The sequence below is a fragment of the Cecembia rubra genome, assembly GCF_003014575.1.
In the GTDB taxonomy this organism is placed as follows: Bacteria; Bacteroidota; Bacteroidia; order Cytophagales; family Cyclobacteriaceae; genus Cecembia_A; species Cecembia_A rubra.
This window is the reverse complement of the sequence record NZ_PYGF01000015.1, coordinates 1-57,671: the sequence shown is the minus strand read 5'-3', so window position 1 is coordinate 57,671 and position 57,671 is coordinate 1. Positions and strand designations below refer to the sequence as shown.

At 40.5% G+C, this 57,671-nt stretch carries 52 protein-coding genes and 1 pseudogene (1 of these 53 running past the window's edge); 27 read left to right on the top strand and 26 right to left on the bottom strand.

The features are described 5' to 3' along the window. On the top strand, nt 1–52 hold the 3' portion of the coding sequence (locus CLV48_RS18665) for a DASH family cryptochrome (RefSeq protein ID WP_106568814.1). 1,373 nt of this gene lie to the left of the window's left edge; only the last 52 of its 1,425 coding nucleotides appear in the window; its start codon lies beyond the left edge, outside the window; the stop codon is at nt 50–52. Between the two features lie 77 nt (nt 53–129). Here CLV48_RS18665 and CLV48_RS18660 read toward each other — a convergent pair whose 3' ends face one another. Together CLV48_RS18660 and dxs are read right to left on the bottom strand one after the other, a co-directional pair. Next, nucleotides 130–897 carry an alpha/beta fold hydrolase gene (locus CLV48_RS18660; protein WP_106568813.1) on the bottom strand — a complete coding sequence of 256 codons (768 nt, stop codon included), beginning with the start codon at nt 895–897 and terminating at the stop codon, nt 130–132. A 114-nt stretch (nt 898–1,011) separates the two neighbouring features. Beyond that, a complete protein-coding gene (gene dxs, locus CLV48_RS18655) occupies nt 1,012–2,931 on the bottom strand; it encodes a 1-deoxy-D-xylulose-5-phosphate synthase (protein ID WP_106568812.1) in 1,920 nt (639 codons plus the stop codon). A gap of 185 nt (nt 2,932–3,116) precedes the next feature. On the opposite strand from dxs, the gene CLV48_RS18650 reads away from it, so the two are divergent. From CLV48_RS18650 to serS, 4 genes are all read left to right on the top strand, one after another. Then, on the top strand, nt 3,117–3,866 hold the full coding sequence (locus CLV48_RS18650) for a segregation and condensation protein A (protein ID WP_106568811.1): 750 nt from the start codon (nt 3,117–3,119) through the stop codon (nt 3,864–3,866). Between the two features lie 3 nt (nt 3,867–3,869). After that, nucleotides 3,870–4,925, top strand: coding sequence for a lysylphosphatidylglycerol synthase transmembrane domain-containing protein (locus CLV48_RS18645; protein ID WP_106568810.1), 1,056 nt, complete (start codon nt 3,870–3,872; stop codon nt 4,923–4,925). A gap of 23 nt (nt 4,926–4,948) precedes the next feature. Next, entirely contained in the window at nt 4,949–7,417 is a 2,469-nt protein-coding gene (locus CLV48_RS18640) for a bifunctional UDP-N-acetylmuramoyl-tripeptide:D-alanyl-D-alanine ligase/alanine racemase (RefSeq protein WP_106568809.1), read from the top strand. A gap of 82 nt (nt 7,418–7,499) precedes the next feature. Further along, nucleotides 7,500–8,771 carry a serine--tRNA ligase gene (serS, locus tag CLV48_RS18635; RefSeq protein WP_106568808.1) on the top strand — a complete coding sequence of 424 codons (1,272 nt, stop codon included), beginning with the start codon at nt 7,500–7,502 and terminating at the stop codon, nt 8,769–8,771. A gap of 43 nt (nt 8,772–8,814) precedes the next feature. Here the strand turns inward: serS and CLV48_RS18630 are convergent, their stop codons facing one another. Together CLV48_RS18630 and gpmI are read right to left on the bottom strand one after the other, a co-directional pair. Continuing rightward, a complete protein-coding gene (locus tag CLV48_RS18630) occupies nt 8,815–9,366 on the bottom strand; it encodes a hypothetical protein (RefSeq protein ID WP_245889612.1) in 552 nt (183 codons plus the stop codon). Nucleotides 9,367–9,467: 101 nt separating this feature from the next. Further along, entirely contained in the window at nt 9,468–10,991 is a 1,524-nt protein-coding gene (gpmI, locus tag CLV48_RS18625) for a 2,3-bisphosphoglycerate-independent phosphoglycerate mutase (RefSeq protein WP_106568807.1), read from the bottom strand. 178 nt (nt 10,992–11,169) lie between these two features. Here gpmI and CLV48_RS18620 point away from each other — a divergent pair, with 178 nt between their 5' ends. Then, nucleotides 11,170–11,574 (top strand): DUF4783 domain-containing protein, encoded by a 405-nt coding sequence (locus tag CLV48_RS18620; protein WP_106568806.1) that lies wholly within the window; start codon nt 11,170–11,172, stop codon nt 11,572–11,574. A gap of 31 nt (nt 11,575–11,605) precedes the next feature. Further along, nucleotides 11,606–12,466, top strand: a complete 861-nt coding sequence (gene nadC, locus CLV48_RS18615; protein ID WP_106568805.1) for a carboxylating nicotinate-nucleotide diphosphorylase — start codon at nt 11,606–11,608, stop codon at nt 12,464–12,466. 90 nt (nt 12,467–12,556) lie between these two features. Here nadC and CLV48_RS18610 read toward each other — a convergent pair whose 3' ends face one another. Both CLV48_RS18610 and CLV48_RS18605 read right to left on the bottom strand, forming a co-directional pair. After that, complete coding sequence (locus CLV48_RS18610; RefSeq protein ID WP_106568804.1) at nt 12,557–13,789, bottom strand: ammonium transporter; 1,233 nt, start codon at nt 13,787–13,789, stop codon at nt 12,557–12,559. 61 nt (nt 13,790–13,850) lie between these two features. Next, nucleotides 13,851–14,189: a P-II family nitrogen regulator gene (locus CLV48_RS18605; protein ID WP_106568803.1), complete on the bottom strand. Its 339-nt coding sequence runs from the start codon at nt 14,187–14,189 to the stop codon at nt 13,851–13,853. A 299-nt stretch (nt 14,190–14,488) separates the two neighbouring features. Here CLV48_RS18605 and CLV48_RS18600 point away from each other — a divergent pair, with 299 nt between their 5' ends. Next, nucleotides 14,489–15,394, top strand: coding sequence for a nucleotidyltransferase family protein (locus CLV48_RS18600; protein WP_106568842.1), 906 nt, complete (start codon nt 14,489–14,491; stop codon nt 15,392–15,394). Nucleotides 15,395–15,917: 523 nt separating this feature from the next. Here CLV48_RS18600 and CLV48_RS18595 read toward each other — a convergent pair. Next, entirely contained in the window at nt 15,918–17,030 is a 1,113-nt protein-coding gene (locus tag CLV48_RS18595) for a TlpA family protein disulfide reductase (protein WP_106568802.1), read from the bottom strand. 113 nt (nt 17,031–17,143) lie between these two features. Between CLV48_RS18595 and CLV48_RS18590 the strand changes: the two genes are divergently transcribed. Further along, entirely contained in the window at nt 17,144–17,563 is a 420-nt protein-coding gene (locus CLV48_RS18590; RefSeq protein WP_106568801.1) for a DoxX family protein, read from the top strand. Here CLV48_RS18590 and recF read toward each other — a convergent pair. Next, the gene (gene recF, locus CLV48_RS18585) at nt 17,557–18,666 is read right to left on the bottom strand and encodes a DNA replication/repair protein RecF (protein WP_106568800.1); all 1,110 of its coding nucleotides are present in this window, start codon (nt 18,664–18,666) and stop codon (nt 17,557–17,559) included. The two genes, CLV48_RS18590 and recF, sit on opposite strands and share 7 nt — an antisense overlap. 105 nt (nt 18,667–18,771) lie before the next feature. Between recF and pdhA the strand changes: the two genes are divergently transcribed. The 4 genes from pdhA to CLV48_RS18565 all read left to right on the top strand — a co-directional run bounded on the left by pdhA (nt 18,772) and on the right by CLV48_RS18565 (nt 22,514). Next, nucleotides 18,772–19,791: a pyruvate dehydrogenase (acetyl-transferring) E1 component subunit alpha gene (gene pdhA / locus CLV48_RS18580; RefSeq protein ID WP_106568799.1), complete on the top strand. Its 1,020-nt coding sequence runs from the start codon at nt 18,772–18,774 to the stop codon at nt 19,789–19,791. 111 nt (nt 19,792–19,902) lie between these two features. Continuing rightward, a complete protein-coding gene (locus CLV48_RS18575) occupies nt 19,903–20,613 on the top strand; it encodes a tetratricopeptide repeat protein (protein WP_106568841.1) in 711 nt (236 codons plus the stop codon). An 81-nt stretch (nt 20,614–20,694) separates the two neighbouring features. Beyond that, entirely contained in the window at nt 20,695–21,171 is a 477-nt protein-coding gene (ribH, locus tag CLV48_RS18570) for a 6,7-dimethyl-8-ribityllumazine synthase (RefSeq protein ID WP_106568798.1), read from the top strand. Nucleotides 21,172–21,194: 23 nt separating this feature from the next. Then, complete coding sequence (locus CLV48_RS18565; RefSeq protein ID WP_106568797.1) at nt 21,195–22,514, top strand: aspartate kinase; 1,320 nt, start codon at nt 21,195–21,197, stop codon at nt 22,512–22,514. Between the two features lie 59 nt (nt 22,515–22,573). On the opposite strand, the gene alr is transcribed toward CLV48_RS18565, so the two are convergent. Both alr and araD1 read right to left on the bottom strand, forming a co-directional pair. Beyond that, entirely contained in the window at nt 22,574–23,728 is a 1,155-nt protein-coding gene (gene alr, locus CLV48_RS18560) for an alanine racemase (RefSeq protein WP_106568796.1), read from the bottom strand. A gap of 276 nt (nt 23,729–24,004) precedes the next feature. Continuing rightward, entirely contained in the window at nt 24,005–24,967 is a 963-nt protein-coding gene (gene araD1, locus CLV48_RS18555) for an AraD1 family protein (RefSeq protein WP_106568795.1), read from the bottom strand. Nucleotides 24,968–25,193: 226 nt separating this feature from the next. Between araD1 and CLV48_RS18550 the strand changes: the two genes are divergently transcribed. Further along, entirely contained in the window at nt 25,194–27,251 is a 2,058-nt protein-coding gene (locus CLV48_RS18550) for an alpha-L-fucosidase (protein WP_106568794.1), read from the top strand. A 418-nt stretch (nt 27,252–27,669) separates the two neighbouring features. Here the strand turns inward: CLV48_RS18550 and CLV48_RS18545 are convergent, their stop codons facing one another. After that, a complete protein-coding gene (locus tag CLV48_RS18545; protein WP_106568793.1) occupies nt 27,670–28,047 on the bottom strand; it encodes a GxxExxY protein in 378 nt (125 codons plus the stop codon). A gap of 512 nt (nt 28,048–28,559) precedes the next feature. Here CLV48_RS18545 and CLV48_RS18535 point away from each other — a divergent pair. The 5 genes from CLV48_RS18535 (at nt 28,560) to CLV48_RS18515 (ending at nt 37,352) form a co-directional block, all read left to right on the top strand. After that, a complete protein-coding gene (locus CLV48_RS18535; protein ID WP_106568791.1) occupies nt 28,560–29,114 on the top strand; it encodes a gluconate 2-dehydrogenase subunit 3 family protein in 555 nt (184 codons plus the stop codon). Continuing rightward, the gene (locus CLV48_RS18530; protein WP_106568790.1) at nt 29,107–30,813 is read left to right on the top strand and encodes a GMC oxidoreductase; all 1,707 of its coding nucleotides are present in this window, start codon (nt 29,107–29,109) and stop codon (nt 30,811–30,813) included. The genes CLV48_RS18535 and CLV48_RS18530 overlap by 8 nt, the downstream gene beginning before the upstream one ends. Nucleotides 30,814–31,098: 285 nt before the next feature. Further along, nucleotides 31,099–33,486: an MG2 domain-containing protein gene (locus CLV48_RS18525; protein WP_106568789.1), complete on the top strand. Its 2,388-nt coding sequence runs from the start codon at nt 31,099–31,101 to the stop codon at nt 33,484–33,486. 108 nt (nt 33,487–33,594) lie between these two features. Next, complete coding sequence (locus tag CLV48_RS18520; protein ID WP_106568788.1) at nt 33,595–36,090, top strand: TonB-dependent receptor; 2,496 nt, start codon at nt 33,595–33,597, stop codon at nt 36,088–36,090. Further along, a complete protein-coding gene (locus CLV48_RS18515; RefSeq protein WP_106568787.1) occupies nt 36,090–37,352 on the top strand; it encodes a carboxypeptidase-like regulatory domain-containing protein in 1,263 nt (420 codons plus the stop codon). The genes CLV48_RS18520 and CLV48_RS18515 overlap by 1 nt, the downstream gene beginning before the upstream one ends. Nucleotides 37,353–37,658: 306 nt before the next feature. Here the strand turns inward: CLV48_RS18515 and CLV48_RS18510 are convergent, their stop codons facing one another. After that, nucleotides 37,659–39,332: an amidase gene (locus CLV48_RS18510; RefSeq protein WP_106568786.1), complete on the bottom strand. Its 1,674-nt coding sequence runs from the start codon at nt 39,330–39,332 to the stop codon at nt 37,659–37,661. A 73-nt stretch (nt 39,333–39,405) separates the two neighbouring features. Between CLV48_RS18510 and CLV48_RS18505 the strand changes: the two genes are divergently transcribed. Both CLV48_RS18505 and CLV48_RS18500 read left to right on the top strand, forming a co-directional pair. Continuing rightward, complete coding sequence (locus CLV48_RS18505) at nt 39,406–39,840, top strand: hypothetical protein (RefSeq protein WP_106568840.1); 435 nt, start codon at nt 39,406–39,408, stop codon at nt 39,838–39,840. Between the two features lie 59 nt (nt 39,841–39,899). Further along, nucleotides 39,900–40,862: a sugar phosphate isomerase/epimerase family protein gene (locus tag CLV48_RS18500; RefSeq protein WP_245889611.1), complete on the top strand. Its 963-nt coding sequence runs from the start codon at nt 39,900–39,902 to the stop codon at nt 40,860–40,862. Nucleotides 40,863–40,867: 5 nt separating this feature from the next. Here CLV48_RS18500 and CLV48_RS18495 read toward each other — a convergent pair whose 3' ends face one another. From CLV48_RS18495 to CLV48_RS18480, 4 genes are all read right to left on the bottom strand, one after another. Continuing rightward, complete coding sequence (locus CLV48_RS18495) at nt 40,868–41,185, bottom strand: hypothetical protein (RefSeq protein ID WP_106568784.1); 318 nt, start codon at nt 41,183–41,185, stop codon at nt 40,868–40,870. A 21-nt stretch (nt 41,186–41,206) separates the two neighbouring features. Then, on the bottom strand, nt 41,207–42,607 hold the full coding sequence (fumC, locus tag CLV48_RS18490) for a class II fumarate hydratase (RefSeq protein WP_106568783.1): 1,401 nt from the start codon (nt 42,605–42,607) through the stop codon (nt 41,207–41,209). Nucleotides 42,608–42,746: 139 nt separating this feature from the next. Next, nucleotides 42,747–43,220, bottom strand: coding sequence for a hypothetical protein (locus CLV48_RS18485; RefSeq protein ID WP_106568839.1), 474 nt, complete (start codon nt 43,218–43,220; stop codon nt 42,747–42,749). Nucleotides 43,221–43,358: 138 nt separating this feature from the next. Next, the gene (locus CLV48_RS18480; RefSeq protein WP_106568782.1) at nt 43,359–43,739 is read right to left on the bottom strand and encodes a RidA family protein; all 381 of its coding nucleotides are present in this window, start codon (nt 43,737–43,739) and stop codon (nt 43,359–43,361) included. A gap of 156 nt (nt 43,740–43,895) precedes the next feature. On the opposite strand from CLV48_RS18480, the gene kynU reads away from it, so the two are divergent. Both kynU and CLV48_RS18470 read left to right on the top strand, forming a co-directional pair. Beyond that, nucleotides 43,896–45,182, top strand: coding sequence for a kynureninase (kynU, locus tag CLV48_RS18475; RefSeq protein WP_106568781.1), 1,287 nt, complete (start codon nt 43,896–43,898; stop codon nt 45,180–45,182). A gap of 27 nt (nt 45,183–45,209) precedes the next feature. Beyond that, nucleotides 45,210–46,565 (top strand): FAD-dependent oxidoreductase, encoded by a 1,356-nt coding sequence (locus CLV48_RS18470; RefSeq protein ID WP_106568780.1) that lies wholly within the window; start codon nt 45,210–45,212, stop codon nt 46,563–46,565. 252 nt (nt 46,566–46,817) lie between these two features. Here CLV48_RS18470 and CLV48_RS18465 read toward each other — a convergent pair whose 3' ends face one another. Continuing rightward, on the bottom strand, nt 46,818–47,972 hold the full coding sequence (locus CLV48_RS18465; RefSeq protein WP_106568838.1) for a hypothetical protein: 1,155 nt from the start codon (nt 47,970–47,972) through the stop codon (nt 46,818–46,820). A 267-nt stretch (nt 47,973–48,239) separates the two neighbouring features. Between CLV48_RS18465 and CLV48_RS18460 the strand changes: the two genes are divergently transcribed. Continuing rightward, nucleotides 48,240–48,878: an O-methyltransferase gene (locus CLV48_RS18460; protein ID WP_106568779.1), complete on the top strand. Its 639-nt coding sequence runs from the start codon at nt 48,240–48,242 to the stop codon at nt 48,876–48,878. Nucleotides 48,879–48,928: 50 nt separating this feature from the next. Here CLV48_RS18460 and CLV48_RS18455 read toward each other — a convergent pair whose 3' ends face one another. The 3 genes from CLV48_RS18455 to CLV48_RS18445 all read right to left on the bottom strand — a co-directional run bounded on the left by CLV48_RS18455 (nt 48,929) and on the right by CLV48_RS18445 (nt 51,610). Next, nucleotides 48,929–49,555 (bottom strand): thioredoxin family protein, encoded by a 627-nt coding sequence (locus tag CLV48_RS18455; protein ID WP_106568778.1) that lies wholly within the window; start codon nt 49,553–49,555, stop codon nt 48,929–48,931. 4 nt (nt 49,556–49,559) lie between these two features. Then, the gene (locus tag CLV48_RS18450; RefSeq protein WP_106568777.1) at nt 49,560–50,054 is read right to left on the bottom strand and encodes a TlpA family protein disulfide reductase; all 495 of its coding nucleotides are present in this window, start codon (nt 50,052–50,054) and stop codon (nt 49,560–49,562) included. A gap of 650 nt (nt 50,055–50,704) precedes the next feature. Beyond that, entirely contained in the window at nt 50,705–51,610 is a 906-nt protein-coding gene (locus tag CLV48_RS18445) for a M28 family peptidase (RefSeq protein ID WP_106568776.1), read from the bottom strand. A 73-nt stretch (nt 51,611–51,683) separates the two neighbouring features. Between CLV48_RS18445 and CLV48_RS18440 the strand changes: the two genes are divergently transcribed. Next, on the top strand, nt 51,684–52,670 hold the full coding sequence (locus CLV48_RS18440; protein WP_106568775.1) for an NTPase: 987 nt from the start codon (nt 51,684–51,686) through the stop codon (nt 52,668–52,670). A gap of 74 nt (nt 52,671–52,744) precedes the next feature. On the opposite strand, the gene CLV48_RS18435 is transcribed toward CLV48_RS18440, so the two are convergent. The 4 genes from CLV48_RS18435 to CLV48_RS18420 all read right to left on the bottom strand — a co-directional run bounded on the left by CLV48_RS18435 (nt 52,745) and on the right by CLV48_RS18420 (nt 54,713). Continuing rightward, on the bottom strand, nt 52,745–53,002 hold the full coding sequence (locus CLV48_RS18435; RefSeq protein ID WP_106568774.1) for a DUF6952 family protein: 258 nt from the start codon (nt 53,000–53,002) through the stop codon (nt 52,745–52,747). Then, nucleotides 52,983–53,297, bottom strand: a complete 315-nt coding sequence (locus CLV48_RS18430) for a thioredoxin family protein (RefSeq protein WP_106568773.1) — start codon at nt 53,295–53,297, stop codon at nt 52,983–52,985. Before CLV48_RS18430 ends, CLV48_RS18435 begins: the two co-directional genes overlap by 20 nt. An 80-nt stretch (nt 53,298–53,377) precedes the next feature. Then, complete coding sequence (gene yjjX / locus CLV48_RS18425; protein WP_106568772.1) at nt 53,378–53,953, bottom strand: inosine/xanthosine triphosphatase; 576 nt, start codon at nt 53,951–53,953, stop codon at nt 53,378–53,380. 52 nt (nt 53,954–54,005) lie between these two features. Further along, entirely contained in the window at nt 54,006–54,713 is a 708-nt protein-coding gene (locus CLV48_RS18420) for a YebC/PmpR family DNA-binding transcriptional regulator (protein WP_106568771.1), read from the bottom strand. A 272-nt stretch (nt 54,714–54,985) separates the two neighbouring features. Here CLV48_RS18420 and CLV48_RS18415 point away from each other — a divergent pair, with 272 nt between their 5' ends. Next, a complete protein-coding gene (locus CLV48_RS18415) occupies nt 54,986–56,332 on the top strand; it encodes an NAD(P)/FAD-dependent oxidoreductase (protein ID WP_106568770.1) in 1,347 nt (448 codons plus the stop codon). Here the strand turns inward: CLV48_RS18415 and CLV48_RS18410 are convergent. Beyond that, nucleotides 56,320–56,787, bottom strand: a complete 468-nt coding sequence (locus tag CLV48_RS18410; RefSeq protein ID WP_106568769.1) for a gamma-glutamylcyclotransferase family protein — start codon at nt 56,785–56,787, stop codon at nt 56,320–56,322. The genes CLV48_RS18415 and CLV48_RS18410 overlap by 13 nt on opposite strands. A 158-nt stretch (nt 56,788–56,945) precedes the next feature. On the opposite strand from CLV48_RS18410, the gene CLV48_RS18405 reads away from it, so the two are divergent. Beyond that, the gene (locus tag CLV48_RS18405) at nt 56,946–57,428 is read left to right on the top strand and encodes a DUF4890 domain-containing protein (protein WP_106568768.1); all 483 of its coding nucleotides are present in this window, start codon (nt 56,946–56,948) and stop codon (nt 57,426–57,428) included. A 109-nt stretch (nt 57,429–57,537) separates the two neighbouring features. Here CLV48_RS18405 and CLV48_RS20955 read toward each other — a convergent pair. After that, a pseudogene (locus CLV48_RS20955) lies at nt 57,538–57,671 on the bottom strand (IS256 family transposase); the annotation flags it as partial.

Below are 57,671 nucleotides of genomic sequence, written 5' to 3'. Positions count from 1 at the left end.
ATTGGGTGTTACATATCCACATCCTTTGGTCAAATTGAAAGCCTGGATTTGACATCTTTGATGGATAAAAGCCTCTCTATAAACTTAATAAGTTACCTTCCCGAATACCGAACTTCAAAATCTGTTTCACTATTTAATTTCCACATCCTTTAAGAAATCCTGAATAATTCCTAAAGTCCTTTCCGGTTCTTCAAACATGCCCATATGACCGGTACCGATAAGTTCATGGTAATGGCTTGCGTAAGGTTGATGCCTTCTGCTACCATCAATTTTGACAGCTAAATCAAGTTCCCCTGCAATCATCAGTTTGGGACCTTGGAAGTTTTTCCACAGTTCAAACCGGTCTTTTCTGTCTCTCATAGCAGCAGTGAATGCAATCAGCCCATTCTGGGAACTCTTTTTCCCAGCCTGAATGAGTTCAGTTATCTGGTCAGCCTGTTCCGATCGGTGTTGATCTGAAAATAATGGGGGAACAAATGACTCAACAAATTTATCCACTCCATACTTTTTGATAAATCCTATGGTCTTGTTCCGGGTTTGCTTTTTTTCCTCATCATCGGGAAAAGCTGTGGAATGGAACAAACCTATAGCCTTTAATCCATGCCCTAACAATTCTGCCAAAGCCAAAGTAATATATCCACCTAAGGAATGTCCGATGACAATAGGGTTATGGATATTATTTTCTTCCATCCATTCCTGAAGCAATACAGCCGCAGTTTCCAATGAAATCTCATTTTCTAGCAATGGACTGTCTCCAAAGCCGGGGAGGTCAGGACAATAAACAGTATAATTATTGGACAACTGCTCGACAAAGGTTTTCCACATTTCCTTAGATTCACAGAATCCATGTATCAAAATTAGAGCAGGACCTGAACCTTGTTGACTAAATGCAATCATGGTAATTGAATATTTGATGCAAATTACACAAACAAAAAATAAAAGCCTTGCTGAATTACAGCAAGGCTTCTTCTAAAAAGCATCAAACTCAATTTTTGTAAGAAACCAAACAGGTTATTTACCGGAAAATTCCACAGCTGCCAATGCTCTTACAGCATTCGCAATGCCTTCCGGGTCAAATCCGCACTCCCTGTGAAGCTCTATCTGTTCTCCATGTTCTATGATCGCATCAGGAATTCCCAATCTTTTTACCTGGGCTTGATAGCCATGATCTATCATCCATTCCAAGACTGATGATCCAAATCCCCCCATTAAGCAACCATCCTCCACGGTTATTACTTTCTTAAACTTTCCAAATACCTCATGCAATAATCCCTCATCCAAAGGTTTTACGAACCGCATATCATAATGAGCCGGATTCAATCCTTCCTTTGCAAGCTCCTCACAAGCAGTTACAGCATAATTACCAATATGTCCTAGCGTTAATAAGGCAACTTCTTCACCTTCTTTCACAATTCTTCCCTGTCCAATTGGAATTGCCCTCATAGGGGTCCTCCAGTCTGGCATCACTCCTTGGCCGCGGGGATACCTAATTGAGAAAGGGCCTTGGTACTGGGTCGCCGTATACATCAGGTTTCTCAATTCCTCTTCATTCATCGGTGCCGAAACGATCATGTTTGGAACGCATCTAAAATAAGCAATGTCATAAGCTCCATGATGGGTAGGACCATCAGCCCCTGCAAATCCAGCCCTGTCCAGACAGAACACTACCTGCAGGTTCTGTAATGCTACATCATGGATAACCTGATCATAAGCCCTTTGCATAAAGGAACTGTAAATATTGCAGAATGGAATCAAACCCTGTGTTGCCAGCCCCGCAGAAAAAGTTACTGCATGTTGTTCAGCTATACCCACATCAAAAGCCCTATCCGGCATTTCTTTCATCATGATGTTGAGGGAAGAACCGGAAGGCATTGCCGGAGTAATGCCCATGATTTTGTCATTTTCTTTGGCCAGTTCAACCAGCGTATGTCCGAAGACATCCTGATATTTAGGCGCCTGAGGCGTAGTAGGTGCCTTTTTGTATATTTCCCCGGTCACTTTATCGAATAGACCTGGAGCATGCCAAGTTGTTTTGTTTCCTTTTTCCGCCGGTTCATACCCCTTTCCTTTGACTGTTACACAGTGCAGGATCTTTGGGCCAGGGATATCCCTTAAATCGGCCAGAATTTCGACCAGATGATTAACGTCATGTCCATCAACAGGTCCGAAATATCTTAAATTAAGTGACTCAAATAAATTACTTTGTTTTAACACAGCAGACTTGATCGCACCTTCCACTTTGGAAATCACTTCTTGGGCAGAAGTACCAAATTTGCTGAATTTACCAAGCAGATTCCAAACCTCATCCTTTACCTTGTTATAGGTATGGGAGGTGGTTATATCAGTAAGGTAGTCCTTCAATGCCCCCACATTGGGATCGATGGACATGCAATTATCGTTAAGTATAATGAGCAGATTAGTGTCAGAAACACCCGCATGGTTCATTGCCTCAAAAGCCATACCTCCTGTCATGGAACCATCGCCAATGACAGCCACATGCTGTTTCCTTTGCTCTCCCTTATATTTGGAAGCAACGGCCATTCCCAGTGCTGCAGAAATGGAAGTACTTGAATGCCCCACACCAAAAGTATCAAATTCGCTTTCTTTCCTCTTTGGAAAACCTGATATTCCCCCATAAATCCTATTAGTGTGGAAATCATCTCTCCTACCTGTCAAAATCTTATGGCCATAGGCCTGATGCCCCACATCCCAAACCAATTGGTCATCAGGAGTATTGAGCACATAATGAAGCGCAACGGTAAGTTCAACTACACCTAAACTGGCACCAAAATGACCGCCATAAACCGAAACATTATCTATTATAAAATGTCTGAGTTCATCGCAAATCTGAACCAATTGGTCCTTTGAAAACTTTTTAAGATCATCAGGGGAATCGATCTTTGATAGCAATTTACCGGGTTTGATCACCATTAGCGAAACGTTTCATTGTAAAGGTAAATAACACTTAGGATACACTATTGTTTTCCAAATAATCAACAAATGTAAAATCATCCGTTGCCATAAGTCTTTTTGGAATTCAAATGCTTAATTTACCATTAATTAAATATCTTTGGGTCTAATTCCGAGGCAAAAATAACATAAAAAATTTCAATCCAGTGAGTTTCGAAATCAAATTGCCTTTATTTGAAGGTCCCTTTGACCTGATGCTTTTCTTCATCGAAAGGGATGAGCTGGATATTTATGATATTCCAATCTCAAAAATCACCCAGGATTTTCTGGATTACATCCACCAATTGGAAAAAATGGAAATTGAAGTGGCGAGTGAATTCATTCTTTTTGCTGCCACCTTGATGAAAATCAAATCCAAGTTATTGCTTCCCCGACCGGATCTGGATGAAAATGGGGAAGAAATAGACCCTAGGGAAGAACTAGTCAGGCACTTATTGGAATACAAAAAGTACAAATCAGTGATTGCTGACCTTGCCCAGATGGAAGAGGAGCGCCTCTCCAAAGAAAAACGTGGCAATGTTGTCGCAGAATTGAGGCAACTTTCAAAAGCAGATGACGTAGATGCTGAAATGCAGGACCTGGACCTTTACAAGCTATTAAAGGTCTTCCAAAAAGTAATGTCCAAATATGCCTCCCGAACAGATGAAACCAAACATACAGTCATACAATACCCTTACACCATTGAACAGCAGAAAGACTTTGTCATGGAAAAAATAAGCTTCAAAGACAGGGTACCCTTCTCAGATTTTGTAAGCTACAAACCGGATAAAATATTCGTTATATACACATTTTTGGCAATTTTGGACCTTTTACAACTTTCCCTGGTCACTATTACCATTGGTGAAGGATTCAACAACTTTTGGGTTGAAAAAATCGATAAAGTACCCGCAGCTTAAGCCATGAAATTAGACAATAAGAAGATTTTTGAGACCCTAAATCCCAATAAGGTGTGGGTGCCGGTTTTGATCGGTGTGGGAATAGTCTTTTTGATGTTCTATTTGGACCCCAATGTCAATGCAAAAACCTTAAAAGGGGTGTTTGATGCTTCTGCATGGGGAATTATTCTGGCCATCTTGGTAATCCTAGGTAGGGATGCTGGGTATATCTATAGAATCCGCGAAATTACAGACCGGCAGCTCACTTGGACCAGGGCGATTTATGTGATTATTTTATGGGAATTTGCTTCTGCAGTTACCCCTTCGGTGGTGGGGGGCACAGCAGTTGCAGTTTTCATCCTGAACAAGGAAGGAATTAAACTAGGAAAGGCCATTGCTTATGTGATGGTCACGGCAATACTTGACAATCTGTTTTTCGTCATTGGGGCACCTATCATACTCTTTTTTGCTCAAGGAAATATATTTCCTGCAAGCAGGGTAATGGAAATGAGATTAGGGCGAAGCTTGGAATTACTTTTCTGGACCAGTTACGGACTTTATGCATTTTACTCTTTTATTATGGCAGCTGCTTTGTTTTTCAAGCCAAGGGTATTCAAGTGGATTTTATTGAAAATTTATTCCATCAAATGGCTGAGGAAATGGAAACATTCTGCCAATGAATACGGTAATCAGATCATTGAGGCATCCAAAGAGCTTGTTGGGAAAAATTATAAATATTGGCTGCCAATAATCGTTGCAACAATCTTTATCTGGTGCTCTAGGTACCTCATGCTCAATGCATTGATCGGGGCATATGACTCCCTGACCTTTTCAGAACATATCATCATCTTTGCGAGACAAGTAATCATGTGGATTGTCATGATGATTTCCCCAACTCCGGGAAGTAGCGGTACTGCAGAGTTCTTTTTTGCACAGTTCTTCCAACAGTTTTTACAAGGTTATACCTTCGTGACCAGTATCCTTTGGAGGTTGCTCTCATATTACCCCTACTTGCTACTGGGCGCTATTTTCTTACCTCGTTGGGTGAAACAGGTCTTTTTTAAGAAGAAAGAAGATTGAATTCAAATGCGTACTTTTAGGCCATGATGCAAAGCCTTACATTGGACCAATTGCTTAGCCTGCTACATGCTGAAATTCAGGTATCAGACAAAAATGTTTTGATTTCTGAGATTGCCATTGATTCTAGAAATATCCTTCAGCCTGAAAATACCCTATTTGTAGCACTCAAGGGAGCAAAGTTCGATGGACATGATTTTATTCCTGAAGTAATTGAACAAGGTGTAAAATCATTTTTAGTCCGTGAAGACTTTGATCTGACCCAGACATATCTAGGCCATGCAAATCTTATTAAAGTTAAGAATACCCTGAAAGCCTTACAGGAACTGGCAGCCTATCAGCGCAGCAATTTCAAAGGTCCATTGGTGGGGATTACAGGAAGCAATGGAAAAACTATTGTCAAAGAGTGGCTGGGGCAGGTACTTTCCCAAAAATTTGCCGTAGCCAAGAGCCCAAAAAGTTATAATAGTCAGGTTGGCGTACCACTTTCTATTTTTGGAATTGAACCTGGACATCAGGTTGCCGTTATGGAAGCAGGTATATCCAAGCCAAATGAGATGGAATCTTTGGCATCCATGCTGATGCCGGAATTGGGTATTTTTACAAATATCGGCACTGCACACGAAGAGGGTTTTGAATCCATGCAGCATAAATTAGAGGAAAAAGCCAAGCTTTTCGTTTATTGCAATTATATCATCTTTCGTAAAGAGCATTTCCTGATTGCAGATTACCTGAAAAAGACTTTTCCTTCAGACAGCTTGATAGCATGGTCTGACAATATTGGTTCGGACTATTCTCTGACTGTCAAAAAAGAAGAGCAAAGCTCAAAACTCATTATGATGAGGCCTGACTTGAGCATTTTCACTTTTCATGTACCTTTCTCAGATGAAGCCTCACTGGAAAATATCAGGCATGTCATCACTGCGGCTTTGACTTTGGGAATGGAAGAACAAACAATACAGGAGGGGTTAAAACACCTGAAAGCCATTGATATGAGGCTGACCTTAAAACCTGGAGCCAATGAAAGCCTGATCATTGATGATACCTACAACAATGACCTGGCAGGCTTGAGGCTGGCATTGGATTTTATGGCGGCCCAAAGGCCGAAGAAAAGGAAAGTATTGATCATTTCAGATTTACTTCAGGTTGGGAATACCAATCAAGTCTATTCAGAGGTGGGACGTTTATTGGAATTCTTTGGCATTGATTACCTCATTGCTGTGGGAGAGGACATCCAAATTTTAAAAGGAGAACTTCCAATAAAGCAGGATTTTTTTGCCTCAACAGAAGAATTACTCCAAAATCTTAATATTGATGCCTTTGACAATGACCTAATCTTGGTTACAGGAGCCAGGAAATATGGGTTTGAGTCTGTGGTAAACAGGCTACAGCAAAGAATTCACGGGACTACCCTGGAAATCAATCTGAATGCCCTGACACATAATTACAATTTTTACAAAACCAGGGTGAACCCCAAAACCAAGATCATGGTCATGGTGAAAGCTTTTGCTTATGGAGGGGGAGCTTCTGAAATCGCCAATCACTTACAGCAACTCAAGGCTGACTATCTTGCAGTAGCTTATACAGATGAAGGCGTAGCATTGAGAGAGGAGGGCATCAGGCTTCCAATTATGGTGTTGAATCCGGTACAGGAATCATTTATCCATCTGAAAGAACACCATTTGGAGCCGGTAGTTTACAGTCCGGAGTTTTTCAAAGAGCTGGCAAAATACTGTGAGAGCCAACAAACCCAAATGAAAGTCCATCTGGATTTGGATACAGGTATGCACCGGCTGGGATTTGAAGAAAGCCATGTGGATGAGCTTATCGGGTTGATCAAAACCAATCCACAATTGGAAATTGCCAGTCTATATACCCACCTGGCCGGGGCAGATGAATCTGAACATGAGGACTATACGAGGGAACAATTCCAAGCATTTGATCAGATGTGTGGAAAAATCATGGGAAATTTGAATTATAGCCCTATCCGTCATGCACTGAACTCAGCCGGAATAGCAAAATATCCTGAACATCAATATGATATGGTAAGACTGGGTATTGGACTATATGGAGTAGAGGTCACAGGTAAATATGACCAACACCTCAAGCCCATCAGCACGCTTAAAACCACCATTTCACAGATCAAAAACCTGAAAAAAGGGCAGACTATAGGTTACAGCAGAAAGGGAGTAATGCAAGAAGACGGTCAAATAGCCACTATTGCTTTGGGTTATGCGGATGGATATGACCGACGGTTCAGTAATGGAAAAGGTTTTGTACTCATCAACGGAAAGAAAGCTCCGGTCATTGGAAATGTTTGTATGGATATGACCATGATTGATGTAAGCGGTTTAAATGTCAAGGAAGGAGATGAAGTGATCATCTATGGCCCTGGAATATCCCTCAAAGAGCTTGCTGAAAGGATTGGAACCATCCCATATGAGTTGCTTACCAATATCAGTAGCCGGGTAAAAAGGGTATATTATTTGGATTGATCAGTGCAAAATCTCATTCCAGAACGGTGGTTTTCATTAACATGTTTATCTTTGTCCCCAACACTTATTTTCACATCAGACTATGCTACTTGTCAATACCATCAGGGATAATTTTGAGATAGTTTTGGAAGGACTGCAAAAACGCAACTTCCCCAATGCCGAGGCAGTTTTGCATCAGGTCTTGGAATTTGATAAAAACAGAAAAGAAACTCAGGTAAAAAGAGACAGCCTCCAGGCGGAATCCAACAATATTTCCAAACAAATAGGGATGTTGATGAAGGATGGAAAGAAGGAAGAGGCTGAAAAAATCAAAACCAGAACTACTGAGATCAAAGAGCAGATCAAAACCTTAGAGGAAGAATACAATACCTATGAGGAGGACCTAAGACAATTGCTCTATACCATCCCCAATGTTCCACACTATGCTGTCCCAAAAGGAAAATCTGCTGAGGACAATGAGGTGATTTTGCAGCATGGTGAAATTCCTGTGCTTCAGGAAGATAAATTGCCCCATTGGGAACTTATCAAAAAATACGACATCATCGACTTTGACCTTGGAGTAAAAATAACAGGGGCAGGGTTTCCAGTTTACAAGGGTAGAGGCGCAAGGCTACAAAGGGCATTGATCAATTTCTTTTTGGATGAAGCCCTTCACGCAGGCTATACAGAAGTACAGCCTCCCATCCTGGTCAACGAAGATTCTGGATATGGCACTGGTCAGCTCCCTGACAAAGAAGGTCAAATGTATGAGGCTACTATAGACAAACTCTACTTAATTCCGACAGCAGAGGTACCAATTACCAACATGTACAGGGATGTTATTCTCAATGAGCTGGAGTTTCCTATTAAAAATGTGGGATATACACCCTGCTTTAGAAGGGAAGCCGGAAGCTGGGGAGCCCATGTGCGTGGTCTTAATAGACTCCATCAATTTGATAAGGTAGAGATTGTTCAGATTGCCCATCCTGAAAAATCTTATGAGGCATTGGAAGAGATGAGTAACTATGTTCAAAGCCTCCTGCAAAAGCTTGAGTTACCTTACAGGGTATTGAGACTTTGTGGGGGTGATATGGGATTTACCTCAGCCTTGACTTATGATATGGAAGTGTTTTCTGCTGCTCAGGAAAGATGGCTTGAAGTAAGTTCGGTTAGCAACTTTGAATCCTATCAGGCAAATAGGCTCAAATTGAGGTTTAGAGGGGAAGACAAGAAGACCCAGTTGGCACATACTCTCAACGGAAGTGCGCTGGCACTTCCTAGAATTGTCGCGGCCATCTTAGAAAATAACCAAACTGAAGAAGGTATTAAAATGCCTAAGGTTTTGATTCCATACCTTGGATTCGACATTATCTGATAAAATCAATAAAAAAGGGCTTTCAACTTTGAAAGCCCTTTTTTTACCATATATCCCCTTTAATGAACATTCTGTTGGGTTTCATGAAAATCACTTTTTGGTAATGTTCAATATTATATTGATGAATCACCCACATAGATGCATGCCAAAGGAGGACACCCCTGGTTTCTGATTCATAAAACGGATTTTCCGTCTTCATGTGAAAACTTATCTCCTTCACATCTTCATCATAATATTGAACCACTATCTTCTTCACTTTGCCTTTGGCACCTTCCTTTAATGTATGGATCAGGTACCTTCGGCTTCGTTCTGTTTCATAGGAATCAGCCAATGCCGGGCTGTTGATATCTGCCTTAATAAAAAAATCTAGTTCCTTCATCAATTCATCCACCGTTACAGGTCCTTCAGTTTTTTCGGTTTCACCATTGATTGTTACTTCCTTATAGAGTGTTTTGCCCTCAAGTTTAGATGCATGAACTTCCACATATTCCTTTACAGGAAAAAAGCCGGGCTCATCAATTTTGCCTGACTCAGAACCAATATTGCAGCCCCATAGCAAGGTGAGCAAAATACCAGTGCTTAAGAAATATTTCATTTTCATAAAGTTTGGGGTAATAAGCTTGAAAGTAATAAGGGATTTCAACAAACGGCCGGTGATGGAAAATCCCAAAACCGGCCTTAAATATATCATCAAAATTATTTTAAGAGAACATCACCAGTCATTTCTTTAGGTCTTTTCAAACCCATCAGGCTAAGTATTGTGGGAGCAAGATCTCCCAGCTTTCCGTCTTTTACTTCAAGCCTGTCCTGATCATCGACCATGATGCAAGGTACCAGATTCGTGGTATGAGCTGTATTAGGTGAACCATCTTCATTTACCATCACATCACTGTTGCCGTGATCAGCAATCACTATGGTAGTATATCCACTTTCCAATGCTTGGGTAATGACATCTTCAGCACATTTATCTACGGCTTCACAGGCTTTGACTGCAGCTTCAAACACCCCTGTATGTCCAACCATGTCAGCATTTGCGAAATTCAGACATATAAAATCAGCTTCCTTCCTCCTAAGTTCAGGTTTGATTTTACTTGCAATTTCGAAAGCACTCATCTCAGGTTTGAGGTCATAGGTGGCGACTTTGGGAGAAGAACACAAAATCCTACTTTCTCCAATAAATTCCTTTTCCCTTCCTCCTGAGAAAAAGAATGTCACATGGGGGTATTTCTCTGTTTCAGCAATCCTGATTTGTTTTTTACCATTAGCTTCCAAAACTTCGCCCAAAGTATTATTGAGGTTATCCTTATCGAAAATAACCCTTACATCCTTGAAGGTATCATCATAATTGGTAAAAGTGATATAATGGAGCTTAATTTTCTTCATGTTGAAATCCTCAAAATCCTGCTGTGTAAGTACCTGAGTGATTTCCCTTCCTCTGTCAGTTCTAAAGTTAAAATTGATCACAACATCTCCCTCTTCAATGACTGCTAGTGGCTTATTTTCACCATTGGCTTGGATAATAGGTCTGATGAATTCATCGGTCACATCATTGGAGTAAGATTTCACTACTGAGGCAATTATGTCTTTCGATTTTTCTCCTTCCCCGTGAACAAGGGCATCATAGGCCAATTTGACTCTCTCCCATCTTTTATCCCTGTCCATGGCATAGTATCTACCTACTACAGAAGCAATACTGCCAACGGAATGTTGTAAATGTTCTTTCAGTTCATTGAGGAAATGAACACCGCTTTTGGGGTCAGTGTCACGTCCATCGGTAAAAGCATGAATAAATGCCTCTTTCAGCCCATTTGCTTTTGCTGCATCACAAAGGCCTTTGAGATGATTGATATGGGCATGTACACCACCGTCAGAAACCAATCCAATAAAATGCACCTTTTTGTGGTTCATTTTGGCATACTCAAAAGCCTCCACCAATGTAGGATGGGAATTAAGATCCCCTTCGCTTACAGCTTTGTTGATTTTGACCAGGTCCTGATAGACTACCCTACCTGCACCGATATTCATATGGCCCACCTCAGAATTCCCCATTTGACCTTCAGGTAAACCAACGGCCAATCCGGATGCTTCCAGTTTAGAGTGTGGATATTTGAGATATAAACTGTCGATAAAAGGGGTTTGGGCTTTTTCAATGGCAGATACAGCTGGGTTGGTTGCCAATCCCCAACCATCCAAAATCATCAGTAATACTTTCTTTTCCATAATGTTATTGCACGGATAATTCCATCCTGTTTTACAAAGTGGCTGTAAAAATGCGGATTCTTTATCAGGTCAACAAAAAACACTGCATTAAAATTTCGAAAACATAAAAAAACAGAAAAATATGAGGACTTTATCCTTTAACTAATTTTTGGCTTAAAATTTGTTGAAAAATTTCACAATGAAAAAATTGTTATACATAGGCATACTTTTCTTTATCGTCTTTACTTACGGTCAGGCTAAATCAATCAATGCCCAAAACAATTCCATTGAAGAAATTGTGACGGTATTTCAATCTGGATCAAGTAGAGAATTGGCAAGGTTTTTTGCCCAAGGTATAGATATCAATATTAATGGCAACCAAGGTGATTATTCCAAAAGCCAAGCTGAAGTTGTTATGAGAGATTTTTTCAAGAAGTTCCCTCCAATGGATTTTCAGTTGCTACATAAAGGAAATAATTCTGATCAGATTATATATTACATAGGGAATTATAAGTCAGAGGAAACTGTCTTCAAGGTATTTATCCGTGGCAGAAAAGAGCAAAATGAATTCAAGGTTTACAGTTTGGATATTGTAAAAAACTGAGGCAATCCTGAATTTTCCCTATTTTTGCGCTGTGAACAGACCTACTTACCTTCACCCGGATAAAATCCATCAATTTATAACCCAAGCTCTCCAAGAGGATGTGGGCGATGGTGACCATTCTACATTGGGTTCGATCCCACACAATTGCATGGGACAGGCACAATTGCTGGTCAAAGAATCTGGAATAATTGCCGGGTTGGAATTGGCCGAAATGATTTTTAAACAATTTGATGCTTCACTTCAGGTTGAACTGCTCCTTAAGGACGGGGATCCGGTCAAATCCGGTGATATTGGTCTACGGGTAAAAGGTAAGGCAGCCTCTATATTGACGACTGAGCGCTTGGTATTGAATTGTATGCAGCGCATGAGCGGAATTGCTACCAAGACGCACCTATTGACACAGCTCATCCTCCACACCAAAGCTAGGCTGATGGACACCCGCAAAACCACGCCTAACTTCAGATTAATGGAAAAATGGGCAGTATGGATAGGTGGAGGAATTAATCATCGCTTTGCCCTTTACGACATGGTGATGTTAAAAGATAACCATATCGACTTCGCTGGGGGAATAAAAAACGCCATCCATAATACCAAAAGGTACCTAGCTGAGAAGAATCTCAAACTTAAAATAGAGGTAGAAACCAGGTCCCTTCAGGAAGTAGAAGAAGTTCTCCGTATTGGAGGTATTGATTACATCATGTTGGACAATATGGATTATGAAACCATGAGAAAAGCTGTCCAATTGGTCAATGGCAAGTATCCACTGGAAGCCTCTGGTGGAATTACAGAAGAGAACCTCAAAGATGTGGCCGAATGTGGCGTAGATTTTATCTCCGTTGGAGCGCTTACGCATCAGGTAAAAAGCTTGGATATCAGTTTGAAGGCCTACTAAACCCCAGGTAAAAATGGGTGTTTATTTATATAACAAAAAAGCCGGCCTGTAAACTGACCGGCTTTTTGGTTTATAAAGCGTGATAGTTGTTTAATCTTTTGGAGCAAAATCAGGATATGCCTGCATACTGTGCTCATTGATGTCCAAGCCTTCCAATTCTTCTTTTTCATCCACCCGTATACCAAGGCTACGCTTCATGGAAAAGAAAATCAGCCAACTGGTCAAGAAGCAGAAAGCACCAACTGCTGCAATCCCTGTCAACTGGGAAACTAATTGCTGGATTCCGGCAAGGTCTCCAAAAATACCGACTGCTAAGGTTCCCCAAATTCCACCTATCAAATGCACCGAAATTGCCCCCACTGGATCATCGATTTTGATACGGTCAAAAAGGACCACACCCAATACCACTAAAACACCGCCGATAAATCCAATAATAGCAGCCTCTCCTATGCCCATCAAGTCAGCCCCGGCAGTAATACCTACCAAACCCGCTAATATACCATTCAGCACCATTGTGATATCATAGGTCCTGAATTTGATATATGAAGTGATCAAAGCTCCAAAAGCGCCTGCAGCTCCTGCTATGGCAGTGGTGACAAAAACCAAAGAAACTGTACCTGGATCAGCACTCAATACGGATCCGCCATTAAACCCAAACCAACCGAACCAAAGCAAAAATACGCCGATAGTAGCCATAGGGATACTATGGCCAGGAATAGCCCTCATGCCATGTTCTGTGTATTTACCCAATCTTGGTCCCAAAAGGAAAGCACCTACCAAGGCACCCCAACCTCCTACGGAGTGTACAATGGTAGATCCTGCAAAATCATAAAATGGAGTATCCAAAGCGTCCAAAAACCCACCTCCCCATTTCCACATACCTACAATGGGATAACAAATCCCAACATATAGGATAGAAAAGAAAATAAAAGGACCCAATTTGATACGTTCGGCTACTGCTCCTGATACAATCGTAGCTGCAGTAGCTGCGAACATGGCCTGAAATATAAAATCAGTAAAAAAGGTATAACCTTCGTTATAAGCAAAAGTATTCCAGCCTTCCGGCAATGAAATCCCAACTCCTGTAAAGCCAATAAACCCTCCGGCAAAGCCTTCACCCGGATACATCAGGTTAAAGCCTATGAAGGCATAGGTAAGCAATCCAATTGCCGGTATAATGGTATTTTTGAACAGGATATTGACAGTATTTTTTGCTCTGGTAAGCCCTGCTTCCAAACTGGCAAAGCCCAAGTGCATGATGAAAACCAAAATGGTGGCCACCATCATCCAGAGGTTATTGACGGTAAATAATTCTTGATTCATAGGTTTGAAAGATTTGATTTTTTAAGATATAGGATGAAGAGATTGGGTGTGAAAGAGGAAATTAAAGAGCCTCTTCTCCCGTATCATTGTTTCTGACACGATAGGCCTGAAGGGCTTCATAGACAAATATTTTTCCATCTCCCACTTCACCGGTCCTTCCGGTCGTCAGGATACAGTTGATGATGGCATCCACATGTTCGTCCGTGGTGACAATCTCAATTTTGGTCCTAGGAATATAAGCAGGCTCATAAGCGACACCCCTATAGGTCTGTGGCTTGGCATGTTCCATCCCCATTCCCTTTACCTCGTAAAAGGTGAAGAATTTTACTCCCAGTCCAGCAATGCACTGGTGTATATCCTCAAATTTGGATGTTCTAATAATTGCTTCGATTTTTTTCATTTTAGACAATTTTACAATGGGTTTAATAGGAAATCCTCGCTAATCTAAGACAAATATTACCACAAATGCAAAATTGGATTCAATTTTTAACTGGTTTTTCGTAAATTTTTCATTTTTGGTCATTTTTTGGTTGATTTTACACCCCCATATTGAAAAATTTTTGCTTGTTTATCGTTTTATTGGTTCTTTATTAAACCAGTGATCATTTAAACTCCTATTTTTTAAATTAAATGCCACAATCCTTTTTGAAAAGATGGAAAAACCTAATTTTGAGCCTTGTTTTGATTGAACGGAAAAATATGAACACTAAACCTACACTTTTGGTATTGGCTGCAGGTATGGGCAGCAGGTATGGAGGTAATAAACAGATCGACGGATTTGGTCCTCATGGTGAGACAATTTTGGAGTATTCCATTTATGATGCCATCCGTGCCGGCTTCGGCAAGGTGGTGCTGATCGTAAGGGAAGAAATCCTACAGATGGCAAAAGACCTGTTCCTTCCCAAATTAGAAGGAAAAATTGAAGTGGATTTTGTATTACAATCCCTCAATAGTTTTGTTCCTGAAGTTTACAGAAACCCTAACAGGGTAAAACCTTATGGTACTGCCCATGCAGTGCTTTGTGCCAAAGACGCCATCGCTGAACCTTTTGCTGTAATCAATGCGGATGATTTCTATGGCAGAGAAGCTTTTGAGGTATTGGGCAAATTCCTGACCCATGGGGTACAGCCAAACCTTCATGCCATGGTGGGGTATGCGATAGAAAATGTGCTCTCAGAAAACGGAACGGTAAGCAGAGGTGTCTGCTCCATGAATAAGGCCAATCAGCTGATAGGAATGGTGGAAAGAACCTCCATTGCCAGAGAAGGGGAAAAAATAGTGTCCCGTGGGGAAGATGAAGAAATTGAAATCAAACCAGGGACCCCTGTTTCCATGAACTTCTGGGGATTCCATCCGGCAGTTTTCGGAGATATTCAGAGCATGTGGGATGAATTTTTACCTGCCAACAAAGAAAATATCAAATCTGAATTTTACATTCCTACCGTAGCCAACAATCTGATACAGGAAGGGAAAGCTGCTTTCGAAATCCTTGCAGGAGGTAAGACCTGGTTTGGGGTAACTTATACCGAGGACAGACCTGTTGTCATCGAAGCTTTAAAAAACATGCATGATTCCGGGGAGTATCCTGAGAATCTGTGGGGGTAATAAAACTTTCTCATTTTCTGAGTTCGGGATTTTATATTCAATCCAATACTATTAAAGTTAAAAACTTTACAATAAACAATCTATTTCAGACTTTAGACTTTGGGTTTTCCCCAAAGTCTAAAGTCTTTTTTTGTTGATTAAGAAAAATAGCATCTTGAATACGGCCCAATTCCATAAGTGACCACCTAAAAAATACCTAACGTTAGGTATTTTTTAGGTGAAATAAAGCGGTTACATTTGAAAGTACTAAACTTTTAAATATGAAATTATACATATTTACTTCTTCATGGGATGCGATAGGCTTATCTATCCAGTTAATCAATCTCACCTTACTTATCTTAATGGCATATGGAATCTTCAAACTTTGGAAGAAATTAGTCAATAGTAAAAGGTTTTAATCAATAAAATTGGTATAGAATTTAAAAATTGGCCCAGTAGAATGGCCTAATCAAACTTTCATTTGTTTTGTTAAATCTGTAAAAAAGAGGCTTTCCCAAATATGGGTCAGCCTCTTTTTCTTCAACTAATTTAAACCAATCAAGGCCTCATAAGCCTCATCTCCCGGCCTAGGAGCATTCGGGCTAATGAGTTTGTTTTCTTTTCCGATAATCAGGTACCTGGGAATTCCCCAGACTTTAAAATACTTCATAATATCTGCCTCGAAACCTCTTCCAGCAAACAGGTGTATCCCTCTCATGGGGTTTTTGTCCAGGTAATTTTTCCAGGATTCAGGTTTCTCGTCAATGGAAATATACATAAGCACCACATCTTCGCGGTTCCTTAATTTCTTCTCGAAATCAGGGGTTTTGGTTTTGAAAGTGTTGATGCATGGCCCGCACCAAGATGCCCAAAGATCCAAATAGATGATCTTGTCCTTAAATTCTGAAAGCTTTCTTTCTTTGCCTTCCTGGTCCACAAAAGAAAAATCCTGCACCAATGCCCCTTCCCTTAGGTTTTCTAGAGAAGCCAGGGTGGCGTCCAGCCCTGAAAGGAAGCGGGATGATGGATACTCTTTTTGAAATCCGGCTGACATGGCCTCCAATTCATCGTAGCTTTCATTGAGCATGGCCATTTCATTGATGATAAATGCTGCATGGTAAAGCTCCTTGATGGGCTCTTCCTCCTTATATATGTATGCCACCACTTCCTGGGTAGGCATGCCAAAAGGAATGTTCATCGCCGAGTAAATGCCCATGATAATGGCCCTCGAAACGTCTTCATTCAATGAGGATAGATTTTGAGCATATCCCATTTCCATCATGAAAGTCCTGAAGAAAACCAGCCTTTCACTGACCTCCAACTCCTGGGCCCTGTCCAAGTACAGCTCCCCCAATTGGATCATCATGGTTTGGGTAAACTTTGCTGCAGCATCTTTTTCCTCTGAACTCAACTTGTCGGCGTATTTTGAATAGTGTGTATGGAAATCCTTTTCCACATTTTTACAAAAATCCAAAAACACGCTCTGCTTTGGTGTCTCTTCCACATCATATAAAACAGCTGATACCTTGTTATAGAGATCATTCTGTATCAATTGTTGTATTCCATTCATGTATTCAAGGAAACCTTGGGAGGGTCCTTGCGCAAAAAGTTGTCCTCCAGACAGAAGAAATATCAGAATTAAAAGGATGCGTTTCATTTTTTTTGAAATTATAGGCGATAACTTACGATTTAACGCCCCAATATAGTAAGAGGATATGTTTTTCTTGCTAATTTTGAAAGCAGACCACAACATTCAACAAGAACTTAAATATGAAAAAGTTGTTTTTTTCCTCTTCTTCATGGGGAACAGATGTAGCATTACTCTTACTACGAATCGGTACCTCTTTGATGATGATGACACATGGATGGGCAAAAATAATTGACTTCAGCGCAAGATTGACCACATTTAGAGATCCTATAGGATTGGGACCTGCTATGTCATTACAAGCAACTATTTTTGCAGAATTTTTCTGCTCCATTCTCTTGGCACTTGGTTTTATGACAAGACTTTCTCTGATTCCACTGATCTTTACAATGACCGTTGTTAGCTTTATTGTACATGCAGAGGATCCATTTGCCATGAAGGAAAAAGCCTTGCTTTTCTTACTTATTTTTATTGTTCAGTTTATAATGGGACCTGGCAAGTTTTCGGTAGATGCGCAGATTCGAAAAAGGAGAAACGGTTATTGATTCCAAATTGCAACCGTGCCCTTTTCGATCATAAAAAACTTACAATCAGCATTTATATCTTTTAAGATCTGCTTGGACCTTTCCGGTCTTGCGTCGGTGATGAACAACTGCCCAAAGCGGTGATCGGCTACCAATTCCATCAGCTTTCGGATGCGGCCATCATCCAATTTGTCAAAAATATCATCCAAAAGGAGGATAGGCTTTGTCTTTTTATGGCTAAGAAAAATCTGGAACTGGGCAAGCTTAAGCGCAATTACAAAGGACTTCTGCTGACCCTGGGAACCGAATTTTTTGATGGGGTATCCTTCAATTTCAAATACAAAATCATCCTTATGGATTCCCATATTGGTCCTTTTTAGGATCAGGTCTTTTTGGGCACTTGCCTTGAAATCCTTATCAAAGTCCTCCGAAAGACACTGCGTTTCATAGCTGATCTTGATATTTTCCCTGTTTTCGGAAATTTCCGCATAGTACTCCATCAAAAGAGGTTCATATTCCTGTAAAAAAACCTGCCTGTCCTTGGCAACCCGCTGGGACAAGAGGATAATTTCACGGTCATAGGGCTCAATAAAATTCTTGTCCCAAATTCCTTTTTCTGCGAATTGCTTGATAAGGGCATTCCGCTGTTTCAAAAAATGCTGGTACCGCATCAGGTTATCCAAATAGGTTTTATCCAACTGGCAAAGCATATTGTCAAAAAATCGCCTTCTCTCTTCACTACCGTCTTTGATCAGCAAGGTATCATCAGGGGCAATCATCACCACAGGAAGTAAGCCTACATGATCACTCATTTTATCTATGGCTTTCCCGTTTTGCAGTAGCTGCTTTTTTTTACCACTTTCAAATATACACCTGATTCCCAATTCTTTACCCTCAAGTTCAAAATCACCAAAGACAGTAAAAAAGTCTCTTTCATGGAGGATATTGAGGTTGTCCATTCCGTTGAGGGCGCTTTTGGTAAGGCAGAGATAATGAATGGCATCCAGCAGGTTGGTTTTGCCGCTTCCATTCAGGCCCACGAAGCAATTGATCTCATTGGAAAACTGCACCTCCGCTTTGGGATAATTTTTAAATTGCTGTAAGCGGATATTTTTGAGGTGCATCTTGCAGAATCTGTGAGGTTTTTGACTATTTTCGCGTTCGGCCTTAAAATTCAGCCCATTTGATTATATTTGGGGCCTAATTTAGCATATTTTACATTAAACGATATGGCAAAAAAGAGTTCAGCGACCAAAGCTAAAGCGAAATATTCTAAAGAAACTTACGCTTATTGGTACGAAAGCATGCTGTTGATGAGAAGGTTTGAAGAAAAAGCCGGACAGCTATACGGACAGCAAAAAATCAGAGGATTCTGTCACTTATATATAGGCCAAGAAGCCTGTGCTTCCGGAGCCATCACTGCTCTGGAAAAAGATGATAAGTGGATAACTGCCTACAGAGATCACGCTCATCCCCTTGGATTAGGCACTGACCCTGGAGCTGTCATGGCTGAACTTTATGGCAAGGCCACAGGAACAACCAAAGGCAAAGGGGGTTCCATGCACATCTTTGACAAAGAACGCAACTTTATGGGCGGGCACGGTATTGTAGGTGCACAAGTTCCTATGGGCCTGGGAATCGGATTTGCTGAAAAATACAGAGGAACCAAAAATCTGTGTATCTGCTACATGGGTGATGGTGCAGTAAGACAGGGTGCTGTTCACGAAGCATTCAACTTGGCAATGCTGTACAAAGTGCCAGTGATTTTTGTTATCGAGAACAATGGTTATGCTATGGGTACATCTGTAGCCAGAACGTCCAATGTAACTGAACTTTACACCATAGGGGAGGCTTATGATATGCCTGCATTCCCAGTAGATGGGATGAATGTGGAGGCGGTTCATGAAGCTGTAGCTGAAGCAGCTGAAAGAGCAAGAAAAGGTGAAGGTCCTACCCTATTGGAATTCAGAACATACAGATACAAAGGACACTCTATGTCTGATCCTCAAAAATACAGAACCCGTGAGGAAGTTGAGGAATACAAACAGAGGGATCCAATCGAGCAGGTGAAAGCCACCATTTTGGAAAACAATATCCTGACAGAACAAGAAATTGCTGAGATCGATGCAAGGGTGAAAAAACAAGTGGATGATTCGGTTAAATTTGCAGAAGAATCCCCTTGGCCTGATGGCATGGATGCATTCAAGGATGTGTATGTGCAGGAAGATTATCCATTTGTAATGGAATAACCCAACAAAAAATCAGCTGTGAATGAGGTATACCCATTAACAGCTGGTTTTTTTGTTTCTATTTGTGAATTAATTAAAAGCCTTATATTTGCGGGCGAAAAATTTTATAGAATGGCTAAGAAAGAAACGAAAAAAGCTCCTGAAGTAGAATATGAGCTTTTGGAAAAACCGGAAGTGATTGCAGGCAGACTGGAAAGAGGTGAAGCTTTCATCAAAAAGAATTCCAAAGTTTTTGGAGGAATTCTGATCGCAGGTATCCTGATCATTGCAGGCGTGCTATATTTCCAGATTGATAAGCAGAATAAAAACAAGAAGGCCCAGTCAGAAATGTTCCAGGCCGTATATTATTTTGAGCAGGACAGCACTGATCTTGCGCTGAACGGTGATGGTTCAAATTCAGGTTTTCTTAAAATCGTAGACCAATATAGCGGTACTGCTGCAGCCAATCTTGCCCATTTCTATATTGGTTCCATTTATCTTTCTGAAGGTCAGTTCCAAAAAGCAGCGGACCACCTGAAAAAGTTCTCTGCCGATGATTATTTCGTTCAGGCCAGAGCTTTTGCCCTATTGGGTGATGCTTATTTGGAATTGGGGAATACCAAAGATGCAATTGCTTCTTACAAAAAAGCAATCGATCACAAAGAAAATAAGCATTTTGCACCTAGATACCTGAATAAGTTGGCTATTGCCTATGAGGAGGCAGGAGAAATTGAAAATGCCATCAAAACCTATGGTATCATAGAAGACAAATATTATGAGTCTTTCGAATATACCAACGCTCGAAAGCATAAAGCTCGCTTGGAAGGCCTTGCCTCTAAGTAATGCTTTGTAGTACCCTAGCATTTAAGAAGAGTAAGGCCAAAAGCCTTACTCTTTTTTGTTTTCAATCAACATAAAAAAAATATGGCAACTTCATTGAAAAGCTTGAGCCAGTATTCTGACAAAAATATACTGGACATTTCCAATAAAAAATTCGGTATCGTCGTTTCGGAGTGGAATGATCAAGTGACCGAATCCCTATTTTCAGCCGCTGTGGATACTTTACTGAAACACGGGGCTAAAAAAGAAAACATTTTCAGAAAAAACGTTCCAGGCTCTTTTGAGCTAACACTTGGTGCCCAATGGCTTGCAGAATTGGAAGAAATAGATGCCGTAATCTGTCTGGGCTGTGTAATTCAGGGAGAAACAAGGCATTTTGATTTTATCTGTGATGCAGTAGCCCATGGCATTACCAATGTCAGCATTAAATACAACAAACCGGTCATCTTTGGGGTTCTGACTCCCAACACCATGCAACAAGCCCTGGACAGAGCCGGTGGCAAGCATGGCAACAAAGGTGATGAAGCTGCCATAACCGCAATCAAAATGCTAGGATTCTAGAAATCTCAAACCTTACTTATAATATGAAAATAATGAAGTTCGGGGGAACCTCAGTAGGAAAACCCGAAAGAATGCATCAAGTGAAAGACTTGATTACCAGAGACAGCGAAAAGAAAATAGTGGTGCTTTCTGCACTTTCCGGCACAACCAATGCATTGGTAGGCATTGGAGAGGCTTTGGCAGAGGCCAACAAAGACTTGGCAAAGGAGCGGATTGACATCTTACATGAGCACTATTTGAAATTCTACAAGGACCTGCTAAAAACAGAAACCGCAAGGGTAAAAGCTGAGAAAATCATAAAGGAACACTTCGAGTTTTTGAATATCATCCTGAAGATCTCTTTCAATGAAGCCATCAACAGGGATATTCTTGCTCAAGGGGAATTACTATCCACAAAATTATTCTACACCCTTTTACAGGAACTGGACATTCCGGCAGTCTTCCTACCTGCTCTTGACTTCATGAGCATTGATGAAAACTCTGAACCTGAATTGAAGAAAATAGCCGAAAAAGTAAAAGCCATTTTGGCAAATTATCCCAATGACAGGATTTTCGTCACCCAGGGCTACATTTGCAAAAACCACAGAAATGAGGTAGATAACCTAAAAAGAGGAGGTTCAGATTATTCTGCTTCACTTATTGGTGCCGCTGTCAATGCGGAAGTTGTTGAAATATGGACGGATATAGATGGCATGCACAACAATGACCCGAGGGTGGTGGACAAAACACGGCCAATAGCACAGTTGTCCTTTGATGAAGCAGCTGAATTGGCGTATTTTGGTGCTAAAATCCTTCATCCTGCTTCCATTTGGCCAGCCCAAATGTATAACATTCCTGTGAAGCTCCTAAACACAATGGAGCCGGAAGCAGCTGGGACAACCATCACGGCTAAAGAGCAGGGAACCGGAGTCAAAGCACTGGCAGCAAAGGATGGTATCACCGCCATCAAAATCAAATCCAGTAGGATGCTCCTTGCCTATGGTTTCTTAAGAAAGGTCTTTGAGGTTTTTGAAAAATACAAAACCTCTATCGATATGATCACTACCTCTGAAGTAGCTGTTTCCGTAACGATAGATGACCTTAGCCACTTGGAGGATATAGTAAAAGAACTTGAGGCTTATGGAATTGTGGAGATTGATAATAATCAAACAATTATCTCAGTGGTAGGCAATATGATTGCTGAGTCTAGAGGTACTTTAGCAAAAATAATGAACAGCCTTGCTGATTTCCCGGTAAGGATGGTTTCCTACGGTGGCAGCAGACACAATGTTTCTCTTCTTGTTGATGCTAAATATAAAAATGATGCCTTGAAAAGCCTAAACAATGGGCTTTTTGAATGGTAAACCTTAGCCCAGAAAATTCATCCTAAGGCTAAAGCACTTAGGATGAATTTTTTTTATTATTAATCCACAACTTTTCTTGGAATATCCTGAGGTAATCGGGTAAGTAATTCATAATTCACCTGCTGGGAGGATTCTCCAAATGAAGCGACGGAGATTTCGTTATCTCCCTGACTTCCTATTAGGACCACTTCATCCCCTTTTTTCACATTTTTGAGATCAGTGACATCTACGGCAATGCTATTCATAGTAACGGTACCCACGACTGAAACAATAACGCCACTGATCAACACTTTACCCTGATTACTAAGGATCCTACTAAATCCGTGACCATAACCAATAGGAACCAAGGCAATGGTCATTTGCCGAGGGGCCATATAACTGGACCCATATCCAATAAATTCTCCCATTTTGACTGATTTGACATGCATGACACTACTTTTCCAAGATATAAGCCTCTTTAGTGGGTTTTTATTATCATCCGGTAGAGATTGGAAGCGGTACATGTAGGTTTCCTGGGTTGGCCAAAAACCATAGGAAGCAATACCTAACCTGACCATGTCCATTTTGGTTTCCGGATACAATAAGGTGGCAGCGGAACAGGCAGTATGGTATTTGTCAAAGGTTATATTTTGAGAATCAAACCATTTTTTAAATTGCTTATACTGCTTGATTTGGTTTCGGACCCTCACATAATTGGCAATGCTTTCAGCTCCTGCATAATGTGTACAGAGTCCTTTGAGCTCAAAGTAATCTGAATGGTCCCTGAAAAATTTGACGAGCTTTTTCCTTTCTTCCCATTCAAAGCCTGTCCGGTGAAAACCCGTTTCGACTTCCACATGAATTTTGGCTTTATAACCAGTAATTTTGGCAGCATTAGCTGCCGCCTCCAACCGCTCAAAATCAAAGACATAAAAACTGATCCCTTTCAGGATCAATTCCACTAAATCTTCATCCTGCAACATTCCCATAATCATAATTTCGCTTCCATTCTGACTGGATAAAAACACCCTTAAAGCTTCATCTGCAGAAAAAGTGGAAAAATGCCTGATCCCATTTTCCTCAGCCATAGTAACAATATTTTCTATGCCATGCCCATAGGCATTGCCTTTAACTACTATGGAAATCTGGGTTTTGGGCCCTATTTCTTCTTTGATAAATTGAATGTTTTTTTGGTAGGCGGATTTACTGATTTCTATATAAGAGGTATGCTGCATGAGGGCAAATTACATTTTCTATTTTTTTAACCTAATTATTTATGAAAGAGTTGGATTAAAATTGCATTTCACGGATAACCCAAATGCATAACACTATCTAACCTAAACTTATTGTAGATAAAACGTAGATTTTGAATCAACCTAAATTACACTAAGGTGATCTGTTGTTTGTAATTGATCTGCTCAATGGTTTAAAGTTCCAATTCTGCAGAAATGAACCATTATTTTCTGTATAATTTTAACTGAGGCAGTTGAAGAAAAATTAAAGCATTGTCGTTATACCTGTTTCAATGTGTTGATGAGTGGTTTTCCGAGTTCAGGGATCGAAATTTCAAATCTGTCCCCATTTTGCACTTCAATCCCATCCGCAAAACTTGCCACTGAAGTACCAAAATAATGTACGTGTACATCCCCAGGTTGCCTGAACATGTCATATTTAAAGTGGTGGTATTCCAAATTGGCGATGTTATGACTCATATTGGCATTTCCTGTTAGAAACTCCTTCTGCCATACCACTTTGTCCCCTCTTAGGATTCGGCTTAATCCCACCAAATGATCGGGAAGCTCGGTCAATAAGATTTCAGGTCCATAGGCGCTGTTTCTTAGTTTGGAATGGGCTAAATAGAGATAATTGATTTTTTCCATTTTATGATCTGAAAATTCATTTCCTATGGCAAAACCTAGCCTAAAAGGTTTTCCATCCGGATCAATCACATAAAGTCCTGCCAATTCAGGTTCTTCTCCACCATCCAGAGCAAAGGGAGGAGAAAGCAATTCATGGCCTGAAGGTATTGCCGATAGCCCATTCCCTTTGTAAAACCATTCTGGTTGTACTCCTGGATTTCCGTTTAACATTTTCCCATTTTCAAGTCCCATTTGGAACATCTTCATTGAATCTGTAAGCTCATTAGGGTTACTCTTTTTTAATTTTTGATGCATCTCATCACGTGAAGCAGCAGACCCTAAATGGGTAAGACCTGTTCCAGTGACCCAGGTATGATAGGGATCAGGATGTGAAAGGGGAAGCAAAATCTGTTTTTTGTCCAATAAGTCTTGATAATTTTCTGTTTCATCACCAACAAGTGCCTCCACCAATTCAACAAGGCTTTTCCCTGTTTTGAATACCCTTTGGCTCAAGTCATAGGTGCTGTTTACATCCTTAAGTAGCCTTACCTTTTCACCATCTACCAAAGCTACCTTGGTACCTTTTTCTTTAAATTTAAACTGTACAATTCTCATGACTGATTGGGGAGTGATAATGAAATTCTTCAGAAATTTACCTAAAAGTTAGTACAGCTGGTCCAAAAAGACAAGCAATAGCAATTTCCTTGGCCTCCATTTCGAAATAATGCCAGGCTTAAACTAGGAAGATCTAACCTAAATTTTTCAAAGATATTAAGGTTGGGAGCTTCAGAGTTCATGTTTTCTTGAAAAATGATTATTATAATGAGTTAATTGCTCCGATATGAAAAAATGCCTCCTTCTATTTCTTATAGTATGTGCTTGCCAAGGCCCTGGTGTAGCTCCTCCAGCACCGGTATATCCCATTCCTTCCGAGGCTCAACTAGCCTGGCATGACCTGGAATACTATGGCTTTGTACATTTCAATATGAATACTTTTTCGGATATGGAATGGGGCATGGGGGATGAAGATCCGGCAGACTTTAACCCCACAGCTTTGGATACCCGCCAATGGGCCAAAGTAGCCAAGGAGGCAGGCATGAAGGGCATTATTATCACGGCCAAGCACCACGATGGCTTCTGTCTTTGGCCTTCCGCTTATACCGAACATTCCGTAAAAAATTCCCCCTGGAAAGATGGAAAGGGAGATTTGATCCAAGAGTTGAGGGAAGCCTGTGAGGAGTTTGGTCTAAAAATGGGAATTTATTACTCCCCTTGGGACAGGAACCATGCGGAATATGGCACACCGGCCTATATCACATATATGAGGAATCAGTTGACTGAACTATTGACCAATTACGGAGAAATCTTTGAGGTATGGTTTGACGGAGCCAACGGGGGAACCGGCTTCTATGGTGGTGCCAATGAAAACCGCTATGTGGATAAGTTGACTTATTACGATTGGCCCAATATCTATGCCTTGGTGAGAGAATTGCAGCCCGGTGCGGTATTGTTCAGCGATGGCGGCCCGGACGTGCGCTGGGTTGGCAATGAGGAGGGATATGCCTATGAGACCACTTGGTCCAATTTGATGCGGGACTCTGTTTATGCCGGTATGCCGGAATATCCTGAAAAATATGCTTCAGGACAGGAAGCCGGCACCCATTGGGTGCCGGCGGAAGCGGATGTATCCATTAGACCGGGATGGTACTACCATGAATACGAGGATCACAAGGTCAAAACCCTCCCCCAATTGCTGGATATCTATTACAATAGCATTGGCAGAAATGCCGCTCTCTTGATCAACTTCCCTGTGGATAGAAGAGGTTTGATCCATGAGAAAGACGTGGAACAAATCATGAAGTTATCCACAAAAATCAAGGAAGATTTTGCCGTAGACCTGGCCCAAAAAGCCAAGTTAAGCGCTTCCAATGAAAGAGGTAGAGGCTTTGAAATCAAGCAGGTGCTCAATGAGGAAAAAAATAAGTATTGGGCAGCTGAAGATGGAGTTATCCACAATGAAATACTTATACAATTTCCTAAAAAACAAAGCATTAACAGGTTTATGGCCCAAGAGCATATTGCTTTAGGCCAAAGGGTAAAGGCTTTTACATTGGAAGCCAAAACAGAAAAAGGCTGGGAACTTATCCACAATGGAACTACCATTGGGGCTAAGAGAATCCTAAGATTTGAGGATGTGGATACAGATGCTTTGAGGTTTACCATTACCGATGCAAAAGCAAGCCCTACTATTTCCAGAATTGGAGTTTACCATGCACCTGCCTTGCTGATCGAGCCGGTGTTGGAAAGGGATAAATCGGGAGCCGTGACTTTGAATGTTCCCGGAAGCAATGTGGATATTTATTATACCTTGGATGGCAGTAATCCAAGCATCAACAGTATTAAATATGAAAGGCCTGTGATGGTGGATCAAGCGGTCCAATTGAGGGCCATCAGTCATGACCCCGCTACCGGTCAATTGAGTGAGATTTTGGTCCAAGACGTGGATATAGCCAAGGCTAAATGGAAAGTTATCCACAATATTCCCAATGCTGAAAAAGCCATTGACGAGGATCCCAACACCTTTTGGCAGAGTACAGGTGATGAGTTGACTGTAGATCTAGGAGAGATCATCACAATTCATGGATTTACTTACCTTCCTCCTCAAAATAGGTATATGAGTGGTGTGATTAACAGGTATGTTTTTCAAAGTAGTATGGATGGCAGGAACTGGACAGATAGGGCTCTGGGCGAATTCTCAAATATTTACAACAATCCTATTGAGCAGACTATAAGATTTGATGGGGTGGATGCAAGGTATTTCCGGCTGAGGGCATTGGGAACTACGGATGGATTGAAGGGCTCCTTTGCAGAACTTGGTGTAATTACCAGGGATAATTAATTAACCACAGATAAATTGGATGAACGCGGATGATGAATATAAAAAAGGATTAACTAACCACAGATTAACGCCGATAAACACTGATCTTGGGAATAAAAAATACAGATGAATGTTGACAAAAGTTTTAACCGAGTATGAGTTCGGATGATTAGTGATATTGGATAAATGATAGATGAATTAACCACAGATAGACGCCGATAAACACTGATATTATTTGTGAAAATAGAATGAACCATTGATTCAACCTGATGACTACTGATGGTGGATAAAAATGGATGAATTAACCGCAGATTAACGCCGATGAACACTGATGATTTAACCAAAGATAGACACTGATAAATATTGATAAAACTTCGTTTTAATTATTGTATTCACACTTTCCGTAGCATCATTAGTTCAAAATAACAGGTCGATTTGTCTATAAAACATTATTGATTACTCTTTTGATTTGGACTTTTGGAGCTCCAAAGTTGATTAAAAGTGCTATTGAGTTTCTTGTGCCTTTCAAATAGTTTAAAACTTGAGCCAAATGAATATCATCTAGGGTTTTTACTGTCTTCAATTCTATAATTACCGTTTTTTCCACATATAGATCGGCAAAATATTCTCCTACTATTTCTCCTTGATAATGCACATGTATTGGATATTGCTGATTGACAGAAAATCCGCTTTTTCTTAATTCAATAGCCAATGCATTTTCATAAACCTTTTCCAGAAAACCTGCACCCAAAGTATTGGAAACCTTAAAGGCTTTGCCAATTATTTCTTCAGTGATCCAATCATAATCCCATGCCATAACAAATCATTTTCCAAAAAATAACCGCTATTAGTCAAATGCGTTTCATATTATCCGTTTAAATAACCGATTAAATCATTTTTTATCTGCGTTAATCCTCATTCATCCCTTATCCATTTTATCTGTGTTCATCCCATTTATCTGTGGTTAAAACTTTACCTGAATACCTCAAATCAATTGTCAAATTCAGTAATCATAGAAAATCCATCATTATCCCTGAATCATTTATCAGTATTCATCCCATTCATCCGTGGTTCATTTTTTTTCTTTTTCCAATTTCATCTGTTGTTAAAACTTCACCTGAATTAGTCAAACCTTATCCCATATTCAGTAATCATAGAAAATCAATTTTCATCCCAGATTCATTTTATCAGTGTTCATCACATTCATCTGTGGTTTATTTTTTAATCTTTATCCAATTTCATCTCTGGTTAAATTAATCAGTGGTTTGAAAAATCCCTAAATCGTTTTACCTTATCCCTCATTTCAAATTAATCCCTAATAACCTATCCATGAAAAGAAGAGATGCCCTTAGGAGTCTTGCCCTGTTGACAGGCGGACTGGTCCTGGTGCCTTCCTGCGATTTTTCCAAGGAAGACATCCTCGCTGCCTATCAGAACCTTCAAATTACCCCTACTCTTAAGCAATTATTGGCCGACATAGCAGACAGCATCATTCCTCCGGGAAAAATCAAAGGTGCCTCAGACCTCAGCGTGCAGGACTTTATCCTGGTGATGGTCAATGACTGTGTGGATGAAAATGGACAACAATCCTTTATGAATGGCCTGCAAGGTTTTGAGGAATTCAGCAAAAAGACAAAAGGCAATACCTTTTCTAAACTTGAAACGGTACAAAAAGAGGAACTCCTACTTGCCGGCATGACTACAGATGCCGAAGCCGAAAGGGACATCCGGTCATTTTTGGGGACTACCAAACGCTTTACTATTCAAGGTTTCATGCTTTCTGAATACATCCAGACAGAGGTAAAACCTTATTCCCTTATCCCTGGGGATTATCAGGGAGAAGTACTGATTGCTGATATTAAAACTGACAAGATCCATGGCTAATTTCAATATAGATGCAGTAAAAGAAAGAACTTTCCAGGCCATTGTGATTGGTTCGGGAATGAGCGGCAGCTGGGCGGCCAAAGAACTTTGCGAACATGGGGTCAAAACCCTGGTCATTGAAAGGGGCCGGGATGTGAAACACATCAAAGACTACCCCACTACCAATATGCTTCCTTATGAATTTGAACACAGGGGTCAGATTCCTTTGGAGGTCCAAAAGGAGAATCCTATTGTCAGCCGCTGCTATGCTTTTAGGGAAGATGCAGCTCATTTCTTCGTGAAAGACAAAGAACACCCCTATGTCCAAGAAAAACCATTTGACTGGATCAGAGGATATCAGGTAGGTGGAAAGTCCCTGCTTTGGGCTAGACAGGTGCAACGTTGGTCAGACTTTGATTTTGAAGGACCTGCAAGAGATGGTTTTGCGGTGGACTGGCCGATACGGTATAAAGATATTGCTCCTTGGTACAGCCATGTGGAAAAATTTGCCGGAGTCTCCGGAAACAAAGACGGACTGCCACATCTTCCAGATGGGGAATTCTTACCTGGTTTTCCACTGAATGTAGTGGAAAGGTATTTTCAGGACCAACTTAAAGCACATTATGGCGGTTCCCGGCATATGATTTTGGCCCGATGTGCCCATATAACCGGTAATTTGGATTACTATGCGCAGCAAGGCCGGGCAAAATGCCAAAGCAGAAACCTTTGTCAGAGAGGCTGTCCTTTTGGTGGGTATTTCTCCGCCAATGCCTCCACTTTGCCTTGGGCGGAAAAAACGGGCAACATGACCCTAAGGACCAATGCGGTAGTACATTCCATCATTTATGATGAAGAGAAAGGCAAGGCAACCGGAGTGCGGATTGTAGATACCCAGTCTAAAGAAATGGAAGAGTATTTTGCAGATGTGATTTTCGTAAACGGATCAGCACTGAACACCAACCTGATTTTGTTGAATTCCACTTCCAACCGCTTCCCCAATGGACTGGGGAATGACAACGGTTTGTTGGGTAAATTTGTGGCCTTTCACAATTACAGAGCGGGAATTTCAGCGGAATACCATGGTCACTTAGAATATACCACCCAAGGGGGAAGACCTACATCTGGTTATTTCCCTAGGTTCCGTAATGTCTTCAAACAGGAAACAGACTTTTTGAGGGGTTATGCAGCAGGCTTCTCTGCCAACAGAGGCGTCTACCCTGAGCAAGGTGGCGTGGGCATGCACCTGAAAGAAAATCTGCTCAACCCAGACCAATATGGCCCATGGAGAGTAGGATCCCACATGATGGGCGAAACCATACCTAAAGAAAGCAATTATGTTGCATTGGATCCGAACCAGAAAGATGAGTGGGGAATTCCATTGCTCAGGGTCAATGTGGACTATGATGACAATGACGAGAAGATGGTCAAAGATTATTTGGAGCAGATGACAGAAATGTTTGAAAAGGCAGGCTTTACCAATATCCAAACCCGTGATGACCGAAGGGCACCTGGATTGGATATCCATGAAATGGGCGGCGTGCGCATGGGCAGAGATCCTAAAACCTCCTTGCTCAATGCCAACCATCAATTGCATGCCGTACCGAATGTGTACGTCACCGATGGTGCCAGCATGACTTCCACTGCTACCCAAAACCCATCTTTGACCTATATGGCTTTTGCAGCCAGGGCAGCGCACCATGCGATGAAAACCTTTGGGTAATCGCATGATAAAATCTACTTCAAAGCCTGACAGAAACATTTCTGTCAGGCTTTTTGCTTGTTTAAAAGAAACATATTTTAAGGTTTCTCACATTATTTCAAAAAATTTACAACAAAAACTCAAACTCTGACGTAATTTTTAATTAATAATAAAATTTCAAAAATTGTAGCCAGAATCAGAAATGTTTTTGAATCTGATTCTTTATTGAACATTTTATTCTGTGGTTCAGGAAATGAACCTATAACAAATTGAGTATCGAAAAGAACATTTAAACATCACGCTCAAATGACAAAAAATTTCCTGTTGACAATTCTATTTTTTTCTTTGACATTATTAGCTCAAGCACAAAAAAATTACGGTGAAACCGTCAACGTTTTTAGCAAAGCATTCCCCTACGAGAAGATTTATATCCATACGGACAAACCTTATTACTTCCCTAGTGACACCATTTGGTTCAAGGCTTATGTCACCACCTCAGAAGAAGATTTCAGGCAATCTCCCACACCTTCTGTTCCCTTGTATGTTGAATTGATAAAACCCAGTGTCATCCCCTTTGCATCCAGGAAGATCATCAAATTAAAAGATGGAAAAGGTGAGGGGGATTTTGTAATACCTAGGGACCTCAAAACCGGAATATATAAATTGAGGGCCTACACTGCTTATTCTTTGAATTTTGGTGATCAGGCATTTTTTGAAAAAGAAGTTTTCATTTCAGATATAGGCCAGTTGGGTATGCTTCAGGTAAATGAAAACGATTACAGTATTTTTATTTATCCTGAAGGCGGGACGGCTTTGGCCGGAATTAAGCAAAGATTTGCTATCCAATCTTTGGACAATAATGGAAATGGTATTCCTGTAAATGGCCAGATCTTATCTGCAATGAATGAAAAATTAATAGATTTCAGCACTGATGAGTCTGGGTTGGGGATATTTGAATTTACCCCTTTGGCTAATGAAAGATATCAAATCCAAACATTCAATCAACGCGGTACCAGAAAAACTATAAATCTCCCGGATTTTGATACAAGCGGGTATGCCCTAAAGATCGATCCTATTTCGGATAGGGATCAGCTAAAAATCAAAGTAACCCGAATCAATTTAAAGCAAGAGGCCGCAACCAATTTATTCATCATTCAGAATGGTTTTGTGATAGAAGAAATCGGAATGAAATTTAGGAATGATGAAGCCACACTCGAACTTTCAACACAAGACTTCAGCCCTGGCTTGACAGTTTTCAAACTGGTTATTAATGGAGATGAGCCAATCGCTGAAAGATTGGTTTATCTAGCAGGGGAAAAAGAAGTAAGTGTGGAAATATCCCCGTCAAAGTCCAGTTATTTTCCTAAGGAAAAGGTAGATCTTGAAATAAAGCTTTTGGACCATTTAGGCAAGCCTATCCATGGAGAATTTTCAATTTCCATAACAGACGCCAAGCAGGTCATCCCTACAAAAAGTCCATCAAGTATAGCAACTTTTTCAAACCTAATTTCCGAATTATCCGGAAAAGCCAATGCCCAACACTTTCCAATTCCACAAGATCCTATAAAACTGGACAATTTTTTAATGACGCAGTTTTGGAGAGGTTTTTTCCCTGAGTTGGAATTTTTGAATGGGAATAAAAACCCCTATGTTTTTGAAACAGGATTGAATATAGCCGGTCAGGTAAGGGACGACAGCAGGGATAGTGCCAGGGATTTACGCCTTTTGTTGATCGACAAGGACGGCTATCCAGAGATTCATGAAGGACATACCGATGAGAAGGGTAATTTTGTTTTTCTGGGAATGGATTTCACGGACTCTGTAGGAGTTTATATACAGTCATTTGAGCTAAAATCCAGAAGAAAAAAAGATGCCAAAGAAATCAAATCAGGGAAAATACATCTCCATCAATTAGAAATTCCCCCCATTCCACAATTGGTGAAGTTGCCGGAAATTGTTTGGATAGATCTTTTGGAGAAAGACCCCTATCTCCAAGAGGTAAAGAATATCAATGAAATCTTAAGAAAATCATTCCTTATGAATGAATTTGAATTGGAGGAATTTGTGGTAAAAGGAAGAAGAGCATACAGGCAAGACCCTAGAACCATCGCCTACAATGATGATCCCGACATCCGGTTGAGAATCCCAGAAGCGGTATATAATTACTACAATATCATTGAGCTTTTGCAGGCTAGGGCTACAAGAAGGAATGTCACTATAAATCCCTCCAACAATTACTTTATTGATGGTAATTTCTCAAGCTATCAAATGGTGGCCACATTGAGGGTTTCAGAAATTGAGTTTGTGGATATCCTAGATGGAAGGAGGCCAAATCAAATGAATTTAAATGGCAGACTTGCATTTAATATCCTTACAAAAAAAGGAAACCCAAATTTTGATTGGTCATCCGTTGAAGTATCAGGTACCCGTGGTTTCAATATACAGGGCTATGCACCTACAAGGGAATTTTATATACCTCCTGACAAACAGGACATCAACAGCCCAATAGCTTTGGATTACCGTTCCACCATTTACTGGAATCCAACCATCAGTACAGATGATTTTGGACGGGCCTTGGTGTCATTTCCTTTAAGTGAAGGGGCTACCACCGTTCATGTGGATGTACAGGGAATTTCAGATAGTGGCCAAGCTTTTCATGGCAAAATGGAATTTACAGTGGAAAGCAAACTTTGAAACTGGACTTGAAGACCAAATATTTGAAAAAGCAAAACAAAAAAATAGCTAAGCACAACTTGCCAATTAAAGGTTTCGTATATTTTTAAGGACTCACAATAAAATTCTATGGGATACGGAAAAATAACCTTTTTGATTTTGGCAATGACAGTCCTGTCTTTGGGCTTTGCTTTTGCCCAGAGCCCAATGGACCGGTTAGTAGAGCGCATAGAGGCTTATCATCAAAACTATCCCTTTGAGAAAGTTTACCTGCATACGGATAAGCCACACTATTTTCTAAATGATACCATCTGGATCAAGGCCTATGGTCTAATGGATGTAGGTCAGGAAGATCCTGTGAGAACCACTTCAGTACCCCTATATGTGGAATTGTTACAAAACGGACTATTGCCTTATGTATCCCGCATCATTATCAAATTAGAAAATGGATTAGGACTGGGAGATATTGTCCTGCCAAGGAACCTGAGGCCTGGAGTCTATACGCTAAGAGCCTATACAGAGTGGATGAGGAACTTTGGTCAGGAAGCATTTTTTGAAAAAAATCTTTGGGTGGGTGAGTTTGGGGATGGTTGGACTTTTGTGGAAAAGCAACCGGAATTAAACTTGAGTTTCTTTCCCGAAGGTGGCTATCTGGTAAGGGGATTAACTTCAAAAATCGGTTTCAAAGCTACCGATGCCACGGGCAAGGGATTGGATGTGCTTGGTATGATCCTCAATAATAAACAAGATACTGTACTTCGTTTTGAATCGGCCCATATGGGTATGGGAAGCATGGAGTTTACTCCAAAAGCAGGGGAAACGTACGAAGTATGGACAAGGTCTTCCCAAGTTCCTTGGAAGCGGCTCAATATAGCCTCCATTCAGGTCGAGGGTGTGGTAATGAGCGTGGACCCTATTTGGGAGGAGGATAAAACCAAAATTCAGATCAGTCATAATTACCGGTTCCCTCCCCAGGAATTCCACCTCTTAATGCAGAGCAAAGGAAAAGTTGTCGCCCGAAAAATGTTTGATGCTAATCAAAAGTCCCATGAATGGGTGATCGACCAGGATGATTACCTTCCAGGGGTTTATACCTTTACCCTACTGGATGAAGAGACCCGTTTATTGGCCGAACGCTTGGTGTATTTCCTGCCTTTTGCCCAAGGGACAGCAGATTTTCGTACAGAAAAACACCTTTATAGTCCAAAGGAGCTGGTAAGAATGGACGTTGAGGTAGTCGATGAATTTGGTAGTCCTGTGGAAGGTAATTTTTCTATATCTGTTACTGATGCCTATCAGGTCATGCATTTGGAGCATACCGAGGACATTGCTTCTTATTTGAATTTGGTGTCTGAACTGAAGGGGCAGATTGAAAGTCCTGCTTACTACTTCAATGAAAGCAATCCCAATGCCGCGGCCTATTTGGATAATTTGATGTTGACCCAAGGCTGGAGACGCTTTAATTGGGAAAACCTGGATAGGATGAACACAGACCCCAAATACCTGTCCGAATCAGGTCTGACTTTGAGTGGCAGGGTGGCCAGGAGCAATGAACTTCCTGTTAACGAGGTACACCAATTGACTATGTTGGTACGTCATTTTTATGGAGGCCCGATTATCTATGAAGGAGTAACCGACTCTTTAGGATATTTTACTTTTATGGGAATGGATTACCAGGATACTGTAGGCATCTTTCTTCAGGCCCATGTGGAAAGAGAGCGCAGGAGCGGAAGCAAAAGGCAAATCAAGAGAAATGATGTGCAAATCTTTCAAAAAGAGATACCCGAACCTAGAATGGCCAACCTTATTGGACTTCCAAGCGGAGATCAGTATATGGATTTCGATGACTACATTGTCAGTGTCAAAGAAGCCCGAGACCTCGTGGAACAGTACCGCCTTGGAAGGGAATTGGAACTTGGGGAAGTAACCGTCCGAGGAAGGAGAAGTGAATTGATTCGAGATACCCGTGCCATTCAGTACAACAATAATCCGGAGTTGAGTATGGTGGTGACGGAGGAGTATTATGGATTTCAGAATGTCTATCAACTGATCAGAGGAAGGTTCCCGGGAGTAAATGTCGTGGGTAATGTATTTGATTTTGTGAATCCTCCTGCCATATTGATGCGTGGTGGTCAGATCCGTGGTTTCGGTTTTCAGGGAGCAAGGATTTTCATCGATGGTATGCCTGTGGATCCCTTATGGGCGATGAACCTTCCTGTACCAGAAATAGAAAGGGTGGATATTTTGAGGAGCCTTAACCGCTCGGCTGTTTTTGGTGCGGATGGGGCAGGCGGTGTAGTCAATATCCTTACCAAAGGAGGTAATCCCAATAGGGATTGGTCAGATGTGGATATTTTGGGCAATGCTACGATTGTTGCCCAAGGCTATGCACCTATCCGTGAATTTTATACCCCTCCTGCTGTACCGGATATCAACGCGCCATTTGCCATAGACTTCCGGTCTACCATTTATTGGCAGCCTATGGTCCAGACAGACCCTAGGGGAAAAGCCTATATTGAGTTTCGCCTAACAGAGGGAAGCCCTGAAGTAAGGGTGAGTTTGGAAGGTATATCCAATAAAGGCGAACCTATTCAGGCCAGTTATAATTTTAAAGTTTCCGATTGATGAAAAGAAAGAACTTTTTAATTGGTATGATGGTCTTAATGGTTTTGACAATATTGGATTACAGCACTGCCCATGCCCAATATATAATGAAAGGGAGGGTAGTGGACGCAGAAACTTTTCAGCCTGTAGAATTTGCTACGGTGTTTATCAATAATTCTACTTTCGGAGATATTACGGATAGAAACGGGGTCTTTGAAATCCCAATTCCTTCGGGGAATTACGAACTGGTTATCAGCTTTATGGGTTATCAGACATTTATATTCCCTTTTTCCACGCAGGAAATCAGGGCGTCTTATCAGTTTCGGATTCTTCAGGAAACCATTGATCTGGAGGAGGCCAAGGTGGTGGATAAAAGAGACAAGGAATGGTACAAGAATCTGAAAATTTTTGAGGAAAAGTTCCTGGGAAACAGCATCAACGGGAAAAAATCGAAGATCCTTAATCCTGAAGTGCTCATTTTGGATAGCGAATCCTATGAAAACAGACTGGTGGCTAGAGGAAAAGATATCCTAGAAATACAGAACCCCAATTTAGGTTATACCATAAAATTTGTATTGGAGTCTTTTTTCCATGATTTCAAAAGCAATTTAACCCAATATGTCGGTCAAGGATATTTTTTTGAGGAAAATATACCCAAAAGAAGAAAAGCTAAAGTCGAAGAACAAAGAAAGCGGGCATTTGAAGGCAGCATTACCCATTTTGTCAGGGCCTTATACCATGATAAGCTGGAAGATGAAGGTTATTTGGTCAAAAAAATTGAATTGGTTCCTAACCCAGAGCGCCCAAGTGATGAAGAAATTGAGGCAACCAAAATGTTGCTTGCTGATACAAGGACTTGGTTGACCAGAGATAGCCTACAACAAGTCATTAAAATGGAAAGTCTTCCAAAAGAATTGGAAAAAATTTCAGAGGATACTTTGAGAAGAGGTGATTTGGTAGAAGAGGCCCGAAATGGTTTTTTGTTTTTAACTTATTCAGAGCCGTTTTTTGTGATATTTAACAATGAAATCGAAGAATTGAACTATCGAAAGTCGTTAATGGATCAAAAAAATTCAATCCGTAGTGGGAATCTTATTTTTTTTACCCAGACCAATCCTTTACCGGTCCAAATCTCCAAACTCAACTTGACTGGAAATGCCCTGAGGTTATTTGAAGATGGCAATTATTTCCACCCTTTTGACCTTTACTTAGACGGTTATATGGCTTGGGAAAAAATCGGGGATTTAATACCATTGGATTACAAAGTTTCAAGTAGTCAATGAGGAATATGTATATCCGCAATTAGACCAGTAACCAATTTAAATTGGGTCTTGAATCAACCTGATATGAATAGATATGGGTTTGAAATCTTAGGTTTATTCTATTGTGATGATCCTACTGGCAAGAAAGCGGAAAATCATGATGAGGAATTTAGAAATAGCTGAAAAACAAGAGGGAGAGCATTCAGCATAGCTGATTTCCCCTCCCCTTTTTTATTTTCAGCATTTGGTTGGCCGCTCTTGGTAAGTTTTGGCGGAACCCACAAACCACCTGCAATTTTTTCCTAAGAACCTCTAAAAATTTGCTATTTATTGATCAAACAAAGGAGGTCTTTTTCTTTGCCATTCGGTGCTTTGCTGATAAGCCCTTCCCAAGATGATCAGCTTTTCTTCATCAAATAAATTAGCAAGGAAGGTAATGGATACCGGGCTGCCATTTTCTGTAAATCCATTTGGCATGCAAAGGGCCGGATGTCCGGTGAGGTTGGTAATCTGCAATTGATTGCCACCATAAGAAGGGGTAACAATCACATCAAAGTCAGAAAACAGTGCATGCATTTCTTCAATGAGGATATTACGGAACCTATTGGCCTGAATGTATTCCACCGCCGGAATAAAGCGGGAAGACCGGAACAGGTTTGGCCAGGCGTTGCGGTGCTGGGCTACCAATAGATCATCCAAGTCCAAGCGGGTCATTTCATCAAAGGCAGCTGCACCTTCCACATAGAGGGAAATCAGCATGGATGCCACATCCACTGAGGTCTTTAGCTCAACAGGATGCAATGCTACACCCATTGCCTTTAATTCTTCCAAAACCCTTTTGTCAAAGGAACTTGCACGCTCACCTTCAAAGAAAGCAGCAAAGTACCCAACTTTCAGTTCTTTAAATGATTTCTTGGCATCGTAATTAAAAGCAGCTGCAATGGTGCTTTTATCCTTAGGATCAAATCCATTGATCACAGAAAGGACGATGGCATTGTCCAATGCCGACCTGGACATCGGGCCTATTTTATCCATGCTCCAACTCAAGGCCATGGCTCCATGTCGGCTGACCCTACCGAAGGTAGGTCTTAAACCGGTTACTCCATTGCGGGTAGAAGGAGAAACAATGCTCCCTAAAGTTTCTGTACCTATAGCAAAGGGAACTAAGCCTGCACTTACTGCAGACCCCGAGCCAGCGGAAGATCCACTAGATCCCTGCTGCAGGTTCCAGGGATTCTTAGTCACCCCACCATACCATACATCACCCATGGCCAAAGCGCCCAAGGTAAATTTCCCTACCAATACCCCACCTGCTGCTTCCAGTTTTTCTACCACGGAGGCCGTTTCATCAATTACCTGATCTTTGTAAGGCATGGCTCCCCAGGTGGTTTTGGTACCTTTTACGGCTAAAAGGTCCTTGATTCCGTAAGGAATTCCATGGAGTGGACCTCTGTATTTTCCTGCTGCCAACTCTGCATCCATCTTTTTGGCCTGTACAAGGGCTTCCTCTTCCATTAAAGTAATAAGGCACTCCAAGGTATCAGCATATTTCTTGATCCTGTCAAGATAAATTCTTGTCAGCCTTTCGGAACTGATCTGTTTGTTTTTGATCAAAACAGACAATTCTGCCACAGAAAGGAAAGCAATATCATTTTCCTTTTCAGGTAATCTGACCAGGGCAGGAAAACCCCAATCATAGTCCATTTGCTCTTGAGACGGGGTAAATCCATGGGGCAAAGGGTTGAAGTACAGGGCAGGTGAAGTGGAATTCTCTAGTTTCTGCTCTCTCATCCGCTCAAAACTGTTCCGGTGATTGCTCAGGTTTTGGATCATACTGTCCTTTTCAGCAGGGCTGAATGCCAAACCGATTAAGGTCTCTGCTCCTGAAATGGCAGATGGGGTAATTTCACCGGCCTTTTTCCCAGCAATGAAGCCAATAGAAAGGAGAGCCGATCCGAGGATAAATAATCCAAGCTTTGACTTGTTTTTGAATAGCATCATGTAATTTTGTATGTGTACAATGAACCAATTGATTCAGCTAAAGTTATTTTCAGGAAGATATAAATTTATACCAATGGACAAAAGCAGCATTACACCAAGCTTCCCCATGCCGATGAGAGGGTTACTTTTACTTACAGGAATGTACAATATTGCTTGGGCTGCATTTTTCAAATACTTTGGAGAAGACTTCCTCAAATGGCTTTCCATGGACAGCCATTGGACCGGCGCGATGCAAAGCAATTGGTTTGGAAGCATAGGTATGATATCCGCTTTCCTTGTTTTTTTGAGTGCTTTCTATCCTATCAGTTGGAGATACCTGACCTGGGTAGGAATTGTTGGAAGTTTTGCCTTGGCCCTATGGTTTGTCATTGGATTTATACCTGAGTTGGGCTGGAATAAGAGAACAATTTTCCAGCTGGCCTTTAATCAATTGATCTGGTTGGTTCCTCTGATCATAATCAGTAAAAGGGCCATGGATGTGAAAACTTTTCTGGAAAAAGAAAAATAATCAAGGGTTTCATTGTGTGTAAAATACATAATGATTAAAATGCCTTTTCAAAATTTCCCATGATGAAAAGAAGACAGTTTATCCAACAAATTAGCCTGGCTACAGCTGGCCTGAGTATGGTTCCTTCGCTAGCATTTACTAATAAAAATGTCGCTCCCCGCTTGGGAGTAGCCTTATTTACCCTTCCCAAATCCCTTTCAGAGGATTTTGAAGGCACATTAAGAATGATTTCCGAATTAGGTTACAAAGAACTTGAATTTTTTGGCCCGTATGAGTTCAGCACCTCCGCTGCCAAGGAGGGATGGAAAATGGCTGCCAATGCCTTGGGATTTAGCGGAAGCGGTTACTTCGGTAATTCTCCCAAAAAATTGAAGGAGATGCTGGATAAGTATGGACTTTCTGCTCCTTCCATTCACATTGACTTACCCACCTTACAGGAAAATATGGAAGCTGTCGCTGAAGCCGCCCATATCTTGGGTCATAAAAATGTAGGTATTGCCATGATTCCTGATGAGATGAGGAAAAATCTCGATGACTATAAGAAGACAATAGATATTTTTAATGAAGTAGGGGCAAGTGCCAAGAAATATGGGGTGACTTTCTTCTATCATAACCATGGCTATGGTCATGCTCCAATGGATGGCATAATACCATTTCAAATGATTCTGGAGCAAACTGATCCTGAGCTGGTCAAAATGCAACTCGATGTTTTCTGGTTTACAGCTGCCAAGGCTGATCCTATTAAATACTTGGAAGAAAACCCCGGGAGATTTGTTTCCTTACATGTTAAGGACATGCGGGAATTGAAGACATTTACCGGAGATGGGGGCAATATGGGAGAATGGATGGGACTTTTCCCTTACCTAGCAGATGCTGGAACAGGGGTACTGGATCTTAAAAAAATCATGTCTGTAGCAAAAAAATCAGGAGTCAAGCATTTCTTCTTAGAAAAAGACTTGACCCCCGATCCACAATCAGCTTTGAAAAAGAGTTTTGAACACCTTTCTGGACTGAAAATCTAAGCAGATTATAAAAGAATAATCAACAAGATCAGGATGATAATCAAAGCGCCGGTGGAGATATAAAGTCCACCGCCACTTTGCTTAGCTTCTTTTTTCAGGTCTTTTAGCTCAGTCCTGAGTTCCTTTTTCTCTTGATGAGTCATTCCAGATATATCCAAAGCATTGATTTCCATAATCCTTGCTTCAATTTCAGCAAATCTTTTGATTTCAGCCTCTGAGAATTCAATATTTCCCTTGGAGAACTTCTCCTTAGCAAAAACTTGCTGATTTCCGGCCAAGACCATCAATCCAACCAAGAAAAGGTTCAAAATCGCTTTTTTCATGGATTATCTATTTTGTTATTGTCATTTTAAGCTTCCAATCATGTCCTCTGGTCTTACCCACTGATCAAACTGCTCATTGGTCAAAAGTCCTAAAGCCAAGGCAGCTTCTCTCAATGAAGTACCTTCCTTATGTGCCTTCTTGGCTATTGCTGCTGCATTTTCATAACCAATATGCGGATTCAGGGCAGTTACCAGCATAAGGGAATTTTCCAAGTGCTTCTTAATGAATGGTGTATTTGGCTCGATCCCGATGGCACAATTGTCATTGAAAGATACACAGGCATCTCCTATCAATCTGGCAGACTGAAGGAAGTTGGCTATCATCATCGGCTTGAATACATTCAGTTCAAAGTGACCATTGGATCCGCCAACCGAAATGGCCACGTCATTGCCCATCACCTGAGCCGCTACCATGGTCATGGCTTCTACTTGAGTAGGATTGACTTTACCCGGCATGATGGATGACCCTGGCTCATTTTCAGGAATCAAAATCTCTCCAATACCTGATCTTGGACCTGAAGAAAGCATACGGATATCATTTGCGATCTTCATTAAGCTAACTGCCAATTGCTTCAAGGCACCGTGAGTCTCTACGATTGCATCATGCGCTGCTAATGCCTCAAATTTATTTGGAGCCGTCACCAAAGGCTGTCCTGAGAATTCTGCAATCTTCTTCGCAACTAATTCAGCATAGCCTTTTGGCGTATTGAGGCCAGTTCCTACCGCAGTTCCGCCCAGTGCCAATTCAGAAAGGTGCGGAAGGGTGTTCTTCAATGCTTTTAAACCATGATCTAACTGGGCTACATAACCAGAAAACTCCTGTCCCAAGGTCAATGGTGTGGCATCCATAAAGTGGGTCCTTCCGATCTTTACCACATCCATGAAAGCCTCAGATTTTGCCTTCAAAGTATCTCTCAGCTTCTCCACACCAGGAATGGTTGTTTCTACCACCATCTTATACGCTGCAATGTGCATGGCCGTAGGGAAAGTATCGTTTGAAGACTGGGATTTGTTGACATCATCATTGGGGTGGATCAGTTTTTTGGAATCCTCTAAAGAGCCTCCCAAAATCACATGGGCCCTGTAGGCAATCACCTCATTGGCATTCATATTGGATTGGGTTCCTGAACCTGTCTGCCATATTACCAATGGAAACTGATCATCATGCTGACCGGCCAATATTTCATCACAGACTTTCGCTATGATATCTGCTTTTTCCTGAGCCAAAACGCCCAATTCTGCATTGGTAAGTGCAGCTGACTTCTTCAAAATGGCAAATGCCCTGATGATTTCAATCGGCATGCGGTTACGCTCTCCGCCGATTTTGAAATTGTTGATAGATCTTTGGGTCTGTGCCCCCCAGTATTTTTCCGCTGGAACCTCTACTGGCCCCATGGTATCTTTCTCAATTCTAAAGCTCATAATTATGAATTTTTTGAACGTTTTTTGCGCACGCTAAAATAAGGTCTGAAGGGCATAATACATAGCTATTTTGTATGAATATCCAAATACCTAAATAAACCACCTTCATGAGTAGGCCTAACCGAAACTTTTTGGTGAATCAAAGATTCAATAGCTCATGAAAGATTTCCTGAGAAACTCTGATTTTCCGCTTGAAATGGTTCCATGCAAATAGGTAATTGCCTATGCCGACCGCCAAACTTATACCGGATAAGATATATTTCACAGAAACCATTGCAAAGAAAATCGCCAAAATTACGGTCACCACAGACCAGAAACCCAAAAAAAAGATGGTTCCTGGAAATAGACTATATTGGAGAAATAAAATACTTCCCTTGGGTGTAGCTTCTAGTTTTCCTTTAATCAAAGGCAAAAAGCTATCTGCCTTGGTAATAACCAAAGAAAGGCTAAAACTGTCCTCAGAAAGCGTCCCATTGAATTGATAACCTTGGTTTTCTTTCAGCTCATACTCCAAAAAATTGGCATCTTTTGTTACCAAATCCAAGCGCTCCATTACTTCCTCCTTACTTAGAGAAGAGACCAATACTTCACTATGGCTTGGAAAAAAAGGCATAAGAATCAAACTTGATTTTCGGGCTAAAGTTTTCCCAAAATTACTGATGATCAAAATAAAAAAGGACTCCAAAGGAGATCAGCAAAGCACTGGAATATTTCCTGAGCCCATTACAATCCCTTGCAGTCCATTAATTTATTATTTTACAGCAATACACGAAATTTCTACATTGACATCCTTTGGCAATCTACTCACTTCTACGGTTTCCCTAGCAGGAGGATTGGATTTGAAGTATTGTCCATAGGCTTCATTGATAGTAGCAAACTGGCCCATATCCTTGATAAAAATCGTGCATTTAACTACATCCCCAAAACCATATCCAGCCTCCCTCAATACAGCTTCAAGGTTTTTCATGACGGCATGGGTCTCTTCTGTGATATTGTCATTGATCAGTTCGCCCGTTTCAGCTTCCAGTGCAATTTGACCGGAAACATACAATGTATTGCCTGCTTTTACAGCTTGGCTGTAGGGTCCGATGGGAGCAGGTGCTTCTTTTGAAAAGATAATTTCTTTACTCATGGTTATGATTTTTCCGCAAATTAAATATTCATAATCCTTCAACCGAAAGGAAATCCGTTTTTTTCAAAGCTGAAAGGTTGTAAGTTTGGGTATTTGTCAGTCTACTCAAGATAGTCCTTGGTACTCTGATAAGACCAAAGCCCAAAAATTTAAGCCATGAAAAATATAAACTACGAATATTCAGAAGCTTTTGCAAGGAAAATGGATGAACATGATTCATTATTAGAATTCCGTAAGAAGTTCTTTTTTCCACAGGTCAATGGCAAGGAAGCCCTTTATTTTTGTGGAAACAGCCTTGGGCTTCAGCCCAAAACGACAGAAGCATATATTAAAAAGGAGTTGGAAAATTGGGCAAAACTGGCGGTAGATGGCCATTTTTATGGTGAAGATGCCTGGTATCATGTCCGTAAAAAGTCCAAGCCTGCCCTGGCAGCCATCGTGGGAGCCCATGAACATGAAGTGGTAGCTATGAACAACCTCACTTCCAACCTTCACTTTTTGATGGTTTCTTTCTACAGACCTGATCAGAAAAGGTACAAAATCATCACAGAAGCTGGGGCCTTTCCATCAGACATGTACATGCTGGAAACCCAGGTAAAGTTCCACGGTTTAGATCCGGAAAAGTGCATCATTGAATTGGCCCCCAGAGCTGGAGAATACATCCTTCGTACAGAGGATATTCTTAAGGTAATCGAAGAAAATAAGGAAAACCTGGCCTTGGTCATGATGGCTGGGCTCCAGTATTACACTGGCCAGGTTTTTGATATGGAAGTGATTACTGAAGCAGCACATGAAGCGGGGGCTTATGCTGGATTTGATTTGGCGCATGCTGCAGGCAATGTCCCTCTGCAGCTGCATGATTGGGGGGTGGACTTTGCCACCTGGTGCAGTTACAAATACCTCAATTCCGGCCCTGGAAATATTTCGGGAATTTTCGTTCATGAAAGACATGCCGAAAGTCCGGAATTACCGAGGTTCGCAGGATGGTGGGGACATGATGAAGGAGAACGCTTCCGAATGGAAAAAGGCTTCAAACCCATGTATGGGGCAGATGGCTGGCAGCTGGCCAATTCCAATGTGCTTGCTCTTGCAGCTCATCAGGCCTCATTGGACATATTTGAGGAAGCGGGGATGGAAAGGTTAAGGAAAAAAAGCGAGCTTTTGACAGGCTACCTGGAATTTCTCATCCATGAAATTAGCGGGAAAAGTGGTGTTTTAGAAATAATTACACCAAAAAATCCTTCGGAAAGAGGATGTCAGTTATCTTTGCTGATCCATAAAGGTGGCAAAGCAGTCTTTGATGAGTTCTACAATCATGGTGTTGTGGGAGATTGGCGCAACCCAAATGTGATCAGAATTGCTCCCACTCCGCTGTATAACAGCTTCTTAGACGTATATCAATTCGCAAAAATACTTGAACAATCCCTTCAAAAATTCGCTTAATACACCTAGGGATTAATCTCTCAAACCATGAAAAAAAATGAAATCAGTATTTTGGGCTCAGGCCTAATAGGGTCCTTACTGAGTATTTATCTTAAAAAAAGAGGCCTTGATGTTCATGTTTATGAAAAAAGGGCTGACAATAGAAAAGGAGAGTACAAAGAAGAGGGCAGGTCCATAAATATGGCCCTCAGTGAGAGGGGATGGAAGGCCCTGGAAAAAGTTGGACTTAAAGAAAAAGTCCTTCCCCTTACTATTCCTATGTACGGTAGACAAATCCATAATGAACATGGACAGACCAGCTTTATACCTTATGGAAAAGAGGGTCAGGCCATCTATTCGATCTCAAGAGGAAAATTCAACCAATTGCTGATGGATGAGGCTGAAAAAGCCGGAGTAAACATTCACTTTGAACATAGGATAGAGGATGTTGACCTTAGAAACTTTGAAATCACAGTCGATAATCCAGAATCAGGACTTGAGAAAATCAGTTCAGAGGTAATCCTTGGCGCTGATGGCGCCTATTCTTCCCTTCGAAACGCCATGCTAAAGCAAGTGCGCTTCAATTACAAGCAGGAATATATTTCCCATGGATATAAAGAATTAAGTATACCTCCTACGGCTGATGGAGAATTTGCAATGGATCCCAATGCATTACATATTTGGCCAAGAGGATCCTTCATGTTGATTGCGCTTCCCAATCCCGACAAATCTTTTACATGTACACTTTTCCTGCCCTTTGAGGGAGAGAGGGTATGTTTTGAAAATATCAGGGATGAAAAAGATGTCAAAGGGGTTTTCCAAACCTATTTTGATGATGCCTATCAGCTGATGCCCCAGTTGAGTGAACAATATTTTAGCAATCCCACCTCGTCTTTAATTACAATTGAATGCTATCCTTGGATGCTCAACAAGTCCCTTTTGATAGGGGACTCCTCGCACGCAATGGTTCCATTTTATGGTCAGGGCATGAATTGTGGCTTTGAGGATTGTATGATTTTGGATAGTTTAATTGAAAAAATCGGAACTTCTGCCTGGGAACTGGTTTTTGCCAAATTCCAGAAGAAAAGAAAACCGGATACAGATGCTATTTGCCAATTAGCTTTGGAAAATTTTGAAGAAATGAAAGCTGATGTGGCAGATCCCAAATTTATTATCCGAAAAAAGATAGAGGCCAAACTTCATGCCCTCTATCCAAATGACTGGATTCCACTTTATACCATGGTTACTTTCTCATCTATGCCCTATTCCGAGGCTTATGCTTTGGGCAAACTACAACAAAAAATCATGGATACGGTCATGGCCAATCCACTGATCACCCAAAACTGGGACAAGTTGGATTATGAGGATATCATCGATCAGCTGGATAAAGCAAAAGCGGTCTGATCCATCTTCTGCAAAGAAAAATAAAAGGAGGCTGTCTTATAATTAGAACTCTAGATCTGTTGCCCAAATAAAATTCTGTTAAAGAATCAATTACTTTGTGACTTGGTGGCTTTGTGGCTTTAAATGCCACGAAGGCTCTAAGTCACAAAGTTTCACCAATCAAACACCATATAAAATTTGGGCAATGTTTTTAAAGCATTTATTTATGAGGCAGCCTCTTTTTTTTGCCTTAATGACTCAAGTCAAATACAATTACCCCCCCAATTTTACCTTATACACTTTTACAAAATCCTCTTCTTCTTTCAGATTAAGGGAAGCCAAAAACCAAAGGTAACCATCACGGTAAAGCCACTGCCTTTCACTGAATTGCAAAGGAATCTCTAATTCAGTTAGTAGATTTCCATCAAGATCCATGACCAACATCCTCGGATTATAATCTTTTCTTGTTTTGTCTAAAAAATCCATCCAACCCAAGTTTTGATATTTCTCCTGCTCCCTCTCAGGAATTCCTGGGAAAAAAGAAACCAAAACATATTGATCAGTTACTTTTAGGTTTTCTATTCTTCCGGAAAACATGTCAGGATTGATTATTCTTGGATCAGCTTTTTTAAATTCCTCTCCTTGGTTGAAGATATAATCAGAAATATCAAAGTCAACTCTTTTAATCTTTTCATATGGAGCTGTCAATGAATGCATATTCAATGCGGGCTCTATACCCTGAACCAAATAAATTTTGTCCTTAGCCAAAGCCATCCTTGGGGTCAGATGGGAAATGTCGTGAGCCATGCCATTTCGAAAAACACTTTTTTCATCCAGCTTCATAAACTGTTCAACCTTTCTTTCTAATGTGTCAAACCAGGCCAAAGATTGATAATTTTCATAAAATTCAGGGGTGTTTCTTGGATATTCCCCTCTTCCAGCCCCTACGGTGAGAATTCTGTCCCCCACCCAGAAAAACTCCATATCACTGGAAGCTCTTCCAGAAAATGCAGGCAATTTTGTTATCCGATGTCTTCCCCCATGCACCAAATTACCTTCAAGATCATATGTATAGACTCCCTGATTGGAAATGATGGTAAATGCTTTTCCATTGCTTGAGAACTTTCCTGCACCTAAAGGAAAAAAACCATAGCTGTCAGGCATATCTCCTTGTTTGCTGAATTCCCGGATCAATTCACCTCTCATACTGCCCAAGACCAAATGACCTGTTTGTTGGTTAAAAAATAAAAGCTGCCCGGAAGGAAGGTGAACATCCATCAAATTGAGCAGGCCAAGGTAAGGAATCTGGACGGAATCCACTTTGAAAAACTGAATGTCATTAGGATGAACTGATTGAAGCTTATTTTTTTCGGAACAGGCAAAAATCAGCATCAAAATAATCAGAACAGGAAATGAACTTGTTTTCATAATCAGGCTTTTAGCTAAACTAATAAATCCGGCGTTAAAAACCAAAGATTTAGCCGGAAACCTGGCCCCTTCCTTGAGTTGAACACGCAAAAACAACATAGTTAAAATGGAATAGCTACACGGCTAGCCTTCAGTCATTCTCATCGGAAAGAAAAATCAGGCTCTTTACCAATACAAGGATAAAAATGAGCAAAGTTTCTTCATTTTTCATTATATTGATCTGAATTACAAGATTTTGTAGCACGCAGTAAAGAAAAAGAACTACCTATGAAACCTTCCACAAAAGCCTTCTTACCTCTTTGTTTTTTCCTGTTGATTGGGATAAACCATTGGTCATTAGCCCAACAAAGAGCACAGATCGATCAAAAAGTGGAAAAGTTTCTGGAAGAAAAAAAACACCAGTGGAGAGACTTAAATGTACCTTTCGAAGATGGTAAAGTCCTTCACGACCTTATTGTCTCCAATGGATATACCTCTGCCCTGGAAGTGGGTACTTCTACAGGTCATTCCACGATTTGGATAGCATGGGCACTGAGCAAAACTGGTGGAAAACTAGTGACCATTGAGATTGATGAGAGAAGACAAAAGCAAGCCATTGCCAACCTGAAAGAAGTAGGTTTGTCTGAATATGTTGATTTTAGGTTGGGGGATGCCCACCAGATTGTGAAGGAATTAAAAGGTCCCATAGAATTTGTATTCCTTGATGCTGACAAAGACTGGTACAGTCAGTACTTTAAGGACCTGGACGGTACAATTCCTAAAGATGGAATGTTTACCGCCCACAATGTCCTGAACAATATCAGTGGCATACGGGAATTTATGGAATTGATTCAGGCAAATCCTAAATACGAAACCAAAATAGACAGGACAAGTAGCTCAGGAATATCCATCAGTAAGAAGAAATAAAATCCCGAAGCATAGCTCTTGCTCCGGGATTATCTTATCTGATCCAAGTATTATTCTGCTTTTTTGGTCCATTTGATCGTACAACCAATTGCCTTAGTGGTTGAGGTTGCTACTTTTCGGCCATTCATCAAGTCAGCCAATGCATTTTCCACATATCTTTCTGTAACTGCTGAGGCATCTTGATAGTTATTATCGATTGCACCAATATATTTCACCACAAAATCATTGCCCTCTTTGTTTAGAATATATACATGTGGGGTACGTGTACCACCATAAGCCTTGATGACCTCTTGGGTTTTATCATAAACATAGGCAAATGGAAAATCTTTATCCTTGGATCTCTCCTTCATTTTATCAAAACTATCCCCTGGACTTAACTTATCATCGTTGGAATTAATGGCAATGACCGGGTAACCCATGGCTGCATATTTGTTATGAAGTTCAATCATCCGGTCTTCATATGCCACCACATAAGGGCAGGTATTACAGGAAAATATTACTATGGCTCCCTTTGCATTTCTGAGTGCGCTTAGAGAAACCCAAGAACCATCAACACTTTGAAGCTTAAAATCCGATGCCTTATCTCCGATTTTGTAGCCCTGACTATCCTGGGCCAAAACCGAAGATCCCGAAAATACCATTACACAGAACAGAAGTAATGCAGTTAACTTTTTCATCTTGTTACTTTTTTAATTGGCTAATCATTGTTTTCAATTCCTCATAAGTCATTTCGCCCTCATAAAAAGAGCGAACACCGTTAGGCTTAACAAATAATGTAGCTGGAATCGCACCTGACCATTCCGGATCTACCTTATCTATCCATTGATTATAATCTACATCATTCAGGAGATATACCGGAGAGGTAATATTCCTCCTCTTCATAAAATCAGTCACCCTCTCTGGCCTTCTTCCATCATCCATAGAAATAAAAATCAATTCTAAATCTTCGTCCTCTGCTTTTACCTGCTGGAAATAAGGCATTTCTTTTACACAAGGAGCACACCAGGTCGCCCAAAAGTTAAAAACCCTGATCTTTCCGGTTTTTGCATCCGCCATCCTTTCAAATTCAGGAAAATCTATAATGGCAAAAACAGGCTCTTGCTCATCGTATAAATGATTATCTCCTTTGAACCAAACCAAAGTAAAAGCCAATATTGATAAGATTAAACTCCTCATGTTATATTGAACTCATTTAGAATAATTTTACCTTTTCCGATCAAGAATTTTATTTTTAAAAGAAATATTGGGCTTCAAAAAATCCACTTGGAGGCCCAATACAACCCTCTCTAATTAGCATATAGAATTTTATTTGGTTCAGCTAACCAAACTATCTTGGCAATACATAAACGAAAATTCAAAATCCTTGTTTGACCGCTCATCAAAAACCCTCAAAACAGCCTGAAAAAGGCATAAAATTTTTTCGTGTTTTTTTATCCACATTTATTCACACTTATCCACAATTCTTCCCAAATAAGTATTAACTATTTGATTTTCAGAATGTTAAACCATTTTACAAAAGGGCGATTTTGTGGATATCTTCCTGTAAATGAGTTTTTTAGAACCAAACTCTCCAGGGCAACAAGTGGAAAAATCAAGCCCTCCAAATAAAATTTCAAAAGCGGAGTTCTTGGATTTATCTAATTATTGAAATACATGTAATCTCCAAATAGGTAGATTGGCAAAAGGAGATGCAGGCCAACAACCTGCGCACTTTTTTTAAATGACTCAATCAAAACATGAATTAACAATATCTATTTTGTTATATTATTTCTAAAAAATGTCAATATTATGCAGATTTGGAATGGTTGCTTTAAAACACCTCCCAATTATAGCAAGTTTTTATCCAAGCTAATCAGCACATCCAAAATCAGTTGCACTGCAGCTTCATAAAACTTCTGATCTATCCGATCAAAAGTATCAGTCTCCCGGTGATAATCTTCATGGTCTTCCACTCCAAAATAGATAAAGGGTATCCCATTTAAATGAAACTGGGCATGGTCTGAAGACAAAGTCCAATCTCCCCTGCCCATTTCGGGTTGATCATGTCCAAAAAGCAATTTTGGATTTCTCCCTTCTGAAACTTTCTCAATCAATGGTTTCAGATAAGGATAATGATAAGTACCTGCTGCATATAATTCCTGATGAACATTTCTGGAAATCATGTCCAAATTGATATTGAGGACTACCTGCTCTAATGGAAAAGGAAAATCATCCACCAAAGCCTTGGCTCCTTGATGGCCCATTTCTTCCGCGTCCAAAGCCACAAACATCATGGAATGTTTTGGCCTTTTGAATGAAAAATATTTGGCCAAAGCCATTACTGCAGCAGTACCAGAAGCATTATCATCTGCACCATTAAAAATTTTATCACCCTGAATTCCCAAATGGTCATAATGCGCCATAACCACAATCAATTTCTCAGTCTCTTCACCAGGGACAAAACCGATGATATTGGCGGAATTCTCATAGAATTGCCCATCCCTTTCATTCCTAAAACTGAAATATTGTGTGTAATTCCTATATTGTGATGTAAGACCTAATGCTTCAAATCTGGACCTGATATATTCTCTGGCTTTCAAACTGCCCTCAGAAAGTGGCTTCCTGCCCCCAAGTTTATCTGAAGAAAGGTATTCCATATCTTTCAATAACTCTTCTTCATCAATCTTTTGAGCAAAAGATATCTCAGGGATCAGAAAAAAAATTATCCAAAGTATTTTCAATAATTTGTTCATTTTAAGGTTTAATTTTTGTCGTTGTGTATATTCGTAAAATTAGTAAGGTTTCTATTCCGCAAGGCATTTTGATATGAAATATCTCGCAGCACTGCTGTCTGTTTTAATAGTGTTTAACAAAACCAAGGGTCAGTCTGCTGTTCCTGATTATTTTTTAGATGGAAAAGCAGTAGTCCTGATTTCAAGTTCTCCTCAGGCTTACCCTAATATGGAGTGGCAACAGATCGCAGAACTGATCCACCCGGCCATTCTTTCTATGGGAGGTGACCCAGTCGCTTATTATGAACTGGAAGATGTGGCATTATCCGAGGAAGTGCAATCCGGATTTGCCTCAGCCTTCAATAAACGGCTAATCCAATCCATTTTAATAATAACAAGAAAACCCAATGGCCAGGTAGCCTTACATATTAGCCCATTCTCAAAAAACAAGAATATTGTTTCTTCTACAGGAGCTTGGGGAATCAATGCCAACTCTTTAGATGAATTGATTGGAAATCTCCAGATAATGGGACAAAACATTAAATCAAGGAATTTTTTAGTCTTGGAAATCCCTGAATTTCCGAATGCAGAAGGAGCCCTTCAGGGAACAAAAAGGTTTTTTAATAGAAATCCATTGAACCTTGATGTATTCAAACTTGGAATCCCCCTTTCAGGGGCTTCAGGTGATATTGGGATACTTGCAAGCTATAGATATGATTTATTGGGGAAAAGCGAACAGGCCATACTTTCAGAACAAGCATCTGAACGATCAAGTATTGAGCAGATTTTTGAAGCAAATTATCCTTTCCAATTTGAGTTTTTAACCAGTGCAAGAGGAGATGCTGAGTTGATAAGGGACAGGATCCAATTTGTTTTGGTCAAGCTAGAAGGCAAAGAAGGAGATTTAATGACATCTATGGGATTCCCAGTGGAAAAGCCAGAAGAAAAAAACAGAATTGTGGTGAAGTATTATATCCGGTTAATAGTAAGGGATGAATTATATGCTGGCCCCGTTTGGGACGCAGATCCGGATTGGCGCAAGGCCTTAGCGGGATTTTTGGAAAACCTTAAAATAAAATAAGGGACTGTTCCCAGTCCCTCTAATTAAGCCTTAATTCGTTCAAATGGGTGATCAAACAACTTTCAGCTTATTAATTATTTATCTATGGAGCCAGTTACTCTTTTCATAAAGGCATTCATAGCCTCTTTTTTATCCATTCCATCCTTTATCATTTGATTCACCTCCAAAGTACCATAAAGGTTGGAAAGCAACTCACCAATCACTTCCAATTCCTGGTCCTTCAGTGAAGGTATTTCGGTCAAATTTTCAAGCAATTCAATGGTTTCATTGACCCAGTCTTCATCATTGGCTTCAATAAATCCCAAAACGTGCTTAATTATCGGCAATCTCATCGATCAAAGCTTTTAAATTCTCTTCTTTATTTGTTTGAGTCTGATTCACTAATTTTCCCCCTTTAAATGAAGCAAAAGTAGGCAGATTTGTCACCTGAGCTAGTTTCCTGGATTCAGGGTTCTTTTCGGCATCCACATATATAAAAGAAATACCGGCATAATCACCTGCCAATCTTTTCATCTTTGGCTTCATGATCCTGCAGTTTCCACACCAGGTAGCACCATATTGTACAATTACTTTATCATTGGAATCAACTAACTCCTGTAAGGTATCAGTATTTAATTCTTGCAACATAATTAAATTTTTCTTTTGAGATCGCAAAGTTATGTACTATGACAGGAAATAACCAATTGATTTTGTCTATATATGATTGGTCAATTGAAATACAAGTCTCTTTGCAAGAAAGGAATAAGCGCCAACAATACGGCCTGTTGATAATATTCTTTCCTTTCTAAAGCACCATTGGTAAGGATACCGACTGCTCCATCTTCCTGCTTAGAATTGGACCTTTGAAAAACCCTGTCATCTGCTTCTCCAAGTTCAACGCCTGCCTCGACTAATTCGACAATGGCTTTAGGCAGAAAGAATGTTGAAGTCCTTGCTTTTCCAACATTCCCCATTTTATCTATGACCACCACCCAAGCAAAAGCATGCATCTCTGAACCTACAAGGTCCACACCACCTTCAATTCCAACCCAATAGTCAGCTTCTGGAAATACCAATTTGGCATTATTGGCCCGGTTAAAAGCCCCTTGGTAAGTTTCCTCATCTCCATAAGGTTGATCCGATACACCTGAATTAATATTCAGCCCTTCAACTAAAAATGACCCTTGAAACGCTTGATGAAAAGCTGCTTCGGTACAGGAAATTTTTACAGGATTCTTACTTCCTACGATAATGAGTTTTTGCCGCAGGTCTTCTTTGATATTTTTTCTTTTAGGAAAATTCATGTCTGTGCTTTAAAACAAAAAAGCTGTGGAAAAATTCTCACAGCCAAATATATTAGGCAACGTTAGTGAAAACCTGGTTGACATCATCATCTTCCTCCAACCTTTCGATCATCTTGTTGATCTCCTCTTCCTGCTCTTCCGTCAACTCCACAGTTGTCGCTGGAAACCACTGAAAATCAGCATTGATGATTTCAATATTTCTGTCTTCAAGTGCCTTTTGCATCTTTCCAAAATCTTCAAATGCAGTGTACACAAAAATCTCCCCTTCATTTTCGGCTACCTCTTCCAATCCAAAATCTATCAGTTCCAATTCCAGCTCTTCAATATCCAGATCATTCTGGGCAAAACGAAAAACAGCTTTTTTGTTGAACATGAAACTAACAGAGCCAGATGTTCCCAAAGAACCACCGGATTTGGTAAAATAATGTCTTATATTGGCTACTGTACGGTTGGTATTATCCGTAGATGTCTCAACAATTACAGCTACCCCATAAGGTCCGTATCCTTCGTATACGATCTCTTCATAATTCTTCTCATCTTTATTTGAAGCTCTTTTGATAGCCGCCTCTATTCGGTCTTTTGGCATCGCCGCACCCTTGGCATTTTGAATTACCGTGCGCAACTTGGTGTTGTTGGCCGGATCCGGACCGCCTGACTTCACTGCCATCACTATCTCCTTGCCAAGGCGGGTAAATACCTTGGACATTTTACTCCATCTCTTGAATTTTCTTTCTTTTCGGAATTCAAATGCTCTTCCCATTACTTTCGAAGTTTATAAAAGGTCGGTAAAATTAATAAATCTTTTTCATTAGCTTCAACGGATCCGCCAATATCCAAAGTAGTTGATGGTTTTTCTTTTCTTTAAATCTGAAATCGAATAAAATTCCATTCAAAATCTTTCTCTTCAGGGTATTTAATCCGAAATTGTTAGCTATAAATTTTATCGAGACCAAACCTTTTAAGAAGCTATTTTGAACTTCTTCGGAAAGCGCTTTCAGGAGGATTTTCTAATTGAACAAAAATCTTTAAACCATGGATACCGGCATTCCTCAAAATCCTATTCCAAATATTCCACATTCCAATTATCAAAGGGTAGTCATTGTGGGGGCTGGCTTTGCCGGACTCAAATTAGCTCAAAAACTTTCTCGTAGCACCTATCAGGTGGTTTTGCTGGATAAAAACAATTACCATATGTTTCAACCTCTTCTTTACCAAGTGGCGACAGCAGCATTACCACCTGATGCAGTCTCCTTCCCTTTAAGAAGAATTTTTCACAAAACACCCAATGTGATTTTTAGAATGGCAGTGGTGAAGGAAATCAATAAACAGGAAAGAAAAATTTTTACCAATCTAGGGACAATGGAATACGATATTTTAGTCCTTTCTCTCGGAGCCACTACCAACTACTTTGACAATAAGAATATTCAGAAGTTTTCCGCTCCAATGAAATCCACTTCTGAAGCTTTGTACATCAGGAATAAGATCATTTCAAATTATGAAAGGGCTATAAACATTGCTGAAGAAAATGACCGGAAGCCCATCATGAATGTGGTCATTGTGGGTGGAGGTGCCACTGGTGTGGAATTGGCAGGATCAATTGCAGAATTGAGGAACAAAGTTTTGCCAAAAGACTACCCCCAGCTAAGCTTCAAAAATATGAGGGTCATCCTGATAGAAGCTGGCAATAGTCTCCTAAACGGATTGTCTGAAAAGTCTAGAGCAAAAGCACTTGAGTACCTCCAAGGCCTTGGTGTGGAAGTGATGCTCAATACCTTGGTGGAAGATTATGACGGTATTATGGTCAAACTGAAAGATAAAGCTCCCATTCAAACCTTGACCCTTTTGTGGGCAGCAGGGGTGAAAGCAAACCACATGAAGGGCTTATCAAGCGAACAGCTTGCCTCCAACGGAAGGATTCTAGTAGATGATTATAACCGTTTATTGGGAGAGGAAGCCATCTTCGCTCTTGGGGATCAGTGCCTTTTGAAAGAACCAAAATATCCCAATGGCCATCCCCAGGTCGCGCAGGTTGCCATTCAGCAGGCAGCCAACCTGGCCAAAAACCTCAAAAGAGAGGTAAAAGGAAAGGAATGGGCACCATTTAGATACAAGGACCTTGGATCAATGGCCACCGTAGGGAAAAATATGGCTGTAGTAGACCTGCCTTTTATCAGCTTTAGGGGTTTCTTTGCATGGTTTGTTTGGCTATTTGTCCACTTAATGGCCATTCTCGGTGTCCGGAATAAGCTCGAGATCCTGATAACCTGGGCTTGGAAATACCTTTCTTTTGATCCAAGCTTAAGATTGCTTATTCGTCCAAGGTATGTCAAAGCCTTTAAGAGAAAATGGATGATTGAAGAAAAAGATTACGAGGACTGATCCCAATCCAATAAAGGGGATTTGCCCACTCTATTTAGGATATTGGAAAGATAGGTATTGGGAATTCCGTTTTCTTTTCCTCCTTTTATGATCAGCTTCCAATAATCTTCGGCTGGAAAAATCCCTGTTTCATTTTTTGATGAAATAAAGGTGTAAGCTAAAATTTTTCCCTTCTGCGAAAAAACCACTTTTTCCACAAATTCATAGCCTGGTTCAGAATTCAGAAAATACGGCCTATCACTTTCTTTTATTTCATAAAGCATACCATATACAGACTCATTTTCACTGGGAACTATATTCGCCCGCGCAGTGCCATCAGGATTGGGGTGGGAAAAACGAAAGCCAAAATGTGGCAATACAGCTATTCCAATTTTTTGAGGTTTATGTTTCAGCCTTCCTTCCAAGGTGCTTTCGTCCAAATTGCTGGCATAACCGAAATAATAAAACTTTTCCATATGGCAATTTAAGATTTGTTAACAAAATATCCGGTATCCCATTTTAAACCTGAACATGAAGATCGGGTCTAACCATAAGAATCAGACAAGAAAAAAGCACATCCCGGGACTGCCTAATCTTGCTGAAACTTTAACTTCACTTTAAAAAAGAAAGAACCATGAAAAAGCTATTGATAATTACCGCAATGTTTTCCCTAAGTTTTGGAGCATTTGCCCAGGGTGTCACACAAAGGGAAATGCCTAGTCCAGAGCAAAGGGCTGAAAGAATGACCAACAGAATGGCAGAACAGCTTGGCTTAGATGATGGGCAAAAACAAAAAATCTATCAGCTCCACCTCGAAAATGCCCAAATAAGGCAAGCTGAATGGGAGACCAGAAAATCTGAAATGGAGCAAAGAAGAGGGGCTATGCAAGAGCAAAGAAAGCAGCAAATAGAAGAAATTGAGGCCATATTATCCCCTGAACAAAAGATTAAGTGGGCTGAAATAAGAGAATCAAACAGAAAAAAAGGTGAAAAGATGCGCCAAAATAGGAGAGAAGATAGAAAATCTGAATACAGAAAACAGCATCGCAGATCATTTCAGGGCAGGGAGGCCGGCCATTTAAATTCTAAAAGAAACCATAGACATTCAAGATCTTAATTTTCATAGATTAGGTTGGTTGATTTACTCAAAAATCCCGGTTAATGACCGGGATTTTTTATTGACACTATCCCGATAAGTGTGTAAACTTTAAATTATGATTTTATGGTCAGGTTTCAAGAAGCCTGACCCTATCACCAAATATAAGCAGGAAACTGTTAAGGATAGTACCCCAGTCTCGAATGGGCATAGTCCATTTTTTCGATGCTTCCCTTGCAGCGAGGAAAACAGACTTCATAACAG

Excerpts from the sequence above, each read along its gene's own strand:
- alr (WP_106568796.1), bottom strand. The coding sequence starts at position 23,728 with ATGCAGCATACCTCTTATATAGAAATCAGTAAATCCGCCTACCAAAAA.
- CLV48_RS18535 (WP_106568791.1), top strand. The coding sequence starts at position 28,560 with ATGAAAAGAAGAGATGCCCTTAGGAGTCTTGCCCTGTTGACAGGCGGA.
- CLV48_RS18445 (WP_106568776.1), bottom strand. The coding sequence starts at position 51,610 with ATGAACAAATTATTGAAAATACTTTGGATAATTTTTTTTCTGATCCCT.
- CLV48_RS18510 (WP_106568786.1), bottom strand. The coding sequence starts at position 39,332 with ATGATGCTATTCAAAAACAAGTCAAAGCTTGGATTATTTATCCTCGGA.
- gpmI (WP_106568807.1), bottom strand. The coding sequence starts at position 10,991 with ATGGAAAAGAAAGTATTACTGATGATTTTGGATGGTTGGGGATTGGCA.
- CLV48_RS18620 (WP_106568806.1), top strand. The coding sequence starts at position 11,170 with ATGAAAAAATTGTTATACATAGGCATACTTTTCTTTATCGTCTTTACT.
- CLV48_RS18420 (WP_106568771.1), bottom strand. The coding sequence starts at position 54,713 with ATGGGAAGAGCATTTGAATTCCGAAAAGAAAGAAAATTCAAGAGATGG.
- ribH (WP_106568798.1), top strand. The coding sequence starts at position 20,695 with ATGGCAACTTCATTGAAAAGCTTGAGCCAGTATTCTGACAAAAATATA.
- CLV48_RS18575 (WP_106568841.1), top strand. The coding sequence starts at position 19,903 with ATGGCTAAGAAAGAAACGAAAAAAGCTCCTGAAGTAGAATATGAGCTT.
- CLV48_RS18605 (WP_106568803.1), bottom strand. The coding sequence starts at position 14,189 with ATGAAAAAAATCGAAGCAATTATTAGAACATCCAAATTTGAGGATATA.
- CLV48_RS18405 (WP_106568768.1), top strand. The coding sequence starts at position 56,946 with ATGAAAAAGCTATTGATAATTACCGCAATGTTTTCCCTAAGTTTTGGA.
- CLV48_RS18415 (WP_106568770.1), top strand. The coding sequence starts at position 54,986 with ATGGATACCGGCATTCCTCAAAATCCTATTCCAAATATTCCACATTCC.
- CLV48_RS18600 (WP_106568842.1), top strand. The coding sequence starts at position 14,489 with ATGAACACTAAACCTACACTTTTGGTATTGGCTGCAGGTATGGGCAGC.
- CLV48_RS18450 (WP_106568777.1), bottom strand. The coding sequence starts at position 50,054 with ATGAGGAGTTTAATCTTATCAATATTGGCTTTTACTTTGGTTTGGTTC.
- CLV48_RS18460 (WP_106568779.1), top strand. The coding sequence starts at position 48,240 with ATGAAACCTTCCACAAAAGCCTTCTTACCTCTTTGTTTTTTCCTGTTG.
- CLV48_RS18630 (WP_245889612.1), bottom strand. The coding sequence starts at position 9,366 with ATGAAATATTTCTTAAGCACTGGTATTTTGCTCACCTTGCTATGGGGC.
- CLV48_RS18495 (WP_106568784.1), bottom strand. The coding sequence starts at position 41,185 with ATGAAAAAAGCGATTTTGAACCTTTTCTTGGTTGGATTGATGGTCTTG.
- CLV48_RS18485 (WP_106568839.1), bottom strand. The coding sequence starts at position 43,220 with ATGCCTTTTTTTCCAAGCCATAGTGAAGTATTGGTCTCTTCTCTAAGT.
- CLV48_RS18505 (WP_106568840.1), top strand. The coding sequence starts at position 39,406 with ATGGACAAAAGCAGCATTACACCAAGCTTCCCCATGCCGATGAGAGGG.
- CLV48_RS18545 (WP_106568793.1), bottom strand. The coding sequence starts at position 28,047 with ATGGCATGGGATTATGATTGGATCACTGAAGAAATAATTGGCAAAGCC.
- CLV48_RS18595 (WP_106568802.1), bottom strand. The coding sequence starts at position 17,030 with ATGAAACGCATCCTTTTAATTCTGATATTTCTTCTGTCTGGAGGACAA.
- CLV48_RS18660 (WP_106568813.1), bottom strand. The coding sequence starts at position 897 with ATGATTGCATTTAGTCAACAAGGTTCAGGTCCTGCTCTAATTTTGATA.
- CLV48_RS18565 (WP_106568797.1), top strand. The coding sequence starts at position 21,195 with ATGAAAATAATGAAGTTCGGGGGAACCTCAGTAGGAAAACCCGAAAGA.
- recF (WP_106568800.1), bottom strand. The coding sequence starts at position 18,666 with ATGCACCTCAAAAATATCCGCTTACAGCAATTTAAAAATTATCCCAAA.
- CLV48_RS18530 (WP_106568790.1), top strand. The coding sequence starts at position 29,107 with ATGGCTAATTTCAATATAGATGCAGTAAAAGAAAGAACTTTCCAGGCC.
- CLV48_RS18645 (WP_106568810.1), top strand. The coding sequence starts at position 3,870 with ATGAAATTAGACAATAAGAAGATTTTTGAGACCCTAAATCCCAATAAG.
- CLV48_RS18430 (WP_106568773.1), bottom strand. The coding sequence starts at position 53,297 with ATGTTGCAAGAATTAAATACTGATACCTTACAGGAGTTAGTTGATTCC.
- CLV48_RS18410 (WP_106568769.1), bottom strand. The coding sequence starts at position 56,787 with ATGGAAAAGTTTTATTATTTCGGTTATGCCAGCAATTTGGACGAAAGC.
- kynU (WP_106568781.1), top strand. The coding sequence starts at position 43,896 with ATGAAAAATATAAACTACGAATATTCAGAAGCTTTTGCAAGGAAAATG.
- CLV48_RS18455 (WP_106568778.1), bottom strand. The coding sequence starts at position 49,555 with ATGAAAAAGTTAACTGCATTACTTCTGTTCTGTGTAATGGTATTTTCG.
- CLV48_RS18440 (WP_106568775.1), top strand. The coding sequence starts at position 51,684 with ATGAAATATCTCGCAGCACTGCTGTCTGTTTTAATAGTGTTTAACAAA.
- CLV48_RS18465 (WP_106568838.1), bottom strand. The coding sequence starts at position 47,972 with ATGAAAACAAGTTCATTTCCTGTTCTGATTATTTTGATGCTGATTTTT.
- CLV48_RS18500 (WP_245889611.1), top strand. The coding sequence starts at position 39,900 with ATGATGAAAAGAAGACAGTTTATCCAACAAATTAGCCTGGCTACAGCT.
- CLV48_RS18470 (WP_106568780.1), top strand. The coding sequence starts at position 45,210 with ATGAAAAAAAATGAAATCAGTATTTTGGGCTCAGGCCTAATAGGGTCC.
- CLV48_RS18550 (WP_106568794.1), top strand. The coding sequence starts at position 25,194 with ATGAAAAAATGCCTCCTTCTATTTCTTATAGTATGTGCTTGCCAAGGC.
- pdhA (WP_106568799.1), top strand. The coding sequence starts at position 18,772 with ATGGCAAAAAAGAGTTCAGCGACCAAAGCTAAAGCGAAATATTCTAAA.
- CLV48_RS18610 (WP_106568804.1), bottom strand. The coding sequence starts at position 13,789 with ATGAATCAAGAATTATTTACCGTCAATAACCTCTGGATGATGGTGGCC.
- CLV48_RS18525 (WP_106568789.1), top strand. The coding sequence starts at position 31,099 with ATGACAAAAAATTTCCTGTTGACAATTCTATTTTTTTCTTTGACATTA.
- araD1 (WP_106568795.1), bottom strand. The coding sequence starts at position 24,967 with ATGAGAATTGTACAGTTTAAATTTAAAGAAAAAGGTACCAAGGTAGCT.
- CLV48_RS18435 (WP_106568774.1), bottom strand. The coding sequence starts at position 53,002 with ATGAGATTGCCGATAATTAAGCACGTTTTGGGATTTATTGAAGCCAAT.
- CLV48_RS18520 (WP_106568788.1), top strand. The coding sequence starts at position 33,595 with ATGGGATACGGAAAAATAACCTTTTTGATTTTGGCAATGACAGTCCTG.
- CLV48_RS18515 (WP_106568787.1), top strand. The coding sequence starts at position 36,090 with ATGAAAAGAAAGAACTTTTTAATTGGTATGATGGTCTTAATGGTTTTG.
- yjjX (WP_106568772.1), bottom strand. The coding sequence starts at position 53,953 with ATGAATTTTCCTAAAAGAAAAAATATCAAAGAAGACCTGCGGCAAAAA.
- CLV48_RS18480 (WP_106568782.1), bottom strand. The coding sequence starts at position 43,739 with ATGAGTAAAGAAATTATCTTTTCAAAAGAAGCACCTGCTCCCATCGGA.
- fumC (WP_106568783.1), bottom strand. The coding sequence starts at position 42,607 with ATGAGCTTTAGAATTGAGAAAGATACCATGGGGCCAGTAGAGGTTCCA.
- dxs (WP_106568812.1), bottom strand. The coding sequence starts at position 2,931 with ATGGTGATCAAACCCGGTAAATTGCTATCAAAGATCGATTCCCCTGAT.
- CLV48_RS18640 (WP_106568809.1), top strand. The coding sequence starts at position 4,949 with ATGATGCAAAGCCTTACATTGGACCAATTGCTTAGCCTGCTACATGCT.
- CLV48_RS18590 (WP_106568801.1), top strand. The coding sequence starts at position 17,144 with ATGAAAAAGTTGTTTTTTTCCTCTTCTTCATGGGGAACAGATGTAGCA.
- serS (WP_106568808.1), top strand. The coding sequence starts at position 7,500 with ATGCTACTTGTCAATACCATCAGGGATAATTTTGAGATAGTTTTGGAA.